The 57,671-nt window shown below is 53.3% G+C and carries 50 protein-coding genes and 1 riboswitch (2 of these 51 cut by a window edge); of the genes, 28 read left to right on the forward strand and 22 right to left on the reverse strand.

What is annotated here, in order from left to right; genetic code table 11:
* Window positions 1-403, reverse strand: the start of a protein-coding gene (gene caiT / locus OGV71_RS04455; RefSeq protein ID WP_003018896.1) for an L-carnitine/gamma-butyrobetaine antiporter. 1,115 nt of this gene lie to the left of the window's left edge; 403 of the gene's 1,518 nt are visible here — the first part of the coding sequence; it begins with the start codon at window positions 401-403; its stop codon lies off the left edge, out of view.
* Window positions 404-883: 480 nt separating this feature from the next.
* Between caiT and OGV71_RS04460 the strand changes: the two genes are divergently transcribed.
* The 9 genes from OGV71_RS04460 to folA all read left to right on the forward strand — a co-directional run bounded on the left by OGV71_RS04460 (window position 884) and on the right by folA (window position 9,212).
* The gene (locus OGV71_RS04460) at window positions 884-1,654 is read left to right on the forward strand and encodes an electron transfer flavoprotein FixA (protein WP_204584123.1); all 771 of its coding nucleotides are present in this window, start codon (window positions 884-886) and stop codon (window positions 1,652-1,654) included.
* Between the two features lie 15 nt (window positions 1,655-1,669).
* Complete coding sequence (locus OGV71_RS04465) at window positions 1,670-2,611, forward strand: electron transfer flavoprotein subunit alpha/FixB family protein (protein ID WP_048219742.1); 942 nt, start codon at window positions 1,670-1,672, stop codon at window positions 2,609-2,611.
* Between the two features lie 48 nt (window positions 2,612-2,659).
* Window positions 2,660-3,946 carry an FAD-dependent oxidoreductase gene (locus OGV71_RS04470; RefSeq protein ID WP_204584121.1) on the forward strand — a complete coding sequence of 429 codons (1,287 nt, stop codon included), beginning with the start codon at window positions 2,660-2,662 and terminating at the stop codon, window positions 3,944-3,946.
* Entirely contained in the window at window positions 3,943-4,230 is a 288-nt protein-coding gene (gene fixX, locus OGV71_RS04475) for a ferredoxin-like protein FixX (protein ID WP_000203736.1), read from the forward strand. Before OGV71_RS04470 ends, fixX begins: the two co-directional genes overlap by 4 nt.
* Before the next feature lie 147 nt (window positions 4,231-4,377).
* Window positions 4,378-5,721 (forward strand): MFS transporter, encoded by a 1,344-nt coding sequence (locus OGV71_RS04480; RefSeq protein ID WP_003845694.1) that lies wholly within the window; start codon window positions 4,378-4,380, stop codon window positions 5,719-5,721.
* A 90-nt stretch (window positions 5,722-5,811) separates the two neighbouring features.
* Window positions 5,812-6,045 carry a YgdI/YgdR family lipoprotein gene (locus OGV71_RS04485; RefSeq protein ID WP_003018880.1) on the forward strand — a complete coding sequence of 78 codons (234 nt, stop codon included), beginning with the start codon at window positions 5,812-5,814 and terminating at the stop codon, window positions 6,043-6,045.
* Window positions 6,046-6,148: 103 nt separating this feature from the next.
* Window positions 6,149-6,679, forward strand: coding sequence for a glutathione-regulated potassium-efflux system oxidoreductase KefF (kefF, locus tag OGV71_RS04490; RefSeq protein ID WP_204584120.1), 531 nt, complete (start codon window positions 6,149-6,151; stop codon window positions 6,677-6,679).
* Entirely contained in the window at window positions 6,672-8,534 is a 1,863-nt protein-coding gene (gene kefC, locus OGV71_RS04495) for a glutathione-regulated potassium-efflux system protein KefC (RefSeq protein ID WP_003018875.1), read from the forward strand. The genes kefF and kefC overlap by 8 nt, the downstream gene beginning before the upstream one ends.
* Before the next feature lie 198 nt (window positions 8,535-8,732).
* Window positions 8,733-9,212 carry a type 3 dihydrofolate reductase gene (folA, locus tag OGV71_RS04500; RefSeq protein WP_003018873.1) on the forward strand — a complete coding sequence of 160 codons (480 nt, stop codon included), beginning with the start codon at window positions 8,733-8,735 and terminating at the stop codon, window positions 9,210-9,212.
* Window positions 9,213-9,308: 96 nt separating this feature from the next.
* On the opposite strand, the gene apaH is transcribed toward folA, so the two are convergent.
* From apaH to lptD, 6 genes are read right to left on the reverse strand one after another with little or no spacing between them, the layout of a single operon-like run.
* Window positions 9,309-10,157, reverse strand: a complete 849-nt coding sequence (apaH, locus tag OGV71_RS04505; protein WP_016149534.1) for a bis(5'-nucleosyl)-tetraphosphatase (symmetrical) ApaH — start codon at window positions 10,155-10,157, stop codon at window positions 9,309-9,311.
* 10 nt (window positions 10,158-10,167) lie between these two features.
* Window positions 10,168-10,545 (reverse strand): Co2+/Mg2+ efflux facilitator ApaG/CorD, encoded by a 378-nt coding sequence (gene apaG / locus OGV71_RS04510; RefSeq protein WP_003018867.1) that lies wholly within the window; start codon window positions 10,543-10,545, stop codon window positions 10,168-10,170.
* A 2-nt stretch (window positions 10,546-10,547) separates the two neighbouring features.
* On the reverse strand, window positions 10,548-11,369 hold the full coding sequence (gene rsmA, locus OGV71_RS04515) for a 16S rRNA (adenine(1518)-N(6)/adenine(1519)-N(6))-dimethyltransferase RsmA (RefSeq protein ID WP_204584118.1): 822 nt from the start codon (window positions 11,367-11,369) through the stop codon (window positions 10,548-10,550).
* Window positions 11,362-12,354 carry a 4-hydroxythreonine-4-phosphate dehydrogenase PdxA gene (gene pdxA, locus OGV71_RS04520; protein WP_003018862.1) on the reverse strand — a complete coding sequence of 331 codons (993 nt, stop codon included), beginning with the start codon at window positions 12,352-12,354 and terminating at the stop codon, window positions 11,362-11,364. The genes rsmA and pdxA overlap by 8 nt, the downstream gene beginning before the upstream one ends.
* Window positions 12,354-13,640, reverse strand: coding sequence for a peptidylprolyl isomerase SurA (gene surA / locus OGV71_RS04525; protein WP_003018860.1), 1,287 nt, complete (start codon window positions 13,638-13,640; stop codon window positions 12,354-12,356). The genes pdxA and surA overlap by 1 nt, the downstream gene beginning before the upstream one ends.
* A gap of 53 nt (window positions 13,641-13,693) precedes the next feature.
* The gene (lptD, locus tag OGV71_RS04530) at window positions 13,694-16,054 is read right to left on the reverse strand and encodes an LPS assembly protein LptD (RefSeq protein WP_286532744.1); all 2,361 of its coding nucleotides are present in this window, start codon (window positions 16,052-16,054) and stop codon (window positions 13,694-13,696) included.
* Window positions 16,055-16,309: 255 nt separating this feature from the next.
* Here lptD and djlA point away from each other — a divergent pair, with 255 nt between their 5' ends.
* Entirely contained in the window at window positions 16,310-17,125 is an 816-nt protein-coding gene (gene djlA / locus OGV71_RS04535; protein WP_003845702.1) for a co-chaperone DjlA, read from the forward strand.
* 95 nt (window positions 17,126-17,220) lie between these two features.
* On the opposite strand, the gene rluA is transcribed toward djlA, so the two are convergent.
* The 6 genes from rluA to araB form a co-directional block, all read right to left on the reverse strand.
* Window positions 17,221-17,880, reverse strand: a complete 660-nt coding sequence (gene rluA / locus OGV71_RS04540; RefSeq protein WP_003018849.1) for a bifunctional tRNA pseudouridine(32) synthase/23S rRNA pseudouridine(746) synthase RluA — start codon at window positions 17,878-17,880, stop codon at window positions 17,221-17,223.
* 11 nt (window positions 17,881-17,891) lie between these two features.
* Window positions 17,892-20,798 carry an RNA polymerase-associated protein RapA gene (gene rapA / locus OGV71_RS04545; RefSeq protein WP_204584116.1) on the reverse strand — a complete coding sequence of 969 codons (2,907 nt, stop codon included), beginning with the start codon at window positions 20,796-20,798 and terminating at the stop codon, window positions 17,892-17,894.
* Window positions 20,799-20,929: 131 nt separating this feature from the next.
* Window positions 20,930-23,281 (reverse strand): DNA polymerase II, encoded by a 2,352-nt coding sequence (gene polB / locus OGV71_RS04550; protein ID WP_032948504.1) that lies wholly within the window; start codon window positions 23,279-23,281, stop codon window positions 20,930-20,932.
* A 91-nt stretch (window positions 23,282-23,372) separates the two neighbouring features.
* On the reverse strand, window positions 23,373-24,068 hold the full coding sequence (gene araD, locus OGV71_RS04555) for an L-ribulose-5-phosphate 4-epimerase (protein ID WP_003018841.1): 696 nt from the start codon (window positions 24,066-24,068) through the stop codon (window positions 23,373-23,375).
* Between the two features lie 97 nt (window positions 24,069-24,165).
* Complete coding sequence (gene araA / locus OGV71_RS04560) at window positions 24,166-25,668, reverse strand: L-arabinose isomerase (RefSeq protein ID WP_071696581.1); 1,503 nt, start codon at window positions 25,666-25,668, stop codon at window positions 24,166-24,168.
* Between the two features lie 10 nt (window positions 25,669-25,678).
* Entirely contained in the window at window positions 25,679-27,388 is a 1,710-nt protein-coding gene (gene araB, locus OGV71_RS04565) for a ribulokinase (RefSeq protein WP_061548368.1), read from the reverse strand.
* A 339-nt stretch (window positions 27,389-27,727) separates the two neighbouring features.
* Here araB and araC point away from each other — a divergent pair, with 339 nt between their 5' ends.
* Window positions 27,728-28,573, forward strand: a complete 846-nt coding sequence (gene araC / locus OGV71_RS04570) for an arabinose operon transcriptional regulator AraC (protein WP_003018834.1) — start codon at window positions 27,728-27,730, stop codon at window positions 28,571-28,573.
* A gap of 119 nt (window positions 28,574-28,692) precedes the next feature.
* Complete coding sequence (locus OGV71_RS04575; RefSeq protein ID WP_003837398.1) at window positions 28,693-29,460, forward strand: DedA family protein; 768 nt, start codon at window positions 28,693-28,695, stop codon at window positions 29,458-29,460.
* 47 nt (window positions 29,461-29,507) lie between these two features.
* Here OGV71_RS04575 and thiQ read toward each other — a convergent pair whose 3' ends face one another.
* The 4 genes from thiQ to sgrR form a co-directional block, all read right to left on the reverse strand.
* Entirely contained in the window at window positions 29,508-30,206 is a 699-nt protein-coding gene (gene thiQ / locus OGV71_RS04580) for a thiamine ABC transporter ATP-binding protein ThiQ (RefSeq protein WP_204584114.1), read from the reverse strand.
* Window positions 30,190-31,800, reverse strand: a complete 1,611-nt coding sequence (thiP, locus tag OGV71_RS04585; protein ID WP_003018826.1) for a thiamine/thiamine pyrophosphate ABC transporter permease ThiP — start codon at window positions 31,798-31,800, stop codon at window positions 30,190-30,192. Before thiP ends, thiQ begins: the two co-directional genes overlap by 17 nt.
* Complete coding sequence (gene thiB, locus OGV71_RS04590) at window positions 31,776-32,759, reverse strand: thiamine ABC transporter substrate binding subunit (protein ID WP_032937529.1); 984 nt, start codon at window positions 32,757-32,759, stop codon at window positions 31,776-31,778. The genes thiP and thiB overlap by 25 nt, the downstream gene beginning before the upstream one ends.
* Window positions 32,760-32,789: 30 nt before the next feature.
* Window positions 32,790-32,913: riboswitch (TPP riboswitch) on the reverse strand.
* Between the two features lie 33 nt (window positions 32,914-32,946).
* A complete protein-coding gene (gene sgrR, locus OGV71_RS04595; protein ID WP_044698994.1) occupies window positions 32,947-34,602 on the reverse strand; it encodes an HTH-type transcriptional regulator SgrR in 1,656 nt (551 codons plus the stop codon).
* A gap of 99 nt (window positions 34,603-34,701) precedes the next feature.
* Here sgrR and sgrT point away from each other — a divergent pair, with 99 nt between their 5' ends.
* The 5 genes from sgrT to idnR all read left to right on the forward strand — a co-directional run bounded on the left by sgrT (window position 34,702) and on the right by idnR (window position 39,840).
* Window positions 34,702-34,830 carry a glucose uptake inhibitor SgrT gene (gene sgrT, locus OGV71_RS04600; RefSeq protein WP_003018817.1) on the forward strand — a complete coding sequence of 43 codons (129 nt, stop codon included), beginning with the start codon at window positions 34,702-34,704 and terminating at the stop codon, window positions 34,828-34,830.
* 373 nt (window positions 34,831-35,203) lie between these two features.
* Window positions 35,204-36,382 carry a sugar efflux transporter gene (locus OGV71_RS04605; protein ID WP_032948516.1) on the forward strand — a complete coding sequence of 393 codons (1,179 nt, stop codon included), beginning with the start codon at window positions 35,204-35,206 and terminating at the stop codon, window positions 36,380-36,382.
* A 276-nt stretch (window positions 36,383-36,658) separates the two neighbouring features.
* Window positions 36,659-37,423 (forward strand): gluconate 5-dehydrogenase, encoded by a 765-nt coding sequence (gene idnO / locus OGV71_RS04610; protein ID WP_204584112.1) that lies wholly within the window; start codon window positions 36,659-36,661, stop codon window positions 37,421-37,423.
* 58 nt (window positions 37,424-37,481) lie between these two features.
* On the forward strand, window positions 37,482-38,765 hold the full coding sequence (locus OGV71_RS04615; RefSeq protein WP_032948519.1) for an MFS transporter: 1,284 nt from the start codon (window positions 37,482-37,484) through the stop codon (window positions 38,763-38,765).
* An 82-nt stretch (window positions 38,766-38,847) separates the two neighbouring features.
* Complete coding sequence (gene idnR, locus OGV71_RS04620; RefSeq protein WP_032948520.1) at window positions 38,848-39,840, forward strand: DNA-binding transcriptional regulator IdnR; 993 nt, start codon at window positions 38,848-38,850, stop codon at window positions 39,838-39,840.
* 45 nt (window positions 39,841-39,885) lie between these two features.
* Here idnR and leuD read toward each other — a convergent pair whose 3' ends face one another.
* The 5 genes from leuD to leuL all read right to left on the reverse strand — a co-directional run bounded on the left by leuD (window position 39,886) and on the right by leuL (window position 44,745).
* The gene (gene leuD, locus OGV71_RS04625; RefSeq protein WP_204584110.1) at window positions 39,886-40,491 is read right to left on the reverse strand and encodes a 3-isopropylmalate dehydratase small subunit; all 606 of its coding nucleotides are present in this window, start codon (window positions 40,489-40,491) and stop codon (window positions 39,886-39,888) included.
* Between the two features lie 10 nt (window positions 40,492-40,501).
* On the reverse strand, window positions 40,502-41,902 hold the full coding sequence (leuC, locus tag OGV71_RS04630; RefSeq protein WP_257651236.1) for a 3-isopropylmalate dehydratase large subunit: 1,401 nt from the start codon (window positions 41,900-41,902) through the stop codon (window positions 40,502-40,504).
* Between the two features lie 2 nt (window positions 41,903-41,904).
* The gene (gene leuB, locus OGV71_RS04635; protein ID WP_003845728.1) at window positions 41,905-42,996 is read right to left on the reverse strand and encodes a 3-isopropylmalate dehydrogenase; all 1,092 of its coding nucleotides are present in this window, start codon (window positions 42,994-42,996) and stop codon (window positions 41,905-41,907) included.
* Window positions 42,996-44,567, reverse strand: a complete 1,572-nt coding sequence (gene leuA / locus OGV71_RS04640) for a 2-isopropylmalate synthase (RefSeq protein ID WP_003018802.1) — start codon at window positions 44,565-44,567, stop codon at window positions 42,996-42,998. The genes leuB and leuA overlap by 1 nt, the downstream gene beginning before the upstream one ends.
* Window positions 44,568-44,658: 91 nt before the next feature.
* On the reverse strand, window positions 44,659-44,745 hold the full coding sequence (leuL, locus tag OGV71_RS04645; RefSeq protein ID WP_048998978.1) for a leu operon leader peptide: 87 nt from the start codon (window positions 44,743-44,745) through the stop codon (window positions 44,659-44,661).
* A gap of 653 nt (window positions 44,746-45,398) precedes the next feature.
* Here leuL and leuO point away from each other — a divergent pair.
* The 11 genes from leuO to mraY all read left to right on the forward strand — a co-directional run.
* The gene (gene leuO / locus OGV71_RS04650) at window positions 45,399-46,346 is read left to right on the forward strand and encodes a transcriptional regulator LeuO (protein ID WP_032948523.1); all 948 of its coding nucleotides are present in this window, start codon (window positions 45,399-45,401) and stop codon (window positions 46,344-46,346) included.
* A gap of 318 nt (window positions 46,347-46,664) precedes the next feature.
* On the forward strand, window positions 46,665-48,389 hold the full coding sequence (gene ilvI, locus OGV71_RS04655) for an acetolactate synthase 3 large subunit (protein WP_204584108.1): 1,725 nt from the start codon (window positions 46,665-46,667) through the stop codon (window positions 48,387-48,389).
* 2 nt (window positions 48,390-48,391) lie between these two features.
* Entirely contained in the window at window positions 48,392-48,883 is a 492-nt protein-coding gene (ilvN, locus tag OGV71_RS04660) for an acetolactate synthase small subunit (RefSeq protein WP_003829566.1), read from the forward strand.
* Window positions 48,884-49,063: 180 nt separating this feature from the next.
* Window positions 49,064-50,068 carry a catabolite repressor/activator gene (cra, locus tag OGV71_RS04665; RefSeq protein WP_003018794.1) on the forward strand — a complete coding sequence of 335 codons (1,005 nt, stop codon included), beginning with the start codon at window positions 49,064-49,066 and terminating at the stop codon, window positions 50,066-50,068.
* A 613-nt stretch (window positions 50,069-50,681) separates the two neighbouring features.
* Window positions 50,682-51,140, forward strand: coding sequence for a division/cell wall cluster transcriptional repressor MraZ (mraZ, locus tag OGV71_RS04670; RefSeq protein WP_003018792.1), 459 nt, complete (start codon window positions 50,682-50,684; stop codon window positions 51,138-51,140).
* Between the two features lies 1 nt (window position 51,141).
* Window positions 51,142-52,083 (forward strand): 16S rRNA (cytosine(1402)-N(4))-methyltransferase RsmH, encoded by a 942-nt coding sequence (rsmH, locus tag OGV71_RS04675; RefSeq protein ID WP_003018789.1) that lies wholly within the window; start codon window positions 51,142-51,144, stop codon window positions 52,081-52,083.
* Entirely contained in the window at window positions 52,080-52,445 is a 366-nt protein-coding gene (ftsL, locus tag OGV71_RS04680) for a cell division protein FtsL (RefSeq protein ID WP_000625651.1), read from the forward strand. Before rsmH ends, ftsL begins: the two co-directional genes overlap by 4 nt.
* Window positions 52,446-52,460: 15 nt before the next feature.
* Complete coding sequence (gene ftsI, locus OGV71_RS04685) at window positions 52,461-54,227, forward strand: peptidoglycan glycosyltransferase FtsI (RefSeq protein WP_003018783.1); 1,767 nt, start codon at window positions 52,461-52,463, stop codon at window positions 54,225-54,227.
* Window positions 54,214-55,701 carry a UDP-N-acetylmuramoyl-L-alanyl-D-glutamate--2,6-diaminopimelate ligase gene (murE, locus tag OGV71_RS04690; RefSeq protein ID WP_003018780.1) on the forward strand — a complete coding sequence of 496 codons (1,488 nt, stop codon included), beginning with the start codon at window positions 54,214-54,216 and terminating at the stop codon, window positions 55,699-55,701. The genes ftsI and murE overlap by 14 nt, the downstream gene beginning before the upstream one ends.
* The gene (murF, locus tag OGV71_RS04695; protein ID WP_071696592.1) at window positions 55,698-57,056 is read left to right on the forward strand and encodes a UDP-N-acetylmuramoyl-tripeptide--D-alanyl-D-alanine ligase; all 1,359 of its coding nucleotides are present in this window, start codon (window positions 55,698-55,700) and stop codon (window positions 57,054-57,056) included. Before murE ends, murF begins: the two co-directional genes overlap by 4 nt.
* Window positions 57,050-57,671: the 5' portion of a phospho-N-acetylmuramoyl-pentapeptide-transferase gene (gene mraY, locus OGV71_RS04700; protein ID WP_003018774.1), read on the forward strand. 461 nt of this gene lie beyond the right edge of the window; the window shows 622 of its 1,083 coding nt (coding positions 1-622); its start codon is at window positions 57,050-57,052; its stop codon lies off the right edge, out of view. Before murF ends, mraY begins: the two co-directional genes overlap by 7 nt.

Consider the following 57,671-nt stretch of genomic DNA (forward strand, 5'->3'; position numbering starts at 1 on the left):
GACCGATCTCTTTAGCACCCGTGGAATTGGGCTCCAAAGCGAACGGCGGGGTAGAGATATAGTAGTAGATCTCGATGGAACCCCAGAACAGCACCGCGGCGGATGTACAGGAGGCGAACATCATAAAAATCCAGCTGGCGGTACTAAACTCGGGTTTTTCGTCGCCTAATTTCTTTTTGGCATACGGGCCAAAGACTAACCAGAACCATCCGAAGAGCATGACGACCATATACCATTCGAATGCCCAACCCCAGACGTTGGTGACATAACTGAATACCGCATTAATAACGACGTTAGCGGCATCAAGATCTCTTACTGTTAGCCAACAAAGTATCCCAACAATTATTAATGGCGGAAAAAAAACCTTCGGTTCAATTCCCGATTTTCTCTTTTCATTTTTCATAAGTGAATTCCAGTGTGAAAACGAAATTTATTTAGCGTGCCCGTATGTGATCGTTTGTTTATTTATTATTAATGATTTGTTGATGACTTTTTAACCTCTGGGGCGCCTCAGTGAGTAACTCATAATGGGTATTCATTTCCGGCTATTCTGTTATCTGTGTCACACTTTTTTATGCTGGTTATTTTGTCTGGAAATCTAGATAATTTCTTTGTTAATCATGATATTGACATTGGTTTTTTAACTTTTTTAAGTGACTGGCGTTCAATATTGTTGAACCAGCAGACAATATTGAAAATTTTCATATTTGACGTGATTCTTTCAATATTGGTGAGGCATGTAACACTATTGAAAGTTACGAATTTCAATGTGTGACATTTTCAATATTGGTGATTAAGGTTTTATTTCCGAATTAAAGAGCGTGATATCTGTATTTAACACCGCCGATATAAATACGTTTCCTTCATGATTTCTGGAGATGCAATGAAGATAATTACTTGCTACAAATGCGTACCTGATGAGCAGGATATTGCGATTAATAATGCTGATGGAACACTCGATTTCAGCAAAGCAGATGGCAAAATCAGCCAATATGATCTGAATGCGATCGAAGCGGCTTGCCAGTTAAAACAGCAGGTGGGAGAGGCTCAGGTTGTGGCCATGAGCGTCGGAGGCAAAGCGCTGACCAATGCAAAAGGGCGCAAAGATGTGCTTTCCCGTGGCCCTGATGAACTGATTGTTGTCATTGACGATCAATTTGAACAGGCGCTGCCGCAACAAACTGCCACTGCGCTGGCTGCCGCCGTGCAAAAATCCGGTTTTGATCTGCTTATTTGCGGCGACGGTTCTTCCGATCTTTATGCTCAGCAGGTTGGTCTGCTGGTGGGCGAAATGCTGGACGTGCCGGCGATAAACGGCGTGAGCAAAATCCTCTCTCTTACCGACAGCACTCTGACGGTAGAGCGTGAACTGGAAGATGAAGTTGAAACCCTGAGTATCCCGCTTCCGGCGGTTATCGCGGTCTCTACTGACATCAACACCCCTCAAATCCCTTCCATGAAAGCCATTCTTGGTGCGGCGAAAAAACCGGTTCAGGTTTGGTCACCTGCAGACTTTGGGCTGAACAGCGTGCAGGCGTATTCCGCACAACAGGTTGCTGCGCCGAAACAGCGCGAGCGTCAGCGCGTTGTAATTGAAGGTGACGGTGAAGAACAGATTGCCGCGTTTGTCGAGAATCTTCGCAAAATCATTTAATTATCAGGGGATGTTATGAACAAATTTTCCAGTATCTGGGTATTCAGCGATACCCCTTCTCGTCTGCCGGAACTGATGAATGGTGCGCAGGCTTTAGGTGAAAAAGTTAACACGTTTGTGCTCAGCGATGCGGACAGCGCAACGGCATGTCATTTAGGCGCGGATCATGTCTGGCTGCTCAGCGGCAAACCAGAAGACCGTATGGTTGAAGACTACGCCGATGTGATGGCTCAGACCATTCGTCAGCACAGCGAGGGCGGCGCGGTGCTGCTGCCGAATACACGTCGGGGCAAGCTGTTAGCGGCAAAGCTGGGCTTTCGCTTGTCGGCTGCAGTCTCAAATGATGCCAGCGCAGTCGCGGTGCAGGATGGAAAAGCGGCGGTCAAACATATGGTCTACGGCGGCCTGGCGATGGGAGCAGAAACAATCGCTTCACCGTTTGCCGTGATCACTCTCAGTAGCGGAACGTTTGACGCGCAGCAACCGGATACCACCCGCAGCGGCGAGATGCATACCGTACAGTGGCAGGCTCCGGCCATTGTCGTGACCCGTACGGCAACTCAGGCGCGTCAGAGCAACAGCGTCGATCTCGACAAAGCCCGTCTGGTGGTCAGCGTGGGACGCGGTATTGGTAGCAAAGAAAATATCTCGCTGGCAGAAGCGCTGTGCCAGACGATTGGCGCTGAGCTGGCCTGTTCCCGTCCGGTGGCGGAAAACGAGAAGTGGATGGAGCATGAACGCTACGTCGGCATCTCCAACCTGATGCTTAAGCCTGAACTGTATCTGGCCGTGGGGATCTCCGGGCAGATCCAACATATGGTCGGTGCCAACGGCGCACAGACGATTTTCGCCATCAACAAAGACAAAAATGCGCCGATTTTCCAGTATGCAGATTATGGCATCGTTGGCGATGCGCTGAAGATCCTGCCTGCGCTGACGGCTGCCTTAGCGCGTTAAACCATTCGGGCAGGATGCGAAGGTATCCTGCCGCTGACAGGAGTACGTATGTCCGAAGATATCTTTGATGCCATCATAGTGGGTGCAGGTCTGGCTGGTTCGGTTGCGGCGCTGGTGCTGGCTCGGGAAGGTGCACAGGTGCTGGTTATCGAGCGCGGCAATTCTGCTGGCGCGAAGAATGTCACCGGTGGGCGCATGTATGCGCATAGCCTGGAGCGCATCATTCCCGGTTTTGCTGAGCAGGCCCCCATTGAACGCATAATCACCCACGAAAAGCTCGCCTTTATGACCGACAAAGGGGCGATGACCATCGACTATTGCAATGGTGAAGAGGCCGCATCGTCGCAGGTTTCTTATTCCGTCTTACGTAGCAAATTTGACGCCTGGCTGATGGAGCAGGCCGAGGAGGCGGGCGCCCAGCTTATCACCGGTATTCGTGTGGATAACGTTGTGCAGCGCGAGGGTAAAGTCGTGGGCGTGGAAGCCGACGGCGATATTCTGGAAGCCAAAGTGGTGATCCTCGCCGACGGGGTGAATTCTCTGCTGGCTGAAAAGCTGGGTATGGCAAAGCGCGTCGAGGCATCGCATGTTGCCGTCGGCGTAAAAGAGCTGATCGAACTGCCAAAATCGGTAATTGAAGATCGTTTCCAGTTACAGGGGAACGAAGGTGCAGCCTGCCTGTTTGCCGGATCGCCAACCGATGGATTGATGGGCGGTGGCTTTCTCTATACGAATGAAACGACCCTTTCTCTGGGGCTGGTCTGCGGCCTTCATCACCTGAAAGACGCGAAAAAATCGGTCCCGCAAATGCTGGAAGATTTCAAACAGCATCCGGCGGTTGCCCCACTGATCGCCGGTGGCAAGCTGGTGGAATATGCCGCGCACGTCGTACCTGAAGCCGGTATGAATATGCAGCCAGAACTGGTGGGGGACGGTGTGCTGATTGCCGGTGACGCTGCCGGAATGTGTATGAACCTCGGCTTTACCATTCGCGGTATGGATCTCGCCATTTCCGCAGGCGAAGCGGCGGCGAAAACGGTGCTTTCAGCGATGAAGCGCGACGACTTTAGCAAGCAGTCGCTGGGTGAATACCGTCAGCATCTGGACGATGGCCCGATGCGCGATATGCGTATTTACCAGAAGCTTCCTGCTTTTCTTGATAACCCGCGCATGTTTACCGCCTATCCCGAAATGGCGGTCAGTATCGCACGCGACCTGTTCACCGTAGATGGTTCCGCCCCGGTGCCAATGCGTAAAAAAATCCTGCGCCATGCGAAGAAAGTGGGCTTCATCAACCTGATGAAAGATGGCCTGAAAGGAGTGACCGTATTATGACATCTCCCGTCAATGTGGACGTCAAACTGGGCGTCAATAAGTTCAATGTCGATGAAGACAGCCCACATATCATTCTCAAAACCGATCCTGATAAACAGGCGCTGGAAGTGCTGATTAAGGCCTGTCCAGCAGGGCTGTATAAAAAGCAGGACGACGGCAGCGTACGGTTTGATTACGCCGGATGCCTGGAGTGCGGAACGTGCCGCATTCTCGGGCTCGATACAGCGCTGGAAAAGTGGGAATACCCGCGTGGGACATTTGGCGTGGAGTTTCGCTACGGTTAATAAGTACGAGGTTGTGCACCCGTAGGCCGGATAAGACGCGCTAGCGTCGCCATCCGGCAATCATGTGACGCCAGTGCCGGATGGGGGCGTAAACGCCTTATCCGGCCTATAGATGACGCTTTGCCCGTGTTGAAACAGGAAGTCGCTATGCAGCAGCCCAGGAACTTTGATGACATCAAATTTACCTCTATTCACCGCCGGATAATGCTGTGGGGAAGCGGTGGGCCATTTCTGGATGGTTATGTGCTGGTGATGATTGGCGTAGCGCTGGAACAGCTCACGCCAGCATTGAAACTGGACGCACAGTGGATTGGTCTGCTGGGTGCCGGCACGCTCGCCGGTCTGTTTGTGGGGACGTCGCTGTTTGGCTACATTTCCGATAAAGTCGGGCGGCGCAAAATGTTCATCATCGATATTATCGCCATTGGCGTGATATCGGCAGCAACCATGTTTGTTTCCTCGCCCGTTGAGCTGTTGGTGATGCGCGTGCTGATCGGCATTGTGATTGGTGCCGATTATCCGATTGCTACCTCGATGATTACCGAGTTCTCCAATACCCGCCAGCGCGCTTTCTCCATCGGTTTTATCGCCGCGATGTGGTATGTCGGCGCCACCTGTGCCGATCTGGTCGGTTACTGGCTTTATGATGTTGAGGGAGGATGGCGCTGGATGCTGGGCAGCGCGGTGATCCCCTGTATTTTGATCCTGATTGGGCGCTTCGATCTTCCTGAATCGCCGCGCTGGCTGCTGCGTAAAGGTCGGGTGAAAGAGTGTGAAGCGATGATGATCAAACTGTTCGGCGAACCGGTGGTGTTCGACGAAGAGGCGCCGCAGGAGACGCGTTTTCTCCAGCTGTTTAACCGCCGTCATTTCCCGTTTGTCCTGTTTGTTGCCGCTATCTGGACCTGTCAGGTGATCCCGATGTTCGCCATTTATACTTTTGGTCCGCAGATTGTTGGACTGTTGGGGCTTGGTGCCGGGAAAAGCGCCGCGTTGGGCAATGTGGTGATAAGCCTGTGCTTTATGCTGGGGTGCATTCCGCCCATGTTCTGGCTCAATAGCGCGGGCCGTCGGCCATTGTTAATTGGCAGCTTTATTATGATGACGCTGGCGTTGGCTGTACTGGGGTTAATTCCTGATATGGGGGCGTGGCTGGTAGTGCTGGCGTTTGCCGTGTACGCGTTTTTCTCGGGGGGACCGGGAAACCTGCAGTGGCTATACCCAAACGAGCTGTTCCCTACCGACATTCGCGCGTCTGCCGTCGGGGTGATTATGTCCTTAAGCCGCATCGGTACTATTGTTTCAACCTGGGCGCTGCCGGTATTCATCACCAAATACGGTATCAGCAATGTCATGCTGATGGGCGCAGGAATTTCGCTGATTGGCCTGCTTGTGTCCATCGCTTTCGCCCCGGAAACGCGAGGTCTGACGCTGGCGCAAACCAGTCAAATGACGATTCGCAGTAAGCCCGTGACCAGGGCGGGCTATTAGGAGTGTTCTGTATTTTCCCTGCAACTCAGTCAGTTAGCCTACAGTTAACTGGGTATATCACTGAAAACAATTGAAAGCAGGGAGAACACCATGCAAAAACATATCCTGATCACCTCAATTTTTACCGCAGCAGCACTGTTTACCGTGGCCGGTTGTTCCTCAAACCAGGCGGTTAAAACCACCGATGGCAAAACAATCGTCACTGACGGCAAACCGCAGGTTGATGATGATACTGGTCTGGTGTCGTACAAAAATGCCCAGACGGGTAAGACGGAACAGATTAACCGCGATCAGGTTAAGGATATGAGCGAACTGGACAACTAGTTCAGTTTTCTCCATTCAGCCACTCAATAATATTGACTGTTAGCCTGTGGATTAAGTGACTAAACTCACTGTTATTACAATAATGCAGTGACACAGGCTAATCATGATTCTCATCATTTATGCGCATCCCTATCCGCAACATTCGCATGCGAATAAGCGGATGCTTGAACAGGCAAGGACGCTGGAGGGCGTGGAGATACGCTCGCTATACCAGCTCTACCCCGACTTCAATATCGATATTGCCGCTGAACAGGATGCGCTGGCGCGCGCTGATTTGATCATCTGGCAGCATCCGATGCAGTGGTACAGCACACCTCCATTACTCAAGCTGTGGATGGATAAAGTCCTTTCGCACGGCTGGGCGTATGGCCATGGTGGTACTGCGCTGCACGGTAAACAACTGCTGTGGGCGGTGACGACCGGCGGCGGTGAAAACCACTTCGATATTGGCTCCCATCCCGGATTTGATGTGCTTTCTCAGCCTTTACAGGCAACAGCGCTCTATTGCGGCCTCAAATGGCTGCCGCCGTTTGCGATGCACTGTACGTTTGTCTGTGATGATGAAACGCTGCAAGCGCAGGCGCGTCACTACAAACAGCGTCTGATGGAATGGCAGGAGGCACACCATGGATAGCCATACGCTGATACAGGCGCTGATTTATCTCGGATCGGCGGCGCTGATTGTACCCATCGCCGTACGGCTGGGATTAGGGTCGGTACTGGGGTATCTCATCGCCGGATGCATTATCGGACCCTGGGGTCTGAGGCTGGTGACGGACGCCGAATCCATCCTGCATTTTGCGGAGATCGGTGTGGTACTGATGCTGTTTGTCATCGGTCTGGAGCTGGATCCGCAACGTTTGTGGAAATTGCGGGCATCGGTGTTCGGCGGCGGTGCGCTACAGATGGTGGTTTGCGGCGGCTTAATTGGTTTGTTCTGTATGTTCCTTGGCCTGCGCTGGCAGGTAGCGGAACTGATCGGCATGACGCTGGCGCTTTCCTCAACGGCGATCGCTATGCAGGCAATGAATGAACGCAACCTGATGGTTTCGCAAATGGGCCGCAGCGCGTTTGCCGTGCTGCTGTTCCAGGATATCGCCGCTATTCCATTGGTGGCGATGATCCCGTTACTGGCGGCGAGCGGCGCATCGACTACGCTTGGGGCGTTTGCATTGTCAGCCCTGAAGGTAGCGGGCGCACTGGTATTAGTGGTGGTATTGGGGCGTTATGTCACACGTCCGGCCTTGCGTTTTGTTGCGCGTTCGGGCCTGCGGGAAGTATTCAGTGCCGTTGCGCTGTTCCTCGTGTTTGGCTTCGGTCTGCTCCTGGAAGAGGTTGGCCTGTCGATGGCGATGGGGGCCTTTCTTGCCGGAGTGCTGCTGGCAAGCTCTGAGTATCGCCACGCGCTGGAAAGCGACATTGAGCCATTTAAAGGATTGCTGCTGGGACTGTTTTTCATTGGCGTGGGGATGTCTATCGACTTTGGTACGCTGATTGATAATCCCTTGCGCATTATCATTTTGCTGGTCGGTTTCCTGGTTATCAAAACCGTCATGCTGTGGTTGATAGCGAAACCGTTGCAGGTGCCGAACAAGCAGCGTCGCTGGTTTGCCGTATTGTTAGGGCAGGGCAGTGAGTTTGCCTTTGTGGTGTTTGGTGCGGCGCAAATGGCAAATGTGCTCGATCCTGACTGGGCGAAATCGCTGACACTGGCGGTGGCGTTGTCGATGGCGGCTACGCCGATTTTGCTGGTGATTTTGACGCGTCTGGAAAAATCGGCGACTTCGGAAGAGCGGGAAGCCGATGAAATCGATGAGGAGCAACCGCGGGTGATCATCGCTGGATTTGGGCGATTTGGCCAGATAACCGGTCGCCTGTTGTTGTCGAGTGGGGTCAAAATGGTGGTTCTTGATCATGACCCGGACCATATCGAAACGCTGCGTAAATTCGGGATGAAGGTTTTCTATGGCGATGCGACCCGGATGGATCTGCTGGAGTCTGCCGGGGCGGCGAAAGCTGAAGTCATTATTAATGCCATTGACGATCCGCAAACCAGCCTGCAGTTAACCGAAATGGTGAAAGAGCATTTCCCGCATCTGCAAATTATTGCTCGTGCGCGCGATGTGGATCATTACATCCGCCTGCGCCAGGCGGGCGTGGATATGCCGGAACGCGAAACCTTTGAAGGTGCACTGAAGACCGGACGTCTGGCGTTGGAGGGGCTCGGGCTTGGGCGCTATGAGGCACGTGAGCGGGCCGACGTATTCCGCCGATTCAATACCATGATGGTAGAGGAGATGGTGAAAGGGGAAAATGACGCGACTTCCCGCGCGGCCGTTTATAAACGCACCAGCGCAATGCTGAGTGAAATTATTGCGGAAGATCGTCAGCACTTATCGTTAATTCAACGCCATGGCTGGCAAGGCACGGATGAAGGTAAGCATACGGGCGACGTCGCCGATGAGCCGGAAGTGAAACCGTCAGCATAGGGTAAAAAATGTGATGTTCTGCAAACTTTACTGCTAATTGGCTGTTTTTGAACTACTGTAATGCTGGCGTACCACCTTAAATAGGTCGGTTCGCCAGCAGAACGGAAAATTTTCCTGTTCATCCTCTTTCCGCCAGTCGACGAAAGATTGCGCTTTCCGTATAGTGGCGACAATTTTTTTGTATCCGGGAAATATTCAATGATCAGTCTGATTGCGGCGTTAGCGGTAGATCGCGTCATCGGTATGGAGAACGCCATGCCGTGGAACCTCCCTGCCGATCTCGCCTGGTTTAAACGTAATACCTTAAACAAGCCGGTTGTCATGGGACGCCACACCTGGGAATCCATCGGGCGACCGTTACCTGGGCGTAAAAATATCGTCATCAGCAGCAAGCCTGGCACTGACGATCGTGTACAGTGGGTGAAGTCTGTTGATGAAGCCATTGCGGCCTGCGGTGATGAACCAGAGATTATGGTGATTGGCGGTGGGCGCGTGTATGAGCAGTTCCTGCCAAAAGCGCAGAAGCTGTATCTGACGCACATTGATGCTGAAGTCGAAGGGGATACGCATTTCCCGGACTACGAACCGGATGACTGGGAGTCGGTGTTCAGTGAATTCCACGATGCCGACGCGCAAAACTCTCACAGCTACTGCTTCGAGATTCTGGAGCGTCGTTAATCCTGTAAGTGCCGGATGGCGGCGAAACGTCTTATCCGGCCTACTCTTGTGCCAGATGTAGGCCTGATAAGCGTAGCGCCATCAGGCATAAATCTCTCAGGCGTTGACCGCTTCGCCAGGATCCAGATTCAGATGGCGATTTGATGGCTGCACAAAGTACTGTTTGTCTTCCCAGCGCAGACAGGTGAGATCGCCTCCCCAGCAACACCCCGTATCCAGCGCGTAAATACCTTCTGGTGTGCCTTTGCCTTCCAGCGATGCCCAGTGCCCGAATGCAATGCTGTACGCTTCACTGACAGGTCCAGGAATGGCAAACCACGGCTTCAGCGGGGCAGGTGCGTCTTCTGGTGACTCTTTGCTATACATATCCAGTTGACCGTTGGGGAAGCAGTAACGCATGCGGGTAAAGGCGTTGGTAATAAAACGCAGGCGTGCCAGCCCGGTCAGTTCCGGGGTCCAGTTATTGGGCATGTCGCCGTACATCGCATCAAGGAAGAAGGGATATGAGTCGCTCGACAACACGGCTTCAACATCGCGAGCACAGTCTTTTGCCGTCTGCAGGTCCCACTGTGGGGTGATACCGGCATGTGCCATCACCAGCTTCTTCTCTTCGTCCACCTGCAACAGCGGTTGACGGCGGAGCCAGTTAAGTAATTCGTCGGCATCCGGTGCTTCGAGCAGCGATGTGACCCTGTCTTTAGGTTTATTACGACTGATACCAGCAAATACGGCCAGCAGGTGTAAATCGTGATTACCCAATACCAACCGTACGCTGTCGCCCAGTGATTTCACGTAGCGCAAAACGTCCAGCGAGCCCGGCCCACGGGCGACCAGATCGCCGGTGAGCCATAGGGTGTCTTTTTGGGAATTAAAGTCTACCTGATGCAGCAAGGCTACCAGTTCATCGTAACAACCGTGAACGTCGCCAATAAGGTATGTCGCCATAGTTATTGTTTTAATGAATGAGTGTTGGAACGGCGAGTCGGAATACGGGAATGTCGATGGTAAAGGCGATGCCTTGTTCATCGATCATTTCGTAGTGACCCTGCATGGTGCCCAGCGGCGTTTCAATCACCGCACCGCTGGTATACTGGTACTCTTCGCCGGGTTCGATATGGGGCTGGACACCAACCACGCCTTCACCCTGGACTTCTGTTTCGCGGCCATGACCATTAGTGATTAACCAATAACGCCCCAACAGCTGCACAGGCGCTCGCCCCAAATTGCGGATAGTTACGGTGTAAGCAAAAACGTAACGTTCATCATCAGGTGAGGATTGCGCCTCAATGTAGACGCTTTGTACCTGAATGCACACTCGGGGCGAATTGATCATGTTTAACTCTCCTTCGATGGCGCGTTTTCTGACAGATAGTTAGCCATCCGGCAGTATTGCGCGACAGAGATATTTTCCGCTCGCATCGCCGGATCAACGCCCAGCTCTGTCAGTACTTCAACGCTAAATAGGTTGCCGAGACTGTTACGTACCGTTTTACGGCGCTGATTAAACGCTTCGGTGGTAATACGGCTCAGCACACGAACATCTTTAACCGGGTACGGCATCGACGCGTGAGGGACCAGACGCACTACGGCGGAATCGACTTTAGGCGCAGGCGTAAATGCAGATGGCGGCACTTCAAGTACCGGGATCACATTGCAGTAATACTGCGCCATGACGCTTAATCGACCATACGCTTTACTGTTTGGCCCTGCAACCAGACGATTGACCACCTCTTTTTGCAACATGAAATGCATGTCGGCAATTGCATCAGTATAGGAAAAAAGATGGAACATGAGTGGCGTGGAGATGTTGTACGGCAGGTTGCCGAATACGCGCAGCGGCTGACCCATCGTTTGTGCCAGTTCGCCGAAGTTCATGGTCATGGCATCTTGCTGATAAATCGTCAGCTTAGGCCCTAAAAACGGGTGTGTCTGTAAGCGTGCTGCCAGATCGCGGTCCAGTTCAATGACCGTGAGCTTGTCCAGGCGTTCGCCAACTGGTTCGGTCAATGCCGCCAGGCCTGGGCCGATTTCGACCATAGCCTGACCTTTCTGCGGGTTGATAGCAGAGACAATACTTTCGATCACAAACTGATCGTTGAGGAAGTTCTGCCCGAAACGTTTACGGGCTAAATGGCCCTGATGGACTCGATTATTCATTGGTATTAACAATCATTTTGATGGCGAGATTAAGCGCCGTAATAAAACTGCCGACATCTGCTTGTCCACGGCCCGCGAGTTCAAGTGCGGTGCCGTGATCGACGGATGTGCGAATAAAGGGCAGGCCCAGCGTGATATTCACACCGCGACCAAATCCCTGGTATTTTAGCACGGGGAGACCCTGATCGTGGTACATTGCCAGCACGGCATCCGCGTGGTCGAGATATTTGGGCTGAAAAAGCGTATCTGCGGGCAGCGGGCCGTTTAATTTCATCCCCTGCGCACGCAGTTCATCGAGTACCGGAATGAGGGTGTCTATCTCTTCCGTTCCCATATGGCCGCCTTCACCAGCATGCGGGTTAAGACCGCACACCAGAATATGTGGATCGGCAATGCCGAACTTAGTGCGTAAATCATGATGCAAAATGCCGATCACTTCCTGAAGCAGGGCGGGCGTAATGGCGTCGGCAACGGCTCTGAGCGGCAAATGCGTGGTTGCCAGGGCAACGCGCAGTTCTTCGGTCGCCAGCATCATAACAACTTTCTTTGCCTGTGAGCGCTCTTCAAAAAACTCGGTATGCCCGGTAAACGGAACGCCTGCGTCATTGATTACGCCCTTGTGAACCGGACCGGTGATCAACGCCGCAAACTCACCTTGCAGACAACCATCGCAGGCGCGAGCCAGCGTATCCACCACATATTGCCCGTTTTCTACCGCCAACTGACCCGCGACAGCAGGTGCCCGCAGCGCAATCGGTAACAGCGTCAATGTGCCTGCTGATTGCGGTCTGGCTGGGGTATCTGGAGAGTAGGGGAGGAGTGAAAGCGGTAAACCGAGCATTGCTGCCCGGTCACTGAGAAGTCCTGCATCCGCACAGACAACGAGTTCTACAGGCCAATCGCGCTGGGCGAGCTGAACCACCAGGTCCGGGCCAATCCCGGCGGGTTCGCCGGGAGTGATAACAACGCGTTGAGTACGAGCCATTAGTTGCTCAGAACTTTAACGTAAGCGCTGGCGCGCTGTTCCTGCATCCAGGTTGCTGCTTCTTCCGAGAATTTACGGTTCATCAGCATACGGTAAGCTCTGTCTTTCTGCGCCGCGTCAGTTTTATCAACGTTACGCGTGTCCAGCAGTTCGATCAGATGCCAACCGAAAGAGGAGTGCACCGGGGCGCTCATCTGGCCTTTATGAAGTTTGGTCAGCGCATCGCGGAAAGCTGGGTCGAAAATATCCGCTGCAGCCCAACCCAGATCGCCGCCCTGGTTGGCAGAGCCTGGATCCTGAGAAAACTCTTTAGCGGCTGCTGCGAAGGTAGTTTTACCGCTCTTAATATCTGCCGCGATTTGTTCCAGCTTCAGACGCGCCTGCTGATCGGTCATGATCGGCGACGGCTTAAGCAGAATATGGCGGGCGTGAACTTCAGTCACGGAGATGCTCTGGCTTTGGCCACGCATATCATTGACTTTCAGGATGTGGAAGCCGACACCTGAACGAATTGGGCCGATGATATCGCCTTTTTTCGCAGTGCTTAACGCCTGGGCGAAGATACCCGGCAGCTCCTGAATACGTCCCCAACCCATCTGGCCGCCTTTCAGCGCCTGCTGGTCAGCGGAATAAGTAATAGCCAGTTTGCCGAAATCACTACCGTTACGCGCTTCATCAACAACAGAGCGCGCCTGGCTTTCAGCCGCGTTAACCTGGTCGGAAGTTGGGTTTTCCGGTAATGGGATCAGAATGTGGCTCAGGTTCAGTTCGGTGCTGGCATCGTTTTGGTTGCCTACCTGTTGCGCCAGGGCATCCACTTCCTGAGGCAGGATAGTAACGCGACGGCGAACTTCGTTGTTACGCACTTCAGAGATGGTCATCTCTTTGCGGATCTGGCTACGATAGGTCGAATAGCTTAAACCATCCTGTGCCAGACGACTGCGCATCTGATCCAGCGTCATGTTGTTCTGCTTGGCGATGTTGGCAATAGCCTGATCCAACTGCTCGTCAGAGATTTTAACACCCATCTTCTGACCCATTTGCAGGAGGATTTGATCCATGATCAAACGTTCCAGGATCTGATGACGCAGCGTGGCGTCGTCCGGTAACTGCTGACCAGCCTGACCCGCATTAAGTTTTACTGACTGCATTAAGCCATCGACGTCGCTTTCGAGAACGACGCCGTTATTGACGACGGCTGCGACTTTATCGACTACCTGTGGGGCAGCGAAACTGGTATTCGCGATCATGGCGATACCGAGAAGCAGCGTTTTCCAGTTCTTCATACTTTTTCCATTTCAATTAACCGCGATGCGGATTACGTTGTAAATCAATCAGATCATAAAGAGCTTTGATACGGCAAAATGTTTGAACGCAACATTTGGTTGGTGCCGAGACCGTAGTTGGAGCTCAGGCCGCGCAGTTCGATATTAAAGCCGATCGTGTTGTCATAAATCGCGTGTTTCTGGGTGTTATCCCAGCCGTTCAGCTTACGTTCGTAACCGAAGCGAATGGCGTAACAGCAGGAGTTGTACTGCAAGCCCAGCATGGAATCCGCTTCTTTGTTCACGTTGGTATCGAAGTAGTAAGCACCGACAATCGACCAACGGTCGGCGATCGGGAAGCTTGCCACTGCGCCCACCTGCGAAATCCCATTTTCATACTGGGCGTTAGTGACATCGCGTGAAGGTACAGCGGCCTTAATATACTCTGGGCTGGCATAACGGTAGTTCAATTGCAGCATACGGTTTTCGTCGCGGCGGTATTCGATACTGCTATTGCTGGTTGCGATACTATCCAGACGCGTGTCGTACTGGATCCCACTGCGTAAACCCCAACGATCGGAGATGCGCCAGTAGGTATCGCCAGCCCATACCAGTGAGCCCGTTTTGTCGTCATTCTCCCATTCTGTATGGTCATCGCCAGTGCGAGACTCGGTGAAATAGTAGATTTGACCCACAGAAATATTAAAACGTTCAACGGCTGCGTCATCATAAACGCGAGATGTTACCCCGGTCGTGACCTGATTGGCGGAAGCGATACGGTCCAGGCCGCTATAGGTACGGTCACGGAACAGGCCGCTATAGTCAGATTGCAGCAGGGACGAGTCATAGTTATAGATATGACTTTGGTCGCGATACGGTACGTACAGGTACTGCGCGCGCGGTTCCAGCGTCTGGGTATAACCCGGCGCCAGCATTTGCATGTCACGCTCAAACACCATCTTGCCGTCAACTTTAAACTGCGGCATGACGCGGTTGGCTGAATCATCGAGCTTGTTAACGTTACTCGGGTTGTTGTTATACCAGTCCAGATTGGTCTGCTGATAATGCGTAGCCAGCAGTTTCGCTTCGGTATTGATACTTCCCCAGTTGTTCGACAATGGCAGAGTGATGGTCGGTTCAAGGTGAACGCGCGTCGCTTCCGGCATATTGTCGTTGGTGTTAACGAAGTGCACCGCCTGACCATAAATCCGGGTATCAAACGGACCAACGTCATTCTGGTAGTAGTTGACGTCTAACTGCGGCTGTGCAGAGTAGCTGTTACTGTTTGCCGCATCGAAGACCTGGAACTGCTTGGTCGAAACCGTGGCATCAAAGTTCTGTACCGCGTAGCCGACGCTGAATTTCTGCGTGGCGTAGCCGTCGGTGCTGGAACCGTACTTGTTATCAAAATTATTAAAGTAGCTGGTGTCGCTGACCTTGGTGTAGTCGACATTGAAGCGCCACACCTGATCCATCACGCCCGAATGTTGCCAGTAGAACAGCCAGCGGCGTGAATTGTCATCCTTCGGATTTTCATCTTCGTACACTTTATCGGAGTTCAGATAGTCGAACTCCATCAGGCCAGCACCTGCTTGCGTCAGGTAGCGGAATTCGTTCTCCCACATGATCCCGCCACGACGGTGCATATAATGTGGCGTGATGGTGGCGTCCATGTTGGGCGCAATGTTCCAGTAATACGGCAGGTAGAACTCAAAATAGTTATTGGTGGAATATTTTGCGTTCGGGATCAGGAAACCGGAACGGCGCTTATCGCCGACGGGTAACTGTAAATAAGGACTGTAAAAGACCGGAACCGGACCCAGTTTAAAACGGGCGTTCCAGATCTCTGCGACCTGTTCTTCACGGTCGTGGATCACTTCGCTACCGACGACGCTCCAGGTATCGGAACCCGGCAGACAAGAGGTAAAGCTACCGTTTTCCAGAATGGTATAACGGTTTTCCCCACGCTGTTTCATCAGGTCGGCTTTCCCGCGCCCCTGACGACCTACCATCTGGTAATCACCTTCCCAGATGTTGGTATCTTTGGTATTCAGATTAGACCAGCCCTTCGGTCCCTTCAGAATAACCTGATTGTCATCATAATGGACGTTGCCTAGCGCATCGACGGTACGTATTGGCTCCGGCTGGCCTTCAGCCTGCTTCTGATGAAGCTGTACTTCGTCGGCCTGCAGGCGGCTGTTACCCTGTGCGATGTCCACGTTGCCGGTAAACACCGCGTCATCGGGATAATTCCCTTTAGCGTTGTCGGCATTGATGGTGACGGGTAATTCATTAGTCTCGCCCTGTACCAGAGGACGGTCATAGCTCGGCACGCCCAGCATACACTGTGAGGCGAGATCGGCTGCCAGGCCCTGATGGCTATAGAGGGCACTGGCAATCATGGTGGCCAGAAGAGTGGGAATACGTTTTTTCATACGTTGTATTTATTGTTCCATCATCAGTAGCGTCGCGCGTGACAAACGGTCACAGCCTAACTTATCTCATCTTCACTGCGCTAGTGTTAATCCTGCCCATTTAGGCATCCGTGGTGTTAGGCACGGCATTGAATGACAGGTATGATAATGCAAATTATAGGCGATGTCCCACAATTGACCGCAGCCGTAAATCGGTAAAAGCACCTTATATTGTGGGACATAGCCTGGCTGAGAGCATAAAGATTTGGGGAGTCTATGCAGTATTGGGGAAAGATAATTGGTGTAGCCGTGGCCTTAATGATGGGTGGCGGCTTTTGGGGTGTGGTTCTGGGGCTGTTAGTTGGCCACATGTTCGACAAAGCCCGCATGCGCAAAATGGCGTGGTTTGCCAACCAACGTGAACGCCAGGCGCTGTTTTTTGCCACCACTTTTGAGGTGATGGGGCATCTGACCAAATCCAAAGGTCGCGTCACGGAAGCCGATATTCATATCGCCAGCCAGTTGATGGATCGGATGAATTTGCACGGTGATTCGCGAACGGCTGCACAACACGCCTTCCGGGTAGGAAAATCGGATAATTATCCATTACGTGAAAAGATGCGTCAGTTTCGCAGCGTCTGTTTTGGTCGATTCGATCTGATCCGCATGTTTCTGGAAATTCAAATCCAGGCGGCATTTGCCGATGGGTCGTTACATCCTAATGAGCGTGAAGTGCTGTATGTGATTGCTGAAGAGTTGGGGATCTCACGTACCCAATTTGATCAGTTCCTGCGCATGATGCAGGGCGGCGCACAGTTTGGCGGCGGTTATCAACAGCAGTCTGGCGGCGGTGGCTGGCAGCAGGCGCAACGCGGCCCGACGCTGGAAGACGCCTGTAATGTGCTGGGTGTGAAAACGACCGATGATGCGACTACCATAAAGCGCGCTTACCGTAAGCTGATGAGCGAGCACCATCCGGACAAACTGGTCGCGAAAGGTCTGCCGCCAGAGATGATGGAAATGGCGAAGCAAAAAGCGCAGGAAATCCAGAAGGCTTACGAGTTAATCAAAGAACAAAAAGGCTTTAAATAATAATTATGCCGGATGCGGCTAGCGCCTTATCCGGCCTACGGTAATGAATGTAGGCCGGGCAAGCGAAGCGCCCCCGGCATAAATTGGCTCAGAATTTAAAAATCCGCCGGGACTTTAAACGTCATACTGTTGCCGTATTCGGGATGCGTGATGGTTAGCATCTCGGCGTGCAGCAGCAGGCGGGGTGCCAACGCCAGCGCTTCGGGCGGAGCATAGAAGCGATCGCCGAGGATTGGATGCCCTAACGCCAGCATATGCACACGCAGCTGGTGGGAGCGTCCGGTAATCGGTTTAAGCACGACCCGGGCGGTGTTATCCGCCGCGAACTCCACTACTTCATACTCTGTCTGCGCTGATTTCCCGGTCTCATAACACACTTTTTGCTTTGGCCTGTTCGGCCAGTCGCAAATCAGCGGTAAATCAACCAGACCCTCGGCCGGAGCGGGATGCCCCCAGACGCGTGCAACATACTGTTTTTTCGGTTCGCGCTCGCGAAACTGGCGTTTTAGCTCGCGCTCTGCCGCTTTGGTTAGCGCGACTACAATCACGCCGCTGGTGGCCATATCCAGACGATGGACGGATTCAGCCTGCGGATAGTCGCGCTGAATACGCGTCATCACGCTGTCTTTATGCTCATCCAGACGACCCGGTACAGACAACAAACCGCTCGGCTTGTTGACCACCATAATGTGCTCATCCTGATACAGGATGACCAACCAGGGTTCCTGCGGCGGATTGTAGTTTTCCATCCCCATGTATGGCTCCGTTACTGATGCGTCACGACGATCAGGCGCAGGGCATCCAGACGCCAGCCCGCCTGAGCCAGGCTTTCCATCACCTGCTGACGGTTACTTTCAATTGCGCTAAGTTCGTCATCACGGATGTTCGGGTTAACGGCACGCAGCGCTTCCAGACGGGAGAGTTCCGCAGTCAGTTTTTCGTCCGCTTCTTTACGTGCTGCGTCGATCAGCGCGCGGGCTGATTTTTCCACCTGCGCTTCACCGAGTTGCAGAATAGCATGAACGTCCTGCTGCACGGCGTTGACCAGTTTACTGCCGGTGTGGCGGTTAACGGCGCTGAGCTGACGGTTAAAGGTTTCGAACTCAACCTGTGCAGCGAGGTTATTGCCGTTTTTATCCAGCAGCATACGTACCGGCGTTGGCGGCAGGAAGCGGTTCAGCTGCAGCTGTTTCGGCGCTTGCGCTTCAACCACATACACCAGCTCAACCAACAGCGTTCCGACCGGCAATGCTTTGTTTTTCAACAATGAAATGGTGCTGCTGCCGGTGTCGCCAGAGAGGATAAGATCCAGACCATTACGGATTAACGGATGCTCCCAGGTAATAAACTGAGCGTCTTCACGCGACAGAGCGACATCACGCTCAAACGTAATGGTGCAGCCATCTTCCGGCAATCCAGGGAAATCTGGCACCAGCATATGATCGGACGGCGTCAGCACGATCAAATTGTCACCACGGTCATCCTGATTAATACCAACGATATCAAACAGATTCATGGCGAAGGCGATCAGGCTGGTATCATCGTCCTGTTCTTCAATACTCTCAGCCAGTGCCAGCGCTTTTTCACCGCCGTTAGAGTGGATCTCCAGCAGACGATCGCGACCTTGCTCCAGCTGAGCTTTCAGCGCGTCATGTTGTTCGCGACAGGTTTTGATCAGATCGTCAAAGCCATCGGTATTTTCTGGTTCAGCCAGGTAGCCGATCAGATTGTTATAGACCGTGTCGTAGATGGTACGGCCGGTCGGGCAGGTATGTTCAAACGCATCCAGACCTTCATGGTACCAGCGCACCAGCACGGATTGTGCGGTTTTTTCCAGGTACGGAACGTGGATCTGAATATCATGTGCCTGACCAATACGATCCAGACGGCCAATACGCTGTTCCAGCAGGTCCGGGTTGAACGGCAGGTCAAACATCACCAGATTGCTGGCGAACTGGAAGTTACGCCCTTCGGAGCCGATTTCAGAACACAGCATGACCTGGGCGCCGCTATCTTCTTCGCTAAACCAGGCTGCGGCGCGGTCACGCTCAATGATCGACATCCCTTCATGGAACACGGCTGCGCGGATACCTTCGCGCTCTCGCAGAACCTGCTCCAGCTGAAGCGCGGTGGTGGCTTTTGCACAGATAACTAATACTTTTTGCGAGCGGTGGCTGGTCAGATAGCCCATTAGCCATTCCACGCGCGGGTCAAAGTTCCACCAGGTGCCGGTATCGCCTTCGAATTCCTGATAAATCTGTTCCGGGTAGAGCATATCGCGCGCCCGGTCTTCCGCGCTTTTACGCGCACCCATAATGCCGGAGACTTTAATCGCCGTCTGGTATTGGGTCGGCAGCGGCAGCTTGATGGTGTGCAGCTCGCGTTTTGGGAAGCCTTTCACACCATTACGGGTGTTACGGAACAGCACGCGGCTGGTGCCATGGCGGTCCATCAGCATCGAAACCAGCTCCTGACGCGCGCTCTGGGCATCTTCGCTGTCGCTGTTTGCCGCCTGCAATAGCGGCTCAATGTCCTGCTCGCCAATCATGTCGCCTAACATGTTCAGCTCACTGTTACTCAGCTTGTTGCCTGCCAGTAACATAGCGACGGCGTCGGCGACCGGACGATAATTTTTTTGCTCTTCAACAAACTGGGCGAAATCGTGAAAACGGCTGGGGTCCAGCAGGCGCAGACGAGCAAAGTGACTTTCCATGCCCAGCTGCTCCGGTGTAGCGGTTAGCAGCAGGATGCCCGGCACACGTTCTGCCAGTTGTTCAATGGCCATATATTCGCGGCTGGGCGCGTCTTCGCTCCACACCAGGTGATGCGCTTCATCGACGATCAGCAGATCCCATTCGGCGTCACACAGATGCTCCAGGCGCTGTTTACTGCGACGGGCAAAGTCCAGCGAGCAGATGATCAGTTGTTCGGTTTCAAATGGGTTGTAGGCATCGTGCTGCGCTTCTGCATAACGCTCATCATCAAACAGTGCAAAACGCAGGTTGAAGCGACGCAGCATTTCGACCAGCCACTGGTGCTGTAATGTCTCCGGGACGATGATCAGCACGCGCTCTGCGGCGCCGGACAGCAGTTGTTGATGCAGGATCATCCCGGCTTCAATGGTTTTACCTAAACCCACTTCGTCTGCCAGTAAAACGCGAGGGGCATGACGACGGCCAACATCATGGGCAATGTTCAGTTGGTGAGGAATCAGGCTGGTACGTTGACCACGCAACCCACTCCACGGCATACGGTATTGTTCGCTCTGAAATTTACGGGCACGATAGCGCAGAGCAAAGCGATCCATGCGGTCAATCTGGCCGGCAAACAGGCGATCTTGTGGTTTGCTGAATACCAGTTTGCTGTCGAGTAGTACTTCACGCAGCATGACACCGGTTTCTTCGGTATCCAGGCGGGTTCCGATATAGGCAAGCAGGCCGTTTTCTTCTTTTACTTCATCGACATGCAGTTGCCAGCCTTCATGGCTTGTTATCGTATCGCCAGGATTGAACATCACGCGGGTCACGGGGGAATCACTGCGCGCATACAGACGGTTTTCGCCCGTCGATGAGAAAAGTAATGTGACGGTTCGCGCATCCATGGCGACAACGGTACCAAGTCCCAATTCGCTTTCTGTATCGCTGATCCAGCGTTGACCAAGTGTAAAAGGCATATATGTTCGGCTCTATATCTTTAGTTGCAGGCAATACTCACCCTCTGCCAGAGTAAAGTGGCAGCAAGTGTATTGGGGTCCAGGAATGGAAAGGGCGCTATGGTACTGGATGGCGACGGTTTCGTCACGCGTCAAAATAACCCCAGTTGCCCTGTGAGTAGTGTAGCAAAATTATCGTCAATAAAGGGAAGAATTCCCTCGGCAACGGGTTGGATCTGGCGTGTCAGATAATGCTCGTAATCGAGCGCAGATAGCTGATAATCAACAGGTTCTGGGCCATTGACCGTCCAGACATATTTTATGGTACCGCGATTTTGATACTGCGGTGGACGCCCCAGCTTTACATTCTGCTCATCGGCGAGTCGCGCGGCACGCACGTGTGGTGGAACATTTCGCTGGTATTCGCTTAACGGGCGGCGCAGGCGCTTGCGGTACACCAGTTGTTCATCCATTTCACCGGTCATCAGACGGTCAATAGTCTCGCGAACAAACTCCTGATAAGGTTCGTTACGAAAAATTCGCAGGTATAGCTCCTGCTGAAACTGTTGGGCTAGCGGCGTCCAGTCGGTTCGTACCGTTTCCAGTCCCTTAAACACCATACGTTGTTCAGCGCCGTCCTGAATCATCCCTGCATAGCGTTTTTTACTGCCGGTATCTGCACCGCGAATGGTCGGCATCAGAAAGCGACAAAAATGGGTTTCAAATTCCAGCTCCAGCGCACTGGTCAGGTTTTGTTGTTTCAGCGACTGCGCCCACCAGTCGTTGACGTAGCTCACCAGCTCACGGCCAATCCGGGCGGCATCATCTTCTGAGTGCGCCTTTTTCAGCCAGACAAAGGTCGAGTCGGTATCGCCATAGATAACGTCGTAACCCTGAGCTTCAATCAGCGCTTTGGTCTGGCGCATGATCGCATGGCCGCGCATGGTAATGGACGAGGCCAGTCTCGGGTCGAAAAAGCGACAGGCGGTGGTTCCCAGCACGCCGTAAAATGCGTTCATGATGATTTTCAGCGCCTGCGAGAGCGGCTTATTGCCGCGGCGTTTTGCTTCATCGCGACCATGCCAGATCCGGGTCACGATTTCCGGCAGGCAGTGCTTTTCACGTGAGAACCAGGCGTCAAGGAACCCTTCGGTGCTGTGCTCCGGATCCGGCTGCGCCATTCCTTCGATAAGCCCCACCGGATCGATTAAAAAAGTACGTATTATTGAGGGGTACAGGCTTTTGTAATCCAGCACCAGTACCGAGTCGTATAAGCCGGGGCGCGAGTCCATCACGTAGCCACCGGGGCTGGCGTGAGCGGGGACTTCACCCAGGTTCGGTGCCACATAACCCGCCCGGTGCATTCGTGGCAGGTAGAGATGTCCGAAGGCGGCAACTGAACCACCGTGCCGGTCGACCGGCAGACCGTTGACCGTTGACCGTTCCAGCAGAAATGGCATGATCTCGGTTTTATGAAAAATACGCGTGACCAACTCACAGTCTTTGAGATTGTAGGTGGCGAGCGCGGGCTTATCTTGGGCAAACCGGCGATCGATTTCGTCCATCCTGTCCCAGGGATTATCAATTGACTTCCCTTCGCCCAGTAGCTCCTGCGACACCGTCTCCAGCGAAAATGACGAGAAATTCCAGAATGCGGATTTGAGCGCCTCAATGCCGTCGATAATCAGGCGACCTTTAGCCTGCGCGAAGAACACGCCGTTTTTGAAGCCATGCTCGCGCCACTCCAGCTCGCTATTGTCACGACCAAAACGCAGGGGAATGCGGTAACGTTCGGCGTGCTTTTGCAGGACGCGTAAATCGAATTGCACGACGTTCCAGCCGATTATCACATCAGGATCGTGACGGGCAATCCAATCATTGAGCTTTTCCAACAACTGCGGGCGGCTTGCAACGTACTCAAGTTCAAAATCCAGCGCAGAGGCATCACCGTTTGCCGGGCCGAGCATATAGACAATACGCTGCCCACAGCCCTCAAGACCGATGCAGTAGAGTTCGCCGTGGCGCGTGGTTTCGATATCCAGCGATACCCATTTTAGCGGTGGTCGATAGTCAGGGTTCGGCTTCAGGCGGGCATTAACCAGCATGTCGTCATGTCTGTCGCCTTCGACCCAAACAGGGGAGGTGATAAAGCGCTCCATCAGATACCGCTCCGGCGGCCGTACGTCAGCTTCGTAGACGGTGACTGCGTTTTCGCGCAGCAGTTTTTCCAGCCGCATAAGCTGGCGATGTGAGCGGCAATACAGGCCGGAAACGGGCTGGCGGTGGAAGTCTTGCAACTGAAGAGGCGTCAGGCGATAGCCGTTTTCAGTACGTAATAGTGAGGTGACGCGAGGAACCTGACTGGTGGGAATAAACGCGACTGACTCCTGTGGCGCAAGCGTGACCTGCAGCGGCCCATCGTCTGTAGCCAGCCAGAATGAGACCTCAGTTCCCTGCGGAGTGTCCCGCCAGTGTCGGGTTAGAATAAAGCCTGCCTGCGCCACGCTGTGTATCCATTAAAAAACCAGGCATTATTATAGCCTGGTTCTGATAGATTGGCTGTGATTTTATACAGTTGTTATGTGTCAGCAGGGACTATTGCCCGTAGTAGGCTTTAGCACCATGTTTACGCAGGTAATGCTTATCTAACAGGGTTTGTTGCATATCTGGCAATTGCGGCGCGAGCTGGCGACAGAAGATCCCCATGTAGGCGACTTCTTCCAGCACGATGGCGTTATGCACCGCATCTTCGGCATTTTTTCCCCAGGCAAACGGACCGTGAGAGTGCACTAGCACGCCAGGCATCTGCGCGGCGTCAATACCTTGTTTCTCAAAGGTTTCAACGATCACATTGCCGGTTTCCCATTCATATTCGCCGTTGATTTCTTCGTCGGTCATTTTCCGTGTGCAGGGAATCGAACCGTAGAAATAGTCCGCATGGGTGGTACCCGTGGCCGGAATCGACTGCCCCGCCTGCGCCCAGATGGTTGCATGACGCGAATGGGTGTGAACAATGCCGCCAATGGTCGGGAATGCCTGATACAGCAGTCGGTGCGTTGGGGTATCGGAAGAGGGCTTCTTCTGGCCTTCGACTACTTCACCCGTGGCGATACTGACTACCACCATATCGTCTGCGGTCATTACGCTGTAATCGACCCCGGAAGGTTTAATCACAAACACGCCGCGCTCGCGATCGACGGCGCTGACGTTCCCCCAGGTCAGGGTGACCAGATTGTGCTTAGGCAACGCCAGATTGGCTTCCAGTACCTGACGTTTAAGATCTTCTAGCATGTTAACTCCTGAATGCCGGATGGCGCTTCGCTTATCCGGCCTACGGTGATTTGTAGGCCCGGTAAATGAAATGCCACCGGGCAATCCGTTTCGACAATTAACGTTTGAACCCGTAATACACTTCGTTCCAGCGCAGCGCGTCCTTAAAGGCCGGCAGGCGGGTATCGTTATCGATCACCGCGATCTCGATATCGTGCATTTCAGCGAACTGGCGCATATCGTTCAGATCCAGCGCGTGGCTGAACACGGTGTGGTGCGCGCCACCGGCCAGGATCCAGGCTTCAGATGCAGTTGGAAGATCCGGGTGAGCTTTCCACAGCGCGTTAGCGACAGGCAGTTTCGGCAGGGAGTGCGGTGTTTGTACCGTGTCGATGCAGTTAACCAGCAGGCGAAAACGATCGCCAAGATCGATCAGGCTGGCAACCACGGCCGGGCCGGTTTTGGTGTTGAAGATCAGACGGGCGGGATCGTCTTTACCACCAATACCGAGGTGCTGTACGTCGAGGATCGGTTTCTCTTCCATCGCGATGGACGGGCAAACTTCCAGCATGTGCGAACCGAGTACCAGATCGTTGCCTTTCTCGAAGTGGTAGGTGTAATCCTCCATAAATGAGGTGCCGCCCTGCAGACCGGTTGACATCACCTTCATGATGCGAAGCAGAGCGGCGGTTTTCCAGTCGCCTTCGCCAGCAAAGCCATAGCCTTGCTGCATCAGACGCTGTACGGCCAGACCCGGGAGCTGTTTCAGGCCGTGTAAATCTTCAAATGTGGTGGTGAAGGCGTGGAATCCACCCTGTTCCAGGAAGCGCTTCATCCCCAGTTCAATACGGGCCGCTTCCAGGACGTTCTGACGTTTTTCACCATGGACTTGCGTCGCCGCCGTCATGGTGTAGGTGCTTTCGTACTCATCGATTAGCGCGTTGATTTCGCCGTCGCTAATTGCGTTCACTACCTGCACCAGATCGCCCACGGCCCAGGTGTTTACCGAGAAGCCGAACTTGATCTGCGCAGCGACTTTATCGCCATCGGTGACCGCAACTTCACGCATGTTGTCGCCAAAGCGACAGACTTTCAGGTGGCGGGTATCCTGTTTGGACACGGCCTGGCGCATCCAGGAGCCAATGCGTTCATGCGCTTGTTTATCCTGCCAGTGGCCGGTGACCACGGCATGCTGCTGACGCATACGTGCGCCGATGAAGCCGAACTCACGACCGCCGTGCGCAGTCTGGTTCAGGTTCATAAAGTCCATATCAATGCTGTCCCACGGCAGGGCGGCGTTGAACTGGGTGTGGAACTGCATCAGCGGTTTGTTGAGGATAGTCAGGCCGTTAATCCACATTTTGGCCGGGGAGAAGGTATGCAGCCAGACCACCATCCCTGCACAGCGATCGTCGTAGTTAGCGTCACGACAGATAGCGGTAATCTCGTCAGGGGAAGTGCCCAGCGGTTTTAATACCAGCTTACAGGGCAGTTTGGCTTCAGTATTCAGTGCGTTAACGACGTGCTCCGCATGTTGGGTTACCTGACGCAGGGTTTCAGGGCCATACAGATGCTGGCTACCAATCACAAACCACACTTCATAGTTATCAAAAATCGTCATTGTCGTGTCCTTAATGTGTCAGGGTTGCCAGGTCTACCGGGGCTTGTTGCGCCGGAGCGGCAGTCGGAAGGTATTGTTGTTCAGCGCTTACCGCCCAGTGCTGATAGCGGCGGTAGAGTTGTTCAAAACGTTGAGCCTGCTCTGGGCGAGGTTGCAGCGTGTTTTCCACGGCGCTTGCCATTTGCTGCTGAGCGGCTGGGATATCGACGTGTACTTTCGCGGCAACGGCAGCGAAGATAGCCGCACCGAGTGCGCAGCACTGGTCTGAAGCGACAATCTGTAGCGGGCGGTTCAGCACGTCACAGCAGGCCTGCATGATGACCGGGTTTTTGCGCGCGATACCGCCAAGCGCCATTACGTTGTTAACCGCAATGCCTTGTTCGGTGAAGCATTCCATAATGGCGCGTGCGCCAAAGGCCGTGGCGGCAATCAGCCCACCGAACAGCGCTGGCGCGTCAGTTGCCAGGTTCAGATCGGTAATTACCCCTTTCAAACGCTGGTTGGCATTGGGCGTACGGCGACCGTTGAACCAGTCGAGCACCACCGGGAGATGCTCCAGTGATGGATTTTTCGCCCAGGCTTCAGTGAGTGCAGGCAGCAGCTGTTTTTGACTGGCTTTAATCTGGGGCTGCAGTTCCGGATGCTGTGCGGCAAGCTGTTCCAGAGGCCAGCTCAGCACGCGGCTAAACCAGGCATAGATATCGCCGAATGCGGACTGGCCAGCTTCGAGGCCAATAAAATCAGGCACTACGCTGCCATCAACCTGGCCGCAAATGCCTTTCACCGCGCGTTCGCCAACGCTGTGTTTGTCGGCAATCAGAATGTCGCAGGTCGACGTGCCGATGACTTTCACCAGCGTGTTAGGCTGTGCGCCTGCGCCAACCGCGCCCATATGGCAGTCAAAAGCACCGCCTGCAATCACCACGCTTTCCGGTAGCCCCAGGCGCTGTGCCCACTCGGCGCATAGGGTGCCAACCGGCAGATCCGCGGTGAAGGTATCGGTAAACATTGGGTATTGCAGATGGCGGTTGAGGATGGGGTCGAGTTCGTCAAAGAAACTGGCTGGCGGCAGACCACCCCAGCTTTCATGCCACAGTGATTTATGTCCGGCGCTGCAGCGACCGCGACGAATATCCTGTGGGCGTACGGTATTGGAGAGCAGGGCCGGAACCCAATCGCATAGCTCAATCCACGAGACCGCAGCTTCGGCTACCGCATGGTCCTGGCGGGTTACATGCAGGATTTTGGCCCAGAACCATTCGCTGGAATAAATGCCGCCGATATAGCGGGAGTAATCAATCTTGCCCGGCGTGTGGCACAGGCGGGTGATTTCTTCCGCTTCTTCTACTGAGGTGTGATCTTTCCACAGGACAAACATTGCATTCGGGTTTTCCGCGAACTCCGGACGCAGTGCCAGTACGTTACCGTCTGCATCGATGGGGGCCGGGGTTGAGCCGGTACTGTCAACGCCTATCCCGACCACTTCCGCGCGCTGTTCAGCGCTCAGTTCGGCCAATACGGTTTTCAGCGCCGCTTCCATGGATTCAATGTAGTCGCGCGGATGATGGCGAAACTGGTTGTTTGGGCCATCGCAATACTGCCCTTCTTGCCAACGTGGATACCACTCAACGCTGGTGGCGATCTCTTCGCCGGTGGCACATTCCACCGCCAAAGCGCGTACTGAATCACTACCAAAATCGAGGCCAATTGCAATCGCCATCGTCTTACTCCATCCAAAAATACGGGTATGGATAAACAGTAGTGAGTAGCGATAAAAACCGTCAGGCAGGATCCGCTAATCTTATGGATTAAAATGCTGTGGCATCACAAAGTGTGACGCTGTGCAAATAATCAATGTGGACATTCCTGCCGTAGTTATAGACACTTTTGTTAGCCGATTTTGACGTTGGCGTAGTACATGTTTTTTACAAAGAGCTTTTCACAAGCGGGATTGGTGGTCCATTACCGCAAATACAGCGGCCCGCAGGGGCGACAGCGATGATGTCTGGCGTAATATGGACAAATTGTTTCTTGGCAGGACATAGGGAGTATTGAAATTATGGCTGAAACGCAAAACGATCCCCTGTTGCCAGGTTATTCGTTTAACGCGCATTTGGTGGCCGGATTAACCCCCATTGAGGCGAACGGATACCTGGATTTTTTTATCGACAGGCCGCTGGGTATGAAGGGTTATATCCTCAATCTCACCATCCGTGGCGAAGGGGTTATCAATAATCAGGGCAAGCAGTTTGTCTGCCGGCCTGGCGATATTCTGTTGTTTCCACCTGGAGAAATTCACCACTACGGACGCCACCCTGACGCCAGCGAGTGGTATCACCAGTGGGTTTACTTTCGCCCGCGCGCCTACTGGCAGGAGTGGCTGACCTGGCCAGCCATTTTTGCCCAGACCGGTTTTTTCCGCCCGGATGAAGCGCATCAGCCGCATTTTAACGAGCTGTTTGGGCAGATAATTAACGCTGGGCAGGGAGAAGGTCGTTATTCCGAACTGCTGGCGATTAATTTACTGGAACAATTATTGCTCCGACGTATGGAAGCCATCAATGAATCGCTACACCCGCCCATGGACAACCGCGTCCGCGATGCCTGCCAGTACATCAGCGATCACCTGGCGGACAGCAATTTTGATATCGCCAGCGTCGCGCAGCACGTCTGCCTGTCGCCTTCCCGTTTGTCGCATCTGTTCCGTCAGCAGTTAGGTATCAGCGTATTAAGCTGGCGCGAGGACCAGCGCATCAGCCAGGCGAAGCTATTACTGAGTACCACACGTATGCCCATTGCCACCGTAGGTCGCAATGTTGGCTTTGACGACCAGCTCTATTTCTCTCGTGTTTTCAAAAAATGTACCGGCGCCAGTCCGAGCGAGTTTCGTGCTGGATGTGAATAAAAAGTGAATGATGTATCCTGAAAGTTGTCATAACTCGCAATCTATTCAGACAATTGATGGCTTGACGAAGTTGAGAGGGGTTATCAAAATCCCTGCTTCGTAAATTTGACGGACACATTATGCAAGCATTGCTGGAACACTTTATTCTCCAGTCCGCCCTGTACTCTCTGATCGCCGTACTTCTGGTGGCTTTTTTGGAGTCGCTGGCGCTGGTTGGCCTGATTCTACCCGGGACCGTGATGATGGCGGGGCTGGGTGCGCTGATTGGCAGCGGCGAACTGAACTTCTGGCATGCCTGGCTTGCGGGCATTATAGGTTGCTTATTGGGGGACTGGATCTCTTTTTGGCTGGGCTGGCGCTTTAAAAAGCCATTGCACCGTTGGTCGTTCATGAAAAAGAACAAGGCGTTGCTGGATAAAACCGAGCACGCCCTGCATCAGCACAGCATGTTTACTATTCTGGTGGGGCGTTTTGTCGGACCGACGCGTCCGCTGGTGCCGATGGTAGCAGGCATGCTGGATCTGCCTGTCGCTAAATTTATCGTCCCGAATATTATCGGCTGCGTGCTGTGGCCACCGTTCTACTTCCTGCCGGGGATCCTGGCGGGAGCGGCAATTGATATTCCTTCTGATATGCAGAGCGGGGATTTCAAATGGTTGCTGCTGGCGACGGCGGTGTTGCTCTGGGTGGGCGGCTGGTTTTGCTGGCGGCTATGGCGCAGTGGCAAAGCGGCTGTCGATCGCTTAACGGCGTATTTCCCCCGCAGCCGTTTGCTGTATCTGGCGCCGTTGACGCTCGGGATCGGCGTGGTCGCTCTGGTGGCGTTACTGCGCCATCCGCTGATGCCGGTGTATATCGATATTCTGCGCAAAGTGGTGGGTTACTGACGATTCCTTTGCCGGATAAGGCGTTCACGCCGTCATCCGGCAACGCATTATGCTTTAATGCCCAATAGCGCCGAGGCGCTAGCGTTGCCGCTTAACAGATCGTCCGTATCGCCCTGCCAGGCGATGCGCCCGTCGGCGACCACAATCGAGCGGGGCGCAATTCGCGCCGCATCTTCTACGCTGTGGGAAACCATCAGTAACGTCAGCTTCTTCTCGCGACAGACTTCGGCCACCAGCGTTAGCATCTCCTGGCGCAGCGCGGGATCAAGTGCAGAGAACGGTTCATCAAGCAGTAAAATAGGTTGTTCCCGCACCAGACAACGCGCCAGCGCCACGCGCTGCCGCTGCCCGCCGGAAAGCTCACTGGGGAGGCGTTCCAGCAGAGGGTCGATCCCCATTTGCTGGGCGATGTGGAGTATTTTCTCCCGCTGCGATGCGTTAAGCTTCAATCCAGGATTCAGGCCCAGGCCGATGTTTTGCTGTACGCTCAGATGGCTGAACAGGTTGTTTTCCTGAAACAGCATAGAAACAGGACGGCGCGAGGGTGGTGTCGTGGTGTGATCTTCACCGTCAATCACCATGTTACCGCTGGCAGGCGTGAGAAAGCCGGCAATCAGATTCAGCAGCGTACTTTTCCCGGCGCCGCTGGGCCCGAGTATCGCTATCTGCTCACCGTGCGCGACCGACAGCGTAAAGCGCATGGGCAGATGGTGATAAAGCCATGTGATATCAATCAGTTTTAACATTTCGACCCGGCAATTTCTCAATAACGGTAAACAGCGTAAAGCACAGGATCAGCAGTAATAACGCCGTAACTGCGCCATCCTGACTGCGATAAGAGCCAATCTGCTGATATAAATAAAACGGCAGGGTGCGGAAATCTTCATTACCAAATAACGCCACTACGCCAAAATCGCCAATCGACAGCACGCAGGCAAACGCCATCGCCTGTGCCAGCGGGCGCTTCAGGGCGCGCAGTTCAACCACTTTCAGGCGCGACCATCCCTCAATGCCCAACGACTGGCACAACATACTATAGCGCGCAGTGACGTCACGCATTGGGTTTTCCAGCACCTTCAATGCATAAGGGATCGCCATCAGCGCATTGGTAAAAATGACAATGCCGTCGGCAGATTCGGGAAGCCCAATAGTGTTATTGAGTAGCAGAAAGAAGCCGGTTGCCAGCACGATACCCGGCATGGCGAGGATCATCATGCCGCTCAGTTCCAGCATCTGACCTGCCAGCACCTGCTGTCGTGCACGAAGTTCACGACTGCTCCATAACAGCATCATGGTGAGTATGACGCATAACGCTCCTGCTGCTAATGCAATGCGCAGCGAGGTTCCCAGCGCCTGCCATAGCACTGGCTGCATCAGTACATCCAGAATATGGCGGTTTAAGCCATCGACAATCACCGCCAGCAGCGGCGGCAGCAACAGCAACAGGGCCAGAATAATCAGGATTGCGTCAGTTAGTCGGCTGTGCAGGCGATCGTCAGGATCGCGCCAGCCTTGTACCAGGGTAGCACCGGGAGCAATTGCGCGGCTCAGACGTTGACTGAGGAGCACCAGCGCCAAACAACAAACCATCTGGATCAACGCCAGCATGGCTGCGCGGGCAGGATCGTAATCAAAATTCAGCGCCTGATAGATAGCCAGCTCGATGGTCGTGGCCTGTGGCCCGCCGCCTAGCGACAGAACGGTGGCGAAGCTGGCGAAGCACAGCATAAAGATGAGTGCTGCGACGGGCAGGATCTGACGACGCAGCCACGGCCATTCAACAAAACGGAAGAAATGCCAGCCACGCATACCCAACTGAGCGGCTAACTGCCTCTGTTCGCCGGGAATACTCTCCAGCGATTGTAACAGCAGGCGGCTGGCCATCGGCAGATTGAAAAAGACATGCGCCAGCAGAATGCCCTGTAAACCGTATGGCGAAAACGTCCACTCCAGCCCGAATGTATGCCAGAGTGAGGCCAGCCATCCCTGGCGACCGTAGACGCTAAGAATACCGAATACCGCGACCAGCACCGGCAGGATTAACGTCATTGCGCACAGACGCAGCAGCGCCAGACGTCCTGGAAAACGGCGACGATAGAGCGCTCTGGCAAGGAAAATTGCCGGGACAACCGACAGCACAGCGGATAGAAAAGCCTGCCAGAAAGAAAAGCGCACCACGTGCCACAGGTAGTCATCTTGCCACAGCGAGAACCACTCTCCCTGCGGGGCGTTAAACCACAGTGCCAGAAACGCGGCCAGGGCAACGGCCACCATCAGCGTGGCGGCGGTAAGCCCTGGAACCAGCCAGCCGGGGATTAACGGCTGACGGCGCGTTGCCATTCGCTAATCCATGCCTGACGTTGAGCCGCAACCTGCTGCGGCGTAAATTCCAGCGCGGTGGTCGGTTTATTCAGTTGCTCGAATCCTGACGGCAGGGCGACTTGCGTCACGGGATACATCCAGTTGCCGGTCGGAATCGCATTCTGGAATGCAGGAGACACCATGAACTTCAGGAATTTCTCGGCCAGTTCCGGCTGCTTGCTGGCCGCGGTACGGGCGGCGACTTCCACCTGCAAATAGTGGCCTTCGCTAAAATTAGCGGCGGCGTAGTTGTCTTTTTTCTCGGCGATGATGTGATAGGCCGGAGAGGTGGTGTAGCTGAGCACCAGATCGCTTTCACCTTTCAGGAACAGGCCGTAGGCTTCGCTCCAGCCCTTGGTGACGGTGACGGTTTTGGCTGCCAGTTTCTGCCACGCCTCTGGCGCTTTATCACCATAGACTTTCTGCATCCATAGCAGCAGACCCAGACCTGGCGTGCTGGTGCGCGGATCCTGATAAATGACGCGCCATTTTTGGTCGCTCTCTACCAGTTCTTTCAGGCTTTTGGGCGGATTCTTCAGCTTATTCTTATCATAAACGAAGGCGAAATAACCGTAGTCAAACGGCACGAAGGTATCGTTTTTCCAGCCGCCGGGTACGTTAACGGTGTCGTTGGCTACACCACTTTTGGCAAACAGTTTGGTTTGTGTGGCGGCTTCCAGAAGGTTGTTATCCAGACCCAGCACGACGTCGGCTTTGCTGTTTTTTCCTTCCATGCGCAGGCGGTTAAGCAGCGAGACGCCATCTTCCAGCGCGACCAGTTTCAGCTCGCAATTGCAGTCAGCTTCAAAAGCTTTTTTGATTGTTGGGCCCGGGCCCCAGTCAGCTGCGAACGAGTCGTAGGTATAGACGGTCAGTACAGGTTTGGCGAAGACAGGCGCTGCGCACAGCAGTAAAAGCGGAAGACATTTTTTAAACACTTTGCACCTCAAGAGTTGGGTGGCAAAGGACTTGAGATAAGCCTCAAATCCCTTCGCCGGCATTATCCGGATCAGGTTCGACGGGTATCTCTCAGCCCATACGCAGATCGAATGATTCTGTGTATGTTTTTATTTAGCACCCCGTTGAGAACGGCGTTAGTGTAATGATTTTGTTGCTTAGCAGCAATTAAGGATCCGGCGGAGCAAACCACGCCGATTTAAAATCAAACCAGCCGAGGGTATTCATGCGCAGCCCGCGCATACTGCGCTGTCCCTGAATGATCAGCCAGTGGTGGATTAATGGCACAATGGCCTTTGTGGCGAGCAGCTGTTGGCACCATGCTGCCAGGCTCATTTCGCCCGTTCGCCAGCGAGCCGCATCGTTTTCCCAGTCCCGCGAGATACAGTTTTGCAGCAACGGGACTTCGCACAAATGGGCGAACAGTGAGAAGTCGAGCGGTAGGGTAAAGTTGGCGCTGTTGAGCCAGATATCACTGACGATTTCACCTGCATGCCATTGATCGTAGTCGATCTCCTGAATATTCAACTGCACCTGATGCGCAGCCAGCAATGTCTTCATGATCTGCGCGATAATCCGGTGTTCGATGTGATCGCGATAGTAAGTGATAGTCAGCGTTTCCAGCCCGGCGGGTTTTTCACCATGGCCGGGTTTTGCGTGATGCCAGCGGGGGAGTAAACCATACGCGGGAAACCACAGTCGCTGGTACTGTTCGTCGGCGTGGCAGATTAAGTTCGTTGGCGAGAGAATGCGGCTTACCCATTCGCGGACCTCCTGGTTAGCTCCACGGTGGCTACGCGCATCAAACAGCAGGTAGTAGCAACCTTCTTCGAGGCGGCTTTCGATCGCCTTTTCATCCTCTGTGGGACCTTTTAGCGTCAACCCGCCGCCAGGTTCTTCTCCGATGTCGGGTAATACCCAAACGTTAACTTCGTCGATCAGGGCCCGGTAGCCAAAGTAATCATCAAATGCATGAATTTTCAGTTGGTTATTGGTGTTTCGTATTACCGCATACGGACCGGTACCAATCGGGTGACTGGAGAAGTTGTTTAGCGTTTCCCATTCTCGCGGCAGGATCATGGCGGGGACCTGCCCCAATAGCCAGGGAAGCCAGCGGTCTGGCTGGGCCAGATGGATATCCAGCGTCCAGGCCGTGGGAGAGACGATCTGCGTGATGTGTGAGTACAGCGGCAGGCTGTTAATGCGCATCAGTGAGGCGATAACATCTGCCATTTCCAGTTCGCGGCCATGATGAAAATGGATCCCCGGACGCAGGAAGAATCGCCAGTGTAAAGGTGAAATTTGCTGCCAGTGATGGGCAATGTCTGCTTCCAGTTCCCCATTTTCCTCATTTACCCGAATTAAGGCGCTGAAGATTTGCCGGGCGATATGGGTTTCGGAGCGGCGTAATGCCGTGCCGGGGAGCAGGTTGTGCATGGGGCGATAATAGAGAACGCGCATGATATGCCGACCCTGGCGAAAGCTGCGACCCAGATGGGAGACCAGCATTTGCCGTACGGCCGTTTTATCACCGACCAGTTGCACCAGTTGATCGATGCGATCCTGTTCCAGTAGGTCTTCCGCGCGCTGCTGCTGGAGCGCCAGCCCGGTATAGAGGAATGTCAGTCGCGAACGTTTACCTCGTCCAACTTCAGCTTCCCACGTTAACCAGCCGCGATCTTGCATGGTATTAAGCAGCGTACGCATATGGCGGCGCGAGCAGCTCAGCAGATCCGCCAGCTCGTTGAGCGTCGTGTCTTGCGTTTTGCCGTCACAGCATTGCCACAGACGGATGAACTGTTGTTGCAAACGACCAGAAGACATAAAAGGGGAACTCCTGCGGAAAACTCAGCAATTTTATAATCCCTATATTAAGCCAATAATAGATTCCGATGAAGCGATGAGACAACGAAGGGGTCATCTATGCGTCAGTTCTGGTTGAAGTACTTTACCACGACGGAAAAATCGTCCTGGTTGGCTTGCCTGAGCGCACCGCAGCGCTTAAAGATGCTCGAAGAGCTGATGCAGTGGGAGATGACATCTGACTCCTGAATTGGAAATTGCAGACATCATGTGTGACTGAGTATTGGTGCAGGCTGTATCCTGCCATTATATCTGAGCATCGCTGGTGGCTATTTTTTCACATGGCAAGGCGCGAACAGTGAAATTTGGTGAACCAAATAAGGTGTGAGCAACACAGCTATGTGAAAAAATGGCCCCAGCCCTCCGGGACGCGTGTAAAAAACGCATACTCTGCGTTGTCAGGCTTGGGAATAGATTTCTATACCCAGTGCCCTCCGCCTGGATTATGCGTTTTTTACCCAGCGTCGATGCCAGATATAATGGCAGGATACAGCCTCGTTCACCCGCCAGCAGGTATTATCTGCTGGCTTTTTTCGTTTCAGCTGCGCTTAAAAGGAAAGATATGCTCTGGATTATGACCATGGGACGGCGCCTCAACGGCGTTTACGCGGCATTTATGCTGGTCGCTTTTATGATGGGCGTGGCGGGGGCATTGCAGGCACCCACTCTGAGTCTGTTCCTGAGCCGTGAAGTCGGGGCGCAGCCATTTTGGGTCGGGCTGTTTTACACCGTCAATGCGATTGTCGGGATCGTCGTCAGCCTTGGCCTGGCGAAACGATCCGACAGCCAGGGCGATCGGCGTAAGTTGATCATGTTCTGCTGTCTGATGGCAATTGGCAATGCGCTGCTGTTTGCCTTTAATCGCCACTATCTCACGCTGATCACCTGCGGTGTGCTGCTGGCCTCGCTGGCGAACACCGCCATGCCGCAGCTGTTTGCGCTGGCGCGAGAATATGCTGATAACTCCGCGCGTGAAGTGGTGATGTTTAGCTCGGTGATGCGTGCGCAGCTTTCGCTGGCCTGGGTGATAGGACCGCCACTGGCATTCATGCTGGCGCTGAATTACGGCTTTACGGCGATGTTTTCCATTGCCGCAGGGATTTTTGCCATTAGCCTGGTGCTGATTGCGCTGATACTGCCGTCTGTCGCGCGGGTGGAGCAGCCTGTAGACGTGCCGCTGGAACAGACTGGCGGTTGGCAGGACAAAAATGTGCGTATGTTGTTTATTGCCTCCACGCTGATGTGGACCTGCAACACCATGTACATCATTGATATGCCACTGTGGATAAGTCTTGAACTGGGCTTGCCGGACAAGCTGGCCGGGATCCTGATGGGGACGGCGGCTGGGCTGGAAATTCCGGCGATGATTCTGGCAGGTTATTACGTGAAGCGCTTTGGTAAACGGCGAATGATGATCGCGGCCGTAGCGGCAGGTGTGCTGTTTTATATTGGTTTGATCTTCTTTCACAGCCGTACGGCGCTGCTGGTGCTGCAACTGTTTAACGCGGTATTTATCGGTATTATCGCCGGGATAGGCATGCTGTGGTTTCAGGATCTGATGCCCGGACGTGCGGGGTCAGCGACCACATTATTTACCAACAGTATTTCAACGGGAGTCATTCTGGCAGGGGTGATTCAGGGGGCAGTTGCGCAAAGCTATGGTCACTATGCCGTCTATTGGGTGATTGCGGTGATTTCGGTGGTTACGCTGTGGATGACCGGGCGGGTGAAGGACGTTTAGTCCGGCGCAGTCCAGGCGTCGCAGTGCCCGGACTGGCGATATTTTGCATTAGTTTTTGTCGTTTTTGTCGGCCGGATAAGGCGTTTACGCCGCCATCAGGCAACCTGTCCCTACGGCCTGAACGCGTTACGCTTATCAGGCCTATCCCTCTTTTTTTATCTTGCACGTAAATGTAACGTTGATCACATAACGATCATTTTCCTCTTCCTGGATCTTCTTTTTTCTACTGTTACGCGTATACAGTTACGCGTAACAGTTATCAAAAAAGGAGTTTTTATGAAAAACCTATTCGATCTTAGCGGCAAACGTGCGCTGATTACCGGCTCCGCGCAGGGGATCGGTAACCTGCTGGCCAGCGGTCTGGCGGCGCACGGTGCTGAGATTGTTATTAACGACATTACCCAGCAGCGGGCGCAGGCGGCGGCGGACAAACTGGTGGCCGAAGGCTATCGCGCTGTTGGCTATGGATTTGATGTTACCAACGGGGAAGAGGTGGCGTGCGCCATCGCGCAAATTGAAAAGGAAGTTGGGGCCATTGATATTTTAATTAACAACGCCGGAATTCAGCGTCGTTATCCCTTCACCGAATTCCCGGAGGCTGAATGGGACAAAGTGATTGATGTAAACCAGAAATCGGTCTTTCTGGTATCGCAGCAGGTTTCCCGCTACATGGTGCAACGCCGCCGCGGGAAGATTATTAATATCTGCTCAATGCAAAGCGAATTAGGACGTAAAACCATTACCCCCTACGCGGCGTCAAAAGGCGCGGTCAAAATGTTAACCCGTGGCATGTGCGTGGAACTGGCGGAATACAATATTCAGGTCAACGGCATTGCTCCCGGCTATTTCGCCACCGACATGACCACCGCGCTGGTCAACGATGAAGCATTCTCCGCCTGGCTGTTCCAGCGCACGCCCGCCGCTCGCTGGGGTAACCCGGAAGAGTTGATCGGCGCGGCGGTTTATCTCGCTGCGCCCGCCTCTGACTTTGTGAATGGACATCTTCTGTTTGTGGACGGCGGCATGCTCGCCGCGGTTTGATCGCTAACGAGGCCGCGGGAAGCGACCTCATCCTTTAATGATAATCCGAGGAGTGAGTATGAATATGCTCGCAAAACTGCCGGCGCGCCGCTGGTGGTATTTAATGCCGATTATTTTTATTACCTACAGCTTAGCCTACCTTGATCGCGCGAATTACGGCTTTGCCGCTGCCGCTGGTATCGAACACGATTTAGGGATTACTCAGGGAACTGCATCGTTAATTGGCGCGTTGTTCTTCCTGGGCTACTTCTTCTTCCAGGTGCCGGGCGCGATGTACGCCGTCAAGCATAGCGTGCGCAAAATGATTTTCTACAGCCTGATCCTCTGGGGGCTTTGTGCCGCGGCGACCGGCTTTGTCAGCAATATCCCGATGCTGATGGCGATCCGCTTTATTCTCGGCATCGTCGAAGCGGCGGTGATGCCCGCGATGCTGATTTATATCAGCAACTGGTTTACCAAAACTGAACGCTCGCGCGCCAACACCTTTTTAATTCTCGGTAACCCGGTCACAGTGCTGTGGATGTCGATTGTCTCTGGCTACCTGATTGAAGCCTGGGGCTGGCGCGAAATGTTTATTTTCGAAGGCATTCCAGCGGTGATCTGGGCTTTCTGCTGGGTGATTCTGGTGCGCGATAAACCGGCGGATGCGGGTTGGTTGAGCGAGCAGGAGAAACAGGCGTTACAGCAGGCGATGGACCGCGAGCAGCGGGACATCAAACCGATGCGCAACTACGGTGAAGCGATGCGTTCACGCAGCGTCATTATGCTTTGCGCGGTGCATGCGCTGTGGAGCATCGGGGTGTATGGCTTCATGATGTGGATGCCGTCGATTCTGAAAAACGCGGCGCAGATGGATATTGTGGCGGTGGGCTGGCTGGCGGCAGTGCCGTATCTGGCGGCGATCTGCCTGATGCTGACGGTTTCCTGGCTATCCGATAAATACCAGAACCGTAAGCTGTTTATCTGGCCGCTGCTGCTGATTGCCGCCATCGCTTTCTTTGCCTCGTGGCTGTTGGGCAACCAGTCCTTCTGGCTCTCCTATGCGCTGCTGGTCGTGGCCGCCGCCTGTATGTATGCGCCTTACGGACCGTTCTTTGCGCTGATCCCCGAACTGCTGCCGCGCAACGTCTCCGGCGTGTCGATGGGAATGATCAACAGTTTTGGCGCGTTAGGGGCATTCCTCGGCGCGTGGCTGGTGGGTTACCTCAACGGCGTGACCGGCGGGCCGGGCGTCTCCTACACCTTCATGGCGATTGCTCTGCTGTCATCGGTGGTGCTGATGTACTGCGTTCGTGCGCAAAATGAAACCACGTCGCCGTCGGCTGAGGTGGTAACGCGTTAAGGTTGAGCGAGGAGTGCAGTCGCTAACCGGCTGTGATAAGGTTCTCTGCGAGCATAATGGGATGTTGGTCGTAGAGAACCTCATGAAAAACAATCGGATGACATTACAGGATATCGCTAATCTGGCCGGTCTGAATAAGATGACGGTCAGCCGTTATCTGCGTGACCCGAATCAGGTGTCGCAACGCAGCCGTGAATTGATTTCGAAAGTGATGGAAGAGAACAACTACATTCCTAACCGCGCGCCGGAAATATTGCTCAATGCGCGCAGTAAAACCATCGGCGTGTTGATCCCTTCTTTTCGTAACCAGATTTTTGCCGACGTGCTGGCGGGAATTGAATCCGTCACCTCGGCTTGCCAGTACCAGACGTTGATCGCCAACTACGAATATGACGCCGAGCGTGAAGAACGCGAGGTGCTGAATCTGCTCTCTTACAATATCGACGGCCTGATCCTCACGGGAAAGCTGCATACCGAGCGGATGATCCAGTACGTGCGCGCCAGCGGCGTACCGGTGGCGGAACTGATGGATATTAGCGGCCAGTATCTTGATATTCAGGTTGGGTTTGATAACGAAAAAGCCGCGTTTGAAATGACGCAGGCTTTTATCGACAGCGGCAAACGCAGCATTGCTTTCTTTGGCTCGATGGACGACCCCCGCGACCTTAGCCGTTTTCGCGGTACCGGGAAAGCGCTGGCAGCGCAGGGGCTGGAAGCGTACCACCTTGCGCCAAAAACGATTTCGTCGGTGGCGCTGGGCCGCAAGATGTTTCAGCAGGCGATGGCGGAAAAGCCGGATATTGACGCTATTTTCTGTACCAACGATGACCTGGCGGTTGGCGTGCTGCTGGAGTGTCAGGCACAGCGGTACGACGTGCCGGGAAAAATGGCGATTGCCGGTTTCCACGGGCTGGAAATTGGCCGTGCGCGGCTGCAAAAAATCGCCAGCGTGATTACACCACGCTTTGAGATTGGCAAAACGGCGGCGGACATTCTGATTAAGCGTTTGAACGGGAAAGATGCGCCGGGCAGCGTTAATCTTGGCTACCAAATCTATTACGGCGATACGTTGTAGGCGAAGAGTAGAGGCTGGCCACCGTGCGGTGACCAGCGGGAGAGATTACTGCATAAACGCTGGCTGCTTGTCTTCGTACTCGGTGATGGCCGCTTCATGCTGCAGCGTCAGCCCGATGCTGTCCAGACCGTTCAGCATGCAGTGGCGGCGGAAGGCGTCGATTTTAAAGCTGTAGGACTTATCGCCTGCTTTCACCACCTGCGCTTCCAGATCAACTTCAAATTTAATGCCCGGATTGGCTTTCACCAGGGTAAACATTTCATCTACTTGCGCGTCGCTCAGAGTCACCGGCAGCAGTTGGTTATTGAAACTGTTACCGTAGAAGATGTCGGCGAAGCTTGGGGCAATCACCACTTTAAAACCGTAATCGGTCAACGCCCACGGCGCATGTTCGCGTGACGAACCGCAGCCGAAGTTTTCGCGCGCCAGCAGAATTGATGCCCCTTTATATTCCGGGAAGTTCAAAACGAACTCAGGATTTGGCTGTTGCCCTTTTTCGTCCAGAAAACGCCAGTCGTTGAACAGATGAGCGCCAAAACCGGTGCGCGTAACCTTCTGCAAAAACTGTTTGGGAATGATTGCGTCGGTATCAACGTTGGCGGCATCCAGTGGGACAACCAGGCCGGTATGCTGGGTAAATTTCTCTGCCATGGTAGTTTCCTTATTTGATGCTGCGAATGTCGGCAAAATGACCGTTAACGGCGGCAGCGGCGGCCATGGCCGGGCTGACTAAATGCGTGCGGCCACCGCGGCCCTGACGGCCTTCAAAATTACGGTTGCTGGTGGAGGCGCAGCGCTCGCCCGGATTCAGGCGGTCATTGTTCATGGCCAGACACATGGAACAGCCTGGTAAACGCCATTCGAATCCTGCTTCGATAAAGATCTTGTCCAGACCTTCTGCTTCCGCCTGCGCTTTCACCGGACCAGAGCCCGGCACCACCAGTGCCTGTACGCCTGGCGCAACTTTACGTCCTTTGGCGATTTCTGCCGCAGCGCGTAAATCTTCAATACGCGAGTTGGTGCAGGAACCGATAAATACCTTATCGATAGCGACTTCTGTTAACGGAATACCCGGTTTTAATCCCATGTAAGCCAACGCTTTCTCAGCCGATGCGCGTTCTACCGGATCGGCAAATGACGCCGGGTCGGGAATAATATCGTTCACCGAAATGACCTGACCCGGATTCGTTCCCCAGGTGACCTGTGGCGCGATCTCTTCTGCCTGAAGGGTGACGACGGTATCAAAGGTGGCGTTGTCGTCGGTTTTCAGCGTTTTCCAGTACTCAACTGCGTGGGTAAAATCTTCGCCCTTCGGTGCGTGTAAACGCCCTTGCACATAGTTAAAGGTGGTTTCATCCGGTGCGACCAGGCCCGCTTTGGCACCCATTTCAATGGCCATATTGCACAGGGTCATGCGGCCTTCCATGCTCAGCGCGCGGATGGCTTCACCACAAAACTCAACTACGTGTCCGGTACCGCCTGCACTACCGGTTTTACCGATAATCGCCAGCACAATATCTTTGGCGGTAATGCCAGGGGCTGCTTTACCGTTGACTTCAATCTTCATGGTTTTGGCGCGCCCCTGTTTCAGGGTCTGCGTCGCCAGAACGTGTTCAACTTCAGAGGTGCCAATACCAAACGCCAGCGCGCCGAACGCGCCGTGTGTAGCGGTGTGGGAATCGCCGCAGACGATGGTCATACCCGGCAACGTCACGCCTTGTTCTGGCCCCATCACGTGAACGATACCCTGATACGGATGGTTCAGGTCATACAGCTCGACACCAAATTCGTTACAGTTCTTAATCAGCTCCTGCATCTGGATGCGTGCCATCTCACCCGACGCGTTGATGTCTTTGGTCTGGGTAGAGACGTTGTGATCCATGGTGGCAAAGGTTTTACCCGGCTGGCGTACCTGACGGCCATGCGCGCGCAGGCCGTCAAACGCTTGCGGAGAGGTCACTTCATGCACCAGATGTCTGTCGATGTACAACAGCGGGGTTTCGTTTTGCGCTTCAAAGACGACGTGCGCATCAAACAATTTTTCGTATAACGTTTTGGCCATGATTACACCCCTTCTGCGACGTAACGGGCAATGATGTCGCCCATTTCATCGGTACCGACTGCGGCAGCGCCACGGGCTAAGTCACCGGTGCGGATGCCTTCTTCTAATGCGCGGTTGATGGCGCTCTCAATTGCGGTTGCCGCATCATTGGCATCCAGGCTGTAGCGCAGCAGCAGCGCCAGCGACAGGATCTGGGCGATAGGGTTGGCAATGTTTTTCCCGGCGATGTCCGGAGCGGAGCCGCCAGCAGGCTCGTACAAACCGAAGCCCTGATCATTCAGGCTGGCGGACGGTAACATGCCCATAGAACCGGTGATCATGGCGCACTCGTCAGACAGAATGTCGCCAAACAGGTTAGAGCACAGCAACACGTCGAACTGGGAAGGATCTTTGATCAATTGCATCGTCGCGTTGTCGATGTACATATGCGCCAGTTCAACATCCGGATATTCATTCGCAATTTCATTGACGATTTCGCGCCACAGAATCGATGTTTGCAGCACGTTGGCTTTATCTATCGACGTGACTTTACGGCGACGCTGGCGAGCGGATTCAAACGCGATACGCGCAATACGTTCGATCTCGAAACGGTGATAAACCTCAGTATCAAAGGCTTTTTCATGTTGTCCGCTGCCTTCGCGGCCTTTTGGTTGACCGAAGTAAATTCCGCCAGTCAGTTCGCGTACGCACAGGATGTCAAAACCGTTCGCGGCAATATCTGCGCGCAGAGGGCAAAACGCTTCCAGACCCTGATAGAGTTTAGCCGGGCGCAGATTGCTGAATAATTTGAAGTGCTTACGCAATGGCAGCAGTGCGCCACGCTCTGGCTGCTGGTTTGGCGGCAGGTTTTCCCATTTCGGACCGCCAACGGAGCCAAACAGAATGGCGTCAGCTTGTTCACAGCCTTCAACCGTTGCAGGCGGCAGCGGCTGACCGTGGTTATCGATAGCGGCACCACCCACGTCGTAGTGGCTGGTGGTAATGCGCATGTTAAAGCGGTTGCGGATTGCGTCCAGTACCTTCAGGGCTTGCGCCATCACTTCCGGGCCAATACCGTCACCCGGCAAAACAGCAATATGATAATTCTTCGACATCACACGGTTTCCTTGTTGTTCTCGTTGTTCTGAGCTTTGCGTTGCAATTCTTTTTCGACTTCTTCGGCGCGCCAGATGTTGTTCAGCACATGAACCATTGCTTTAGCGGAAGATTCGACGATATCTGTCGCCAGACCGACGCCGTGGAAACGACGACCATTATAGTTGGCAACGATATCCACCTGACCCAGCGCATCTTTACCGTGCCCTTTGGCGGTCAGGCTGTATTTCACCAGTTCGACGTTGTACTCAGTTACACGGTTGATTGCCTGATAAATGGCATCGACCGGACCGTTACCGTTCGCCGCTTCGGCTTTGACTTCTTCACCACAGCCCAGCTTGACGGAGGCGGTGGCGATGTCGTTTGAGCCGGACTGCACGCTGAAGTAATCCAGACGGAAATGCTCCGGTTCTTCCTGCTGTTTATTAATGAAGGCCAGCGCTTCCAGGTCGTAATCAAATACCTGACCTTTTTTGTCCGCCAGTTTCAGGAATGCGTCGTACAGGTTGTCCAGGCTGTATTCATTTTCTTTATATCCCATCTCGTCCATACGGTGTTTCACCGCGGCACGTCCGGAACGGGAGGTCAGGTTCAGCTGTACCTGGTTCAGGCCGATGGATTCAGGCGTCATGATTTCGTAGTTTTCACGATTTTTCAGTACACCGTCCTGATGGATGCCGGAAGAGTGGGCAAAGGCGCCGCTACCGACAATGGCTTTGTTAGCCGGAATAGGCATGTTGCAGATTTGGCTGACTAATTGACTGGTGCGCCAGATCTCCTGGTGATTGATGCGGGTCTGTACATTCAGGATATCTTTACGCACCTTGATCGCCATGATCACTTCTTCCAGTGAGCAGTTACCGGCGCGTTCGCCGATACCGTTCATCGCGCCTTCCACCTGACGCGCTCCGGCGTGAACGGCTGCCAGTGCGTTGCCTACGCCCAAACCTAAATCATCATGGGTGTGTACAGAGATGATGGCTTTATCGATATTTGGTACGCGTTCATACAGGCCAGAAATGATTGCCCCAAATTCGAAAGGCATGGTGTAACCGACGGTATCGGGGATGTTAATGGTTTTGGCTCCCGCGTTAATGGCAGCTTCAACCACGCGAGCCAAATCGGCGATAGGGGTACGGCCTGCATCTTCGCAGGAGAACTCCACGTCATCGGTATAATTACGCGCACGCTTAACCATGTAGACCGCGCGCTCAATGACCTCATCCAGCGTACTGCGTAATTTCGTCGCGATGTGCATCGGCGAGGTGGCGATAAACGTATGAATACGGAAAGCCTCAGCGACTTTCAGAGATTCTGCGGCAACGTCGATATCTTTTTCTACGCAGCGAGCTAAGGCACAAACGCGGCTGTTTTTAACCTGACGAGCGATAGTCTGAACTGACTCAAAGTCGCCCGGTGAAGAAACGGGGAAACCCACTTCCATCACGTCAACGCCCATACGCTCAAGGGCCAGCGCAATCTGCAGTTTTTCTTTCACACTCAGGCTTGCCTGTAACGCCTGTTCACCATCGCGTAAGGTGGTATCGAAAATAATGACTTGCTGGCTCATGGTTTAGGTCCTTGGTTTCTTAGGGCGCCTTGCTTCGAGCATAAAAAAACCCGCGCAACGGCGCGGGTTTTTTGTCTTAACTGGAGCTGACTTAATGCTGAATGTCGTCCACCAGTCTACCGCGCAACGAAGATGCGTTTAGTAGTAGTAGACCGTTGAAACGAGCAATGTAAGTCATCAATTAAGCTCCAGGCGAATGCGATATGCTTTTAGTGGTACTGGATATGAAGACTGATGTCAACCCTCACCCCAGCAAATGCCTCGTGAGAGGGGGAAAGTTTCTGCAAAACTTAAGCGAATTGTGCTGAATTTTTCGGGGTACATAAAATTAATCAGTTGATGGTTGTACATAATTTTCATGGTTTGACATATTTGAGCATAGTTATTTGCATTTATTGTAACGGCGAACTGAAGGGAAAGTCGCTCTTGGGATTTCATATCTTAATGATTTATCTGTTTTTATAGTAATTATGAATGGCTATGGGGGGTGTGACACCACAAAATTGATAAATTAATGTTAACTTTTAATGTATTAATAATATAAACATTTAATTAAAACTTAAATACACATTCACGATGCGTATGATTGTATATTCGCCATGCTTATGGTTATATTGTTTTTGAAATTTAAACATATGAATCACCGTGCAGTGACACCAGCCACACTGCGATCGCATTGGTCTTTGTTCATTTAGGTTTGTGCCTTTATGTTTTCCTAATTTTAATGTTTTTTCTTTTTCTCATCTTATATGTATGGTAAATCATATTAACGGAGATTATTTCTTCACTCCGTCTGGGAAAAGGGAGTTTAGAGTGACAGTGGAGTTAAATATGCCAGAAGTAAAAATAACAGATAAAACAAATATTATAGATATTGGGAAACCACAGCTTCGTATGGTTGATCTTAATTTATTAACCGTCTTTGATGCGGTGATGCAAGAACAAAACATTACCCGTGCCGCGCATACTTTGGGGATGTCGCAACCTGCTGTCAGTAATGCGGTCGCGCGCCTGAAAATTATGTTTAATGATGAGCTTTTTGTTCGTTATGGACGCGGTATCCAGCCGACAGCAAGAGCCTTCCAGCTATTTGGTTCTGTTCGGCAGGCATTGCAATTAGTGCAGAATGAACTGCCTGGATCGGGTTTTGAGCCAGCCAGCAGCGAGCGCGTATTCAATCTTTGCGTATGCAGCCCATTGGATAATATTCTGACCTCGTTGATTTATAATAGAGTTGAGCAAGTTGCACCAAACATTCATGTCGTATTTAAATCTTCACTCAATCAAAATACAGAGCATCAATTACGTTACCAGGAAACTGAATTCGTTATTAGTTATGAAGAGTTCCGACGTCCTGAATTTACCAGTATTCCGTTATTCAATGACGAAATGGTGTTAGTGGCAAGTAAAAAGCATCCGCGCATTAGTGGTCCTTTACTGGAAAGCAATGTCTATAATGAACAGCATGCGGTGGTGTCACTTGATCGCTTCGCATCATTCAGCCAACCGTGGTATGACACACCGGATAAACAATCCTGCGTGGCTTATCAGGGCATGGCATTAATTAGTGTTCTAAATATTGTGTCGCAAACGCATTTGGTCTCTATTGCGCCGCGTTGGTTAGTAGAAGAATTTGCCGATTCTTTAGAACTACAGATCTTACCTTTACCGTTAAAATTGAACAGCCGCACATGCTATCTTTCATGGCATGAAGCCGCAGGCCGGGATAAAGGACATCAATGGATGGAAGAGTTGTTAGTCTCCGTTTGTAAGCAGTAGCATTTAGCAGAGTAAACCGGACGGTGCATCCTGTTTATTCTGCTTTTAACTTTATAACTGAAATTTTATGCTGAACTCTATTTTTTACGTCTGTCCAAAAGTGTCAAAAAATAGAGTAATCGCTGTAAGTTCCCATTTTTAAGCGATTATTTATCATACTGATTGCTTATGCTGGTTTAATTCTCCGTTTATTCGCGTCTTTCCTCCTTTTTATTCTTATTTACTCCAGTGCCACCCCTTCGGAGTCAATTGCCATGCGTCATCGTCAGCGGTTAATGTGTTGTTAAACCGCAATTCATTATAAGAGTGAGGCAAGCCATGGAGATGTTGTCTGGAGCCGAGATGGTCGTCCGATCGCTCATCGATCAGGGTGTGAAGCAGGTATTCGGTTATCCCGGGGGGGCCGTCCTCGATATTTATGATGCCCTGCATACGGTCGGCGGTATTGATCATGTGCTGGTCCGCCATGAACAAGCGGCGGTACATATGGCTGATGGCCTTGCGCGTGCCACGGGAGAAGTGGGGGTAGTATTGGTCACCTCCGGGCCGGGGGCGACCAACGCGATTACCGGGATCGCAACGGCTTACATGGATTCCATTCCGCTGGTGATCCTCTCCGGACAGGTCGCAACGTCGCTGATTGGCTACGATGCCTTCCAGGAGTGCGACATGGTAGGTATATCCCGCCCGGTGGTGAAACATAGCTTCCTGGTCAAACAAACGGAAGATATCCCGCAGGTGCTGAAAAAAGCCTTCTGGCTGGCAGCAAGCGGTCGTCCGGGGCCAGTGGTGGTGGATTTGCCGAAGGATATTCTGAATCCGGCGAAGAAACTGCCTTATAGCTGGCCGGACTCGGTGAGTATGCGCTCGTATAATCCGACGACGACGGGACATAAAGGACAGATAAAACGGGCGTTGCAGACGCTGGTCGCGGCGAAGAAACCGGTTGTTTATGTGGGCGGTGGCGCGGTCAATGCCGCTTGCCATGAGCAGTTAGCTCAGATTGCTGAAGCGCTGAATCTGCCGGTTGTCTCCTCGCTCATGGGGTTGGGCGCGTTTCCGGCCACGCATCGTCAGGCGCTGGGCATGTTGGGCATGCACGGTACCTACGAAGCCAATATGACCATGCATCATTCCGATGTGATCTTTGCCGTTGGCGTTCGCTTTGACGATCGAACGACGAATAACCTGGCAAAATATTGTCCGAATGCGACCGTGCTGCATATCGATATCGATCCGACCTCTATTTCCAAAACCGTTACTGCGGATATTCCGATTGTGGGGGATGCCCGCCTGGTGCTGGATCAGATGCTCGAACTACTGGAGCAGGAGAAATCTCAGCAGCCGCTGGATGATAATCGTGACTGGTGGCAACAGATTGAGCACTGGCGTGCCCGTCAGTGTCTGAAATACGACACGCAAAGCGAAAGTATTAAGCCACAGGCAGTGATTGAAACCATCTGGCGTCTGACGAAAGGGGAGGCGTATGTGACCTCTGACGTTGGCCAACACCAGATGTTTGCCGCACTTTACTATCCGTTCGATAAACCGCGTCGCTGGATTAACTCAGGCGGCCTCGGGACTATGGGATTCGGTTTACCTGCGGCGTTAGGGGTGAAAATGACTTTGCCGGATGAAACGGTAGTGTGCGTCACCGGGGATGGCAGCATTCAGATGAATATCCAGGAGCTGTCGACGGCGCTGCAATATGAACTGCCGGTGCTGGTACTCAACCTTAACAACCGTTATCTCGGCATGGTCAAACAGTGGCAGGACATGATCTACTCCGGGCGTCACTCACAGTCTTACATGCAGTCGCTGCCCGATTTCGTGCGCCTTGCTGAGGCTTATGGACATATCGGTATCCAGATTAATCGGCCTGAAGAACTTGAGAGCAAGTTGGGCGAAGCGCTGGAACATGTGCGTAACCATCGTCTGGTGTTTGTCGATGTCACCGTCGACGGTAGTGAACATGTCTACCCGATGCAGATTCGTGGGGGTGGGATGGATGAAATGTGGTTAAGCAAAACGGAGAGGACCTGATTATGCGCCGGATATTATCAGTATTGCTTGAAAACGAGTCAGGTGCATTATCGCGTGTGATTGGCCTCTTCGCCCAGCGTGGTTACAACATTGAAAGCCTGACCGTCGCGCCGACCGACGATCCGACCTTATCGCGGATGACGATTCAGACGGTAGGGGATGAGAAAGTCCTTGAGCAGATCGAAAAGCAGCTCCACAAACTGGTGGATGTTCTACGCGTTAGCGAGCTGGGACAGGGCGCCCACGTTGAACGAGAAATCATGCTGGTGAAAATCCAGGCCAGCGGTTATGGCCGGGAAGAAGTGAAACGCAACACGGAGATTTTCCGCGGGCAAATCATCGATGTCACGCCGTCTATCTACACCGTACAACTGGCGGGCACCAGCGATAAGCTGGATGCGTTTCTGGCAACGCTGCGTGAAGTCGCTAAAATTGTGGAAGTTGCTCGCTCCGGCGTGGTGGGGCTTTCCCGCGGCGATAAAATCATGCGTTAATCATGATCGGGTTCTGAATTCGCAAGCCCAACGACTCAGGTTGGGCTTTTTTTTGCGAAATCAGCGGTAACCAGAGACAAAAGCGGTTGCCGGAGTCATTATTCTGCGCTTAGATGTTAATAAATTTAACCCATGCCATCACAAAGGTTATGGTTTGTACATTTTACGCAAGGGGCAATTGTGAAACTGGATGAAATCGCTCGGTTGGCCGGCGTTTCGCGAACGACTGCAAGCTACGTTATTAATGGCAAAGCAAAGCAATATCGCGTAAGCGACAAAACGGTTGAAAAAGTCATGGCGGTGGTGCGCGAGCATAATTACCACCCGAATGCCGTGGCGGCCGGGCTGCGTGCTGGACGCACACGTTCTATCGGGCTGGTGATCCCGGATCTTGAGAACACGAGCTATACCCGGATCGCAAACTATCTGGAGCGCCAGGCGCGTCAACGTGGGTATCAGCTGTTGATTGCCTGCTCTGAAGATCAGCCAGATAACGAAATGCGCTGTATTGAGCATCTTTTACAGCGCCAGGTCGATGCCATTATTGTGTCGACTTCCTTGCCGCCTGAACATCCGTTCTACCAACGCTGGGCAAACAGTTCATTCCCGATTGTGGCGCTGGATCGTGCACTGGATCGCGAACATTTTACCAGTGTTGTGGGTGCAGATCAGGATGATGCGGAAATGCTGGCGGAAGAGTTACGCAAATTCCCTGCTGAAACCGTCCTCTATCTGGGCGCGCTTCCTGAATTATCCGTCAGTTTCCTGCGCGAACAGGGTTTTCGTACCGCGTGGAAGGACGATCCGCGTGAAGTCCATTTCCTGTACGCCAACAGCTATGAGCGGGAAGCTGCAGCGCAGCTGTTTGATAAATGGCTGGAAACGCACCCAATGCCTCAGGCGTTGTTTACCACGTCGTTTGCCCTGTTGCAGGGGGTGATGGATGTGACTCTGCGTCGTGATGGGCAGTTGCCGTCTGATTTAGCGATTGCGACTTTTGGCGATCACGAACTGCTCGACTTCCTGCAGTGCCCTGTACTGGCAGTGGCACAGCGCCATCGTGATGTCGCGGAACGCGTGCTGGAGATTGTACTGGCAAGTCTGGACGAACCGCGTAAACCAAAACCAGGTTTAACGCGTATACGGCGTAATCTGTACCGTCGCGGTATTCTCAGCCGTAACTAAGTTCCCTCAATTGATGACGTCGGCGGGATAAGCCTCTGACGTCTTCAGTTTTTCTATTCTCAGAAATAACCGCATTATATTTAAGAATATTCTTTAGAATTATCTGAAATGTATTCTTGAAATACCCCGAATTAAAAATGCAACTATCCATTTTTGGGTTATTGATACGTAACGACGCGTTACGGTTGTATTATTTTGTTACATGCATGTGTGGATTTGCCGAATTAACAAACACTTTGCTCTCGTATTGCGGCCATCTGGTGCTTACCTTGGTCCTGCGCGGCGTACAGACCGATTAACTGGTACTGTTAACTCGCTGCATATTGTCCTAAAATGCCGCTCGCGTCGCAAACTGACACTTTATATTTTCTTCTGATGATATTCAGTTGTTTTAAACAATGATGAGTTGTTGGATTTTTTTCTTACAAATATTCATGACGTTAATTTGCTTCGTTTGCTGTACGGATTTTGTTCAACGCTGATATTAGCCGTAAACAATGGGTTTTTTGCTCCGCTAAGCGCCGCGACTTGCTTGACAAGGTTTTCCTCCGCTCCGTAAACTCCTTTAAGTGGGAATTTGTGGGATAAAGTGGTAATCGGGGGTGAGACTGGCATGTTCCGGGGAGCAACGTTAGTTAATCTCGACAGTAAAGGGCGCTTATCCGTGCCTACCCGTTATCGGGATCAACTGCTTGAGAGCGCTACCGGTCAAATGGTTTGCACCATTGACATCCATCACCCGTGCCTGCTGCTGTACCCCCTGCCTGAATGGGAAATAATCGAGCAGAAGCTATCGCGTCTGTCGAGCATGAATCCAGTTGAGCGTCGCGTACAGCGCTTATTGTTGGGTCATGCCAGCGAATGTCAGATGGATAACGCTGGTCGATTACTGATAGCGCCCATTCTGCGGCAACACGCAGGGCTAACGAAAGAAGTGATGCTGGTTGGGCAGTTCAATAAGTTTGAGCTGTGGGATGAAACGACCTGGTATCAACAGGTCAAGGAAGATATCGACGCTGAGCAGTCTGTTACTGGCGCGTTGTCGGAACGATTGCAGGATTTGTCTCTATAAAATGACGGAAAATTATAAACATACAACGGTGTTGCTGGATGAAGCCGTAAACGGCCTGAATATTCGTCCAGACGGCATCTACATTGACGGGACATTTGGTCGCGGTGGTCACTCACGTCTGATCCTCTCCCAGCTTGGCGAAGAGGGGCGTTTACTGGCAATCGATCGCGATCCGCAGGCTATTGCCGTTGCTAAAACGATTACCGATCCTCGCTTCTCCATCGTACATGGACCTTTCTCTGCGCTGGCTGACTATGTCGCTGAGCGTGGACTGACCGGTAAGATCGACGGGATTCTTCTCGATCTGGGCGTTTCTTCACCGCAGCTCGATGACGCAGAGCGCGGTTTTTCGTTTATGCGTGACGGTCCGTTAGATATGCGTATGGACCCAACACGCGGTCAGTCAGCGGCCGAATGGCTGCAAACCGCCGATGAAGCAGACATTGCCTGGGTGATTAAAACCTTTGGCGAAGAGCGCTTCGGCAAACGCATTGCGCGCGCCATCGTGGAGCGTAACCGCATCGAACCGATGACCCGCACCAAAGAACTGGCGGAAGTTATTGCGGCGGCAATGCCGGTGAAGGACAAATTCAAACATCCCGCGACCCGTACCTTCCAGGCGGTGCGCATTTGGGTGAACAGTGAACTGGAGGAGATAGAGCAGGCGCTAAAAAGCTCGCTCAGCGTGCTGGCTCCAGGTGGTCGCCTTTCGATCATCAGTTTCCATTCGCTTGAAGACCGCATTGTGAAACGCTTTATGCGTGAACAAAGCCGTGGCCCTCAGGTACCGGCTGGAATACCGATGACCGAAGCGCAGATCAAAAAACTGGGCGGCCGTGAGTTAAGAGCACTAGGCAAGATGATGCCGGGTGAAGAAGAGGTCGCTGAGAATCCTCGTGCCCGTAGTTCAGTTCTGCGTATTGCAGAGAGGACGAACGCATGATCAGCAGAGTGACAGAAGCCCTCAGCAAAGTTAAAGGATCGATAGGAAGCAACGAGCGCCATGCATTGCCTGGCGTGATCGGTGACGATCTTTTGCGGTTTGGGAAGCTGCCACTCTGCCTGTTCATTTGCATTATTTTGACGGCGGTTACCGTCGTGACAACAGCGCACCATACGCGGTTACTGACTGCGCAGCGTGAGCAGCTGGTCCTGGAGCGAGATGCGCTGGATATCGAATGGCGTAACTTGATCCTTGAGGAGAACGCGCTCGGCGACCATAGCCGTGTTGAACGGATCGCAACGGAAAAGCTGCAAATGCAGCATGTCGATCCCTCACAAGAAAATATCGTAGTACAAAAATAAGGATAAACGCGACGCATGAAAGCAGCGGCAAAAACGCACAAACCAAAACGCCAGGAAGAACAAGCCAACTTTATCAGTTGGCGTTTTGCGTTACTGTGCGGCTGTATTTTGCTGGCACTGGGTTTTCTGCTGGGTCGCGTTGCCTGGCTGCAAATCATCGCGCCGGACATGCTGGTGCGTCAGGGTGATATGCGCTCTCTACGCGTCCAGGAAGTGTCTACATCGCGCGGAATGATTACCGACCGCTCTGGTCGTCCGCTGGCGGTGAGTGTTCCGGTTAAAGCTATATGGGCCGACCCGAAAGAAGTACATGATGCCGGCGGAGTGAGCGTTGGCGAACGCTGGAGAGCGCTGTCAACCGCGCTGAATCTCCCGCTCGATCAACTGGCTTCCCGCATTAACGCGAATCCGAAAGGGCGCTTTATCTATCTGGCGCGTCAGGTAAACCCTGACATGGCTGATTACATCAAAAAACTGAAGCTGCCAGGTATCCATCTGCGCGAAGAATCCCGCCGTTACTACCCTTCCGGGGAAGTGACTGCTCACCTCATCGGATTTACGAACGTCGACAGCCAGGGCATTGAAGGCGTTGAGAAGAGCTTCGACAAGTGGCTCACCGGACAACCGGGCGAGCGTATTGTACGTAAAGACCGGTATGGCCGCGTCATTGAAGATATCTCCTCTACCGACAGCCAGGCGGCGCATAACCTCGCGTTGAGCATTGATGAGCGTTTACAGGCACTGGTCTACCGTGAACTGAATAACGCCGTGGCGTTCAACAAGGCGGAGTCAGGCAGTGCGGTACTGGTGGATGTGAACACTGGTGAAGTGCTGGCAATGGCCAACAGTCCGTCCTACAACCCGAACAATCTCACTGGTACGCCAAAAGACGCGATGCGTAACCGCACCATTACCGACGTGTTTGAACCGGGTTCTACCGTTAAACCGATGGTGGTGATGACCGCGCTGCAGCGCGGTGTGGTACGCGAAAATACGGTCCTCAACACTATCCCTTACCGAATTAATGGTCACGAAATCAAAGACGTGGCACGTTATAGCGAATTAACCCTCACCGGGGTTTTGCAGAAGTCGAGTAACGTCGGTGTTTCCAAGCTGGCGTTAGCGATGCCGTCCTCAGCGTTAGTAGATACTTACTCACGTTTTGGGCTGGGAAAAGCGACCAATTTGGGGTTGGTCGGAGAACGCAGTGGCTTATATCCTCAAAAACAACGGTGGTCTGACATAGAGAGGGCCACCTTCTCTTTCGGCTACGGGCTAATGGTAACGCCGTTACAGTTAGCGCGAGTCTATGCAACGATCGGCAGTTACGGCGTTTATCGTCCACTGTCGATTACCAAAGTTGACCCTCCAGTTCCGGGCGAGCGTATCTTCCCGGAAGCGACCGTACGCACCGTGGTGCACATGATGGAAAGCGTGGCGCTGCCCGGTGGCGGCGGCGTGAAGGCGGCGATTAAAGGCTATCGCATCGCCATTAAAACCGGTACGGCGAAAAAAGTAGGGCCAGATGGCCGCTACATCAACAAATACATTGCTTATACCGCAGGTGTTGCGCCTGCGAGTCAGCCGCGCTTCGCGCTGGTTGTTGTTATCAACGATCCGCAGGCGGGTAAATACTACGGTGGCGCCGTTTCCGCGCCGGTCTTTGGTGCCATCATGGGCGGCGTATTGCGTACCATGAACATCGAGCCGGATGCGCTGACAACGGGCGATAAAAATGAATTTGTGAATAATCAAGGCGAGGCAACAGGTGGCAGATCGTAATTTGCGCGACCTTCTTGCTCCATGGGTGCCGGGTGCACCGGAGCGAGCACTGCGGGAGATGACGCTTGACAGCCGTGTGGCTGCATCGGGCGATCTCTTTGTCGCAGTATTAGGTCATCAGGCGGACGGGCGTCGGTATATCCCGCAGGCGATAGCGCAAGGTGTGGCTGCCATTATTGCAGAAGCGAAAGATGAAGCTACTGATGGTGAAATCCGTGAAATGCACGGCGTTCCAGTCATCTATCTTAGTCAGCTTAACGAACGTTTATCTGCACTGGCAGGCCGTTTTTACCACGAGCCTTCTGAGAAAATGCGTCTGGTCGGCGTGACCGGGACCAACGGTAAAACCACCACCACCCAACTGCTGGCACAGTGGAGCCAACTGCTTGGCGAAACCAGCGCGGTGATGGGAACAGTAGGCAATGGCCTGCTGGGCAAAGTGATCCCGACGGAAAATACCACCGGTTCAGCCGTTGATGTCCAGCATGTGCTGGCGGGGCTGGTTGCGCAGGGCGCAACGGTTGGCGCGATGGAAGTATCTTCACACGGTCTGGTTCAGCATCGCGTGGCGGCGCTGAAGTTTGCCGCATCAGTATTTACTAACTTAAGCCGTGACCATCTCGACTACCACGGCGACATGGAACATTACGAAGCCGCGAAATGGCTGCTGTATTCCACGCACCATTGCGGTCAGGCCATCGTCAATGCGGATGATGAAGTCGGTCGTCGCTGGTTGGCGAAACTCCCGGATGCGGTTGCCGTTTCGATGGAAGACCACATCAACCCGAACTGTCACGGTCGTTGGTTAAAAGCGGTTGACGTGAAGTATCACGACAGCGGGGCAACGATTCGTTTTACCTCCTCATGGGGCGACGGCGAAATTGAAAGCCGCCTGATGGGGGCGTTTAACGTCAGCAATCTGCTGCTGGCGCTGGCAACGCTGCTGGCACTGGGCTATCCGTTAGCTGATTTACTGAAAACGGCGACACAATTGCAGCCGGTTTGCGGGCGTATGGAAGTGTTCAGCGCGCCGGGTAAAACCACCGTGGTGGTTGATTACGCCCATACGCCAGATGCGCTGGAAAAAGCGCTACAGGCGGCACGTCTGCACTGTACTGGCAAACTGTGGTGCGTCTTTGGCTGCGGCGGCGATCGCGATAAAGGCAAACGTCCGTTGATGGGCGCAATTGCCGAGCAGTTTGCCGATGTTGTTGTGGTGACCGATGACAACCCGCGTACCGAAGAGCCGCGCGCCATTATTAACGACATTCTGGCGGGGATGCTGGATGCCGGACAGGCGAAGGTGATGGAAGGTCGCGCAGAAGCGGTGACAAACGCCATTATGCAGGCGAAAGAAAATGATGTGGTGCTGGTGGCCGGTAAAGGTCATGAAGACTACCAGATCGTTGGTTCACAGCGCCTCGATTATTCTGACCGCGTCACGGCAGCGCGTCTGCTGGGGGTTATCGCATGATTAGCGTAACGCTAAGCCAACTGGCGGAGATCCTCCGTGGCGAATTGAAAGGGGCCGATCTGACCCTTGATGCCGTAACAACCGATACGCGTAAAGTGACGCCGGGCTGCCTGTTTGTGGCACTGAAAGGCGAACGCTTTGATGCCCATGATTTTGCAGACAAAGCGCAAGAGGGCGGGGCCGGTGCGCTGTTGGTCAGCCGCCCGTTGGATACCAACCTGCCGCAACTGATTGTTAACGATACGCGTCTGGCGTTTGGTGAACTGGCTGCGTGGGTTCGCGCCCAGGTTCCGGCGCGCGTTGTCGCGCTGACCGGCTCATCCGGTAAAACGTCCGTCAAAGAGATGACGGCTGCCATTCTGAGCCAGTGTGGTAACACCCTATATACCGCGGGCAACCTGAATAACGACATCGGTGTACCGATGACGCTGCTGCGCTTAAACAACGATTACGACTATGCCGTGATTGAGCTCGGTGCCAACCATCAGGGCGAAATCGCCTGGACCGTCGGCCTGACGCGTCCGGAAGCGGCGCTGGTGAACAACCTGGCCGCCGCGCACCTGGAAGGCTTCGGCTCTCTGGCGGGCGTTGCGAAGGCAAAAGGTGAGATTTTTACCGGCCTGTCAGCGAACGGTATCGCCATTATGAATGCCGACAACAACGACTGGCTGAACTGGCAAAGCATCATCGGCGATCGCAAAGTCTGGCGTTTCTCCCCGAATGCAGCCAATAGCGACTTTTCGGCGACCAACGTTCATGTGACCTCGCATGGCACGGAATTTTCTCTGCAAACGCCGACCGGAAGCATTGATGTCCTGCTGCCGTTACCGGGTCGCCATAATATCGCTAACGCCCTTGCGGCGGCGGCGCTCTCTATGGCGGTAGGCGCGACGCACGAGGCGATCAAAGCGGGTTTGAAGGATCTGCAAGCGGTACCGGGGCGTCTGTTCCCGATTCAACTCGCGGAAAATCAGCTGCTGCTGGACGACTCCTATAACGCGAACGTCGGTTCGATGACCGCAGCGGTGCAGGTGCTGTCTGAAATGCCGGGCTATCGCGTACTGGTCGTTGGCGATATGGCAGAGCTTGGCGCAGAAAGCGAAGCATGCCATGTACAGGTGGGTGTTGCTGCGAAAGCCGCAGACATCGACCGTGTACTGAGTACGGGAAAACTGAGTCAGGCAATTAGCGACGCCAGTGGCGTTGGCGAACATTTTGCGGATAAAAGTGCGCTGGCCGCGCATCTTAAAGCATTGATTGCAGAACATCAGGTCATGACGATTTTAGTGAAGGGTTCACGTAGTGCCGCCATGGAAGAGGTAGTACGCGCATTACAGGAGAATGGGACATGTTAGTTTGGCTGGCCGAACATTTGGTCAAATATTATTCCGGCTTTAACGTCTTTTCCTATCTGACGTTTCGCGCCATCGTCAGCCTGCTGACCGCGCTGTTCATCTCTTTGTGGATGGGCCCGCGCATGATTGCCCGCTTACAAAAAATGTCCTTTGGACAGGTCGTACGTAACGACGGTCCGGAATCGCACTTCAGTAAACGCGGTACGCCAACCATGGGTGGGATCATGATCCTCACCGCGATAGTTATCTCCGTACTGCTGTGGGCATATCCGTCGAACCCGTACGTATGGTGCGTGCTGGTGGTATTGATTGGCTACGGCATTATCGGTTTTGTCGATGACTACCGCAAAGTGGTGCGCAAAGATACCAAGGGCCTGATTGCCCGCTGGAAGTACTTCTGGATGTCGGTGATTGCGCTGGGTGTAGCCTTTGCGCTGTACCTCGCTGGTAAAGACACCCCAGCTACCGAGCTGGTGGTGCCATTCTTTAAAGACGTGATGCCGCAACTGGGTCTGTTCTATGTTCTGCTAGCGTACTTCGTGATTGTGGGTACGGGCAATGCGGTAAACCTCACCGATGGCCTGGATGGCCTGGCGATTATGCCGACCGTGTTCG

It is taken from the genome of Citrobacter sp. Cf088, from assembly GCF_030334295.1.
Taxonomy (GTDB): domain Bacteria; phylum Pseudomonadota; class Gammaproteobacteria; order Enterobacterales; family Enterobacteriaceae; genus Citrobacter; species Citrobacter freundii.

Coding starts and splice junctions, on each gene's coding strand:
- ftsI (WP_003018783.1), top strand. CDS start 52,461: ATGAAAGCAGCGGCAAAAACGCACAAACCAAAACGCCAGGAAGAACAA.
- araD (WP_003018841.1), bottom strand. CDS start 24,068: ATGCTAGAAGATCTTAAACGTCAGGTACTGGAAGCCAATCTGGCGTTG.
- OGV71_RS04465 (WP_048219742.1), top strand. CDS start 1,670: ATGAACAAATTTTCCAGTATCTGGGTATTCAGCGATACCCCTTCTCGT.
- leuA (WP_003018802.1), bottom strand. CDS start 44,567: ATGAGCCAGCAAGTCATTATTTTCGATACCACCTTACGCGATGGTGAA.
- sgrT (WP_003018817.1), top strand. CDS start 34,702: ATGCGTCAGTTCTGGTTGAAGTACTTTACCACGACGGAAAAATCGTCC.
- OGV71_RS04470 (WP_204584121.1), top strand. CDS start 2,660: ATGTCCGAAGATATCTTTGATGCCATCATAGTGGGTGCAGGTCTGGCT.
- leuC (WP_257651236.1), bottom strand. CDS start 41,902: ATGGCCAAAACGTTATACGAAAAATTGTTTGATGCGCACGTCGTCTTT.
- leuL (WP_048998978.1), bottom strand. CDS start 44,745: ATGACTTACATTGCTCGTTTCAACGGTCTACTACTACTAAACGCATCT.
- rsmA (WP_204584118.1), bottom strand. CDS start 11,369: ATGAATAATCGAGTCCATCAGGGCCATTTAGCCCGTAAACGTTTCGGG.
- surA (WP_003018860.1), bottom strand. CDS start 13,640: ATGAAGAACTGGAAAACGCTGCTTCTCGGTATCGCCATGATCGCGAAT.
- pdxA (WP_003018862.1), bottom strand. CDS start 12,354: ATGGCTCGTACTCAACGCGTTGTTATCACTCCCGGCGAACCCGCCGGG.
- idnO (WP_204584112.1), top strand. CDS start 36,659: ATGAAAAACCTATTCGATCTTAGCGGCAAACGTGCGCTGATTACCGGC.
- thiP (WP_003018826.1), bottom strand. CDS start 31,800: ATGGCAACGCGCCGTCAGCCGTTAATCCCCGGCTGGCTGGTTCCAGGG.
- OGV71_RS04460 (WP_204584123.1), top strand. CDS start 884: ATGAAGATAATTACTTGCTACAAATGCGTACCTGATGAGCAGGATATT.
- leuB (WP_003845728.1), bottom strand. CDS start 42,996: ATGTCGAAGAATTATCATATTGCTGTTTTGCCGGGTGACGGTATTGGC.
- sgrR (WP_044698994.1), bottom strand. CDS start 34,602: ATGTCTTCTGGTCGTTTGCAACAACAGTTCATCCGTCTGTGGCAATGC.
- kefF (WP_204584120.1), top strand. CDS start 6,149: ATGATTCTCATCATTTATGCGCATCCCTATCCGCAACATTCGCATGCG.
- ftsL (WP_000625651.1), top strand. CDS start 52,080: ATGATCAGCAGAGTGACAGAAGCCCTCAGCAAAGTTAAAGGATCGATA.
- OGV71_RS04615 (WP_032948519.1), top strand. CDS start 37,482: ATGAATATGCTCGCAAAACTGCCGGCGCGCCGCTGGTGGTATTTAATG.
- OGV71_RS04575 (WP_003837398.1), top strand. CDS start 28,693: ATGCAAGCATTGCTGGAACACTTTATTCTCCAGTCCGCCCTGTACTCT.
- thiQ (WP_204584114.1), bottom strand. CDS start 30,206: ATGTTAAAACTGATTGATATCACATGGCTTTATCACCATCTGCCCATG.
- ilvN (WP_003829566.1), top strand. CDS start 48,392: ATGCGCCGGATATTATCAGTATTGCTTGAAAACGAGTCAGGTGCATTA.
- rsmH (WP_003018789.1), top strand. CDS start 51,142: ATGACGGAAAATTATAAACATACAACGGTGTTGCTGGATGAAGCCGTA.
- fixX (WP_000203736.1), top strand. CDS start 3,943: ATGACATCTCCCGTCAATGTGGACGTCAAACTGGGCGTCAATAAGTTC.
- OGV71_RS04485 (WP_003018880.1), top strand. CDS start 5,812: ATGCAAAAACATATCCTGATCACCTCAATTTTTACCGCAGCAGCACTG.
- ilvI (WP_204584108.1), top strand. CDS start 46,665: ATGGAGATGTTGTCTGGAGCCGAGATGGTCGTCCGATCGCTCATCGAT.
- folA (WP_003018873.1), top strand. CDS start 8,733: ATGATCAGTCTGATTGCGGCGTTAGCGGTAGATCGCGTCATCGGTATG.
- rluA (WP_003018849.1), bottom strand. CDS start 17,880: ATGGGGATGGAAAACTACAATCCGCCGCAGGAACCCTGGTTGGTCATC.
- idnR (WP_032948520.1), top strand. CDS start 38,848: ATGAAAAACAATCGGATGACATTACAGGATATCGCTAATCTGGCCGGT.
- leuO (WP_032948523.1), top strand. CDS start 45,399: ATGCCAGAAGTAAAAATAACAGATAAAACAAATATTATAGATATTGGG.
- mraZ (WP_003018792.1), top strand. CDS start 50,682: ATGTTCCGGGGAGCAACGTTAGTTAATCTCGACAGTAAAGGGCGCTTA.
- araB (WP_061548368.1), bottom strand. CDS start 27,388: ATGGCGATTGCAATTGGCCTCGATTTTGGTAGTGATTCAGTACGCGCT.
- leuD (WP_204584110.1), bottom strand. CDS start 40,491: ATGGCAGAGAAATTTACCCAGCATACCGGCCTGGTTGTCCCACTGGAT.
- rapA (WP_204584116.1), bottom strand. CDS start 20,798: ATGCCTTTTACACTTGGTCAACGCTGGATCAGCGATACAGAAAGCGAA.
- murF (WP_071696592.1), top strand. CDS start 55,698: ATGATTAGCGTAACGCTAAGCCAACTGGCGGAGATCCTCCGTGGCGAA.
- OGV71_RS04480 (WP_003845694.1), top strand. CDS start 4,378: ATGCAGCAGCCCAGGAACTTTGATGACATCAAATTTACCTCTATTCAC.
- araA (WP_071696581.1), bottom strand. CDS start 25,668: ATGACGATTTTTGATAACTATGAAGTGTGGTTTGTGATTGGTAGCCAG.
- apaG (WP_003018867.1), bottom strand. CDS start 10,545: ATGATCAATTCGCCCCGAGTGTGCATTCAGGTACAAAGCGTCTACATT.
- araC (WP_003018834.1), top strand. CDS start 27,728: ATGGCTGAAACGCAAAACGATCCCCTGTTGCCAGGTTATTCGTTTAAC.
- OGV71_RS04605 (WP_032948516.1), top strand. CDS start 35,204: ATGCTCTGGATTATGACCATGGGACGGCGCCTCAACGGCGTTTACGCG.
- djlA (WP_003845702.1), top strand. CDS start 16,310: ATGCAGTATTGGGGAAAGATAATTGGTGTAGCCGTGGCCTTAATGATG.
- lptD (WP_286532744.1), bottom strand. CDS start 16,054: ATGAAAAAACGTATTCCCACTCTTCTGGCCACCATGATTGCCAGTGCC.
- apaH (WP_016149534.1), bottom strand. CDS start 10,157: ATGGCGACATACCTTATTGGCGACGTTCACGGTTGTTACGATGAACTG.
- kefC (WP_003018875.1), top strand. CDS start 6,672: ATGGATAGCCATACGCTGATACAGGCGCTGATTTATCTCGGATCGGCG.